This window comes from Conchiformibius steedae, assembly GCF_014054725.1.
GTDB classification, from domain to species: domain Bacteria; phylum Pseudomonadota; class Gammaproteobacteria; order Burkholderiales; family Neisseriaceae; genus Conchiformibius; species Conchiformibius steedae.
The window spans coordinates 55,798-111,379 of sequence record NZ_CP059563.1 but is presented as its reverse complement, the minus strand read 5'-3'; the positions used below and the strand labels follow the sequence as shown (position 1 = coordinate 111,379).

Sequence of the window (55,582 nt, the reverse complement as noted above, 5' to 3'; positions counted from 1 at the left end):
CAAGCAAGTATTTGACAAGCCAAAAGAAAAACATTTTGATGCTTTGTTGCCACAGGATTTGCCGTTACTTATTGAGCGTTTAGAAACCACAAAAAAACTATCCCCATCAAACAAACTGCTGATTTACTGGCAGCTTTTAAGTATGACACGCCCCAATGAAGCAGCAGAAACGCCTATTAAAGAGATTGATTTAGAAAAAGAAATTTGGGAAATACCATTGGAACGCATGAAAACACGCCCGCATATCGTGCCGTTAAGCACCGCATTAAAACAAATCTACCGTGAAGCAATGGAATTGAATGTAAAGGGGATTTACCTGTTTGAGGGGCAGGGATTCTTAAAGCCGAAAGATGTAGAAACTGCCCGCCAGCAATTACGCAATACCCTGAATTTGCCGACTACTGCACACGGTTTGCGGACTTTGGCAACCACCTATTTGCGCGATACCTATAAAATTAGCAAAGAAATTAGAGATTTATTATTATCGCATCATGATAAAAATAAAACTGACCGCGCTTACGACCGTGCCGAATTTTTGGACGAGCGGCGCGATGCTTTAGAAAAGTGGGGCAATGATGTGATGGCATTGCGCGAAAAGTACCGCCGCAAGTTTTAATCTGATGTTCTAAACTGAACAGCCCGCGCAAGCGGGGTTGAAAAAAGGTAACTGCTATGTTTGACTACAAGAAATTTAGCCGCGAATTAGAACAAACCAATCAGGATATTGAAAAAACCCGTATTGAGTGGCAAAAAACCAAAGCCCAAATGGATTTTTTGGTAAAGCACCGCTACAAAATTTGGACAATTTACTTGGTTTGCATTGCTTTGATTATTTTGGGTTTGGTTAAGTAACCGCCTAATCGGTAACAGAACGCCCCGAAAGGGGAGTTTTTGCTATTGTAGCAGCTCGCTATAGGCAAAAAACAACGTCCGTCCTGCGCCGCTGTTTTTACTGTTGGCAAATTATCTTAATGGCTTCTTCGCCATTGTTGATTATTTTGAGATTTTCTACTTTTTTTGATGGAATGTTAATGTAACTGGAATCAGGCAAAATCAATGATTTTATTGTGGTATCGTATGCAAATGGCGATAACCCTGTATAAGCACCAAAGCCATTTTTAGCATTGACAAAACCGCATAAATACAGCCATTGATTTTCAATCCAAACCAGCTTTAGATTTTCAAATTGAACACTTTGCGGGTCTTTAAACTGGAAAGAAACTTCTTTGCTGATAGCTTTGATTTTTTCATTTTCAGCATAATGATTTATGTATTTCCAAGTGCCTATACAAACCATTATGGCTAAAACTGTGCCAATACCCCAATATAGTTTCTTTTGACTTTTTATGCCGATTTTGTGATTGTATTTCGTCCGCCGCTCTTTGTGCAGCAAGTGAAACCTTGCTTGTGCCAGTAAATCGGTATCCATGCCGTTTTCGGCGGCTTGTTTGATGGCATCGCGGATAAGGGCATCGGGCGCATTGGGTTTGACACCCAATAACTCATACAGATTGCCGCTCGCTTGTGATGGTTTGGTTGGGGGTTCGGTTTTTTCTGTTTCAGCGGGGGCAGGCGGATTGGCTTGCGCCATCATGTTTTCCAAAATTTCGGGGTGTTCGGCGAACAAGCGGGCGTTGTACTGCTTGCGCTTGCTTGTGTCTAATAGCCATGTTTGGCATTTTTGCAGGGTGTCTAAAGGCAGGGATTGTTGTTGTGCGGCGGTGGTTAGGGCTTTGCGGATTTGGTCGGGCGTGGCATTGGGGGCGATGCCCAATAATTGATACAGGTTAATCATGGTATTGGCTCGCAAACAGAAAAGCCGATTATAGGGCTTCCGCCGCACCAAGCCAAACACGGCTTGATGCAGCGGAAAAATCCCGTTAGCGCACGGCATCGCGCACACCCAGCAGCCAACTTTCCACATTGGCGGTGGTCTGCTCTTTGAGTTTCTTTAAAAACTCTTGATTGCCAAACAAAATACCGGTTAGGGCTTTGCCGTTGGGAAAGCGCAAATCTAGGGTAATTTGCCCCATATTGGGCGCACCTTGTACGCCGTTTTGTACGGCAGCAGGTGCGGGCAAACTGCTGGTTGCCTGCTGAAACAGCTTATCAGCGGCGTTTTGCAGATTGTGGGCGGCATTGCCCAAGCTGCCGCCCGCCTGTTGCAGTGATGCGGCGGCGGCTGTAGCGGCTTCGGCGTGTTGTTTAGAAGCGGCAACAGCGGCTTTGTATTCTGCCGTGCGCTCATACCAATCATGCCCGTAGGTTTGCCGCGACCACAGTTGCCATTGCAAATCGGTAAACCCGCCTTGCGTGGCGGCTTTGGCTTTTTCGCGCTGCCGAATATCGGCTTCACGGGCGGCATCGGCGGCGCGGGATTGCGCCACTTTTGCCTGTAGCGCGGCATAACGCTCATCAACGCTGCTGACCGATTTGTCGGCAGCTTGGCGCATCATGTTTGCCGCGCCCAGCATTTTATCGCCCGCTGTGCTGATGGTTTGGTGTGCCTGCTCTTTAGCGGCGATGGCTTGCAGTAATGCGCTTGCCTGCGACAATTGTTCGGCAGTCGCGCCCGCATTTTTCAAATCCAACAGCTTGATTTCGGCGGCGGATTTGCCGACACGTTCCAACTGACCGCGCAAGTCGTCAAGGGTTTTCATTACGCCTGCTTGCCGCTCATATTGACGGATAACGTCTTGCATGGCGCGGGTTTTGGCAAGTTCGCCTTGCGTTGCACCCGCAGCCGCCAAACGCATTTGCGTGATTTCTTCGCTGGATTTGCCCAATTCTGCCATTTGCTGCGCCAGCGATGCCATGCTTTCGTCAATGGTGCGGCGGTTTTTGGCGGCGATTTCGGCGGCTTTATCGGCTTCCGCTTTGGCTTTAGCGGCGGTTTCTGCTTGCTTCATCGCTGCCGAAACGCTTTTAATATCGGCATCTAAAGCGGCGGCAGTATTGGCTAAACTTTGCTGCACCAGTTTGGCGCGGTTATCGGCGTTTTCGTGCTTAAACTTTTCTTCAAACTCAATTTTTTTCTTTTTAAGCAGTTCTTCTTTCTGCGCCGTCAAAGTCAGCAAATCCATCTGCTCTTTGGTTTTGCCAATCGCTGCCGCTTGTTCTTGGTACTTCAGCACGGTGTCGCTGATGGCTTTACTCAAACCCACATCGCTTTGTTTTCCTGCCGAATATTCGGCAAAACCGCCTTGCGCGGCGATTGCGCCACTAATGGATTGCCAGCCCGATACCGCATGGGCTTTAACCGCTGCTTCGTCTAATTTTTCATTAAACTTTTCAATGGGATTAAGCCAGTCATACAGCTTTGTCCCCAGCGATTCTACTTGCGTGTCCAAGCCAAAAAGTTTGTCCACCGAATCACTAATCCAGTTGGACGCATCTTCGCCTTTGGTAAATTTGTAAAGCGAGTATAAGCCTGTCCCCGCTGCCGCTGCTGCCGTGCCGATTGCGCCTAATTTGCCGACCGTGCCTGCCGCGCCGATGCGGGCGGACATTGCCGTTAATGCACCACCCGCGACACTCGCACCTTTGGCGAGCAGGTTAAAGCTGGCTTTAAGCGTGGCTGCCGCCAAACCCAACAACGCACCTGTTGCCGCTACCGCGCCCACACGCAGCACCGCCAACGACCCCGCAAAACCGCGAACTTGGAACGATGCCAGCGCAGAAGCCGTACCCGTGCGAGCAACCGCAACCGATAACGCCGTTTGCGCCGCCGTTGCCGTACCCGCTGCGCCCGATGTGGCAATCATGGCGGCGGTCATCTGCACCAACCCCGCCGCCGAAGTGATTGCCCAACGGGTTAGCGACAGCGCAGCTAAACCGCCGACTACGGTTGCCACGCTGTCTATATTGTCGCCCAAAAAGCGCAAAGTGCCTGAAAACACCTTAATTGCGCCCGAACTTTCGCCTGTTTGTCCGACAAACTCGGTTAATTTGTTTTGTAAAACAGTAAACGATTGCGCGATGGTAAAATCCGTTTTGGCAAAATCAGCGCGGACACCATCGCCCGCTTTTTGCAGGGCTTGCACTAATTTTTGTGATGATAATTCGCCATTTTGGGCAAGGCTTCTCAATTGCCCCACACTTATAGTTAAAATACTTAATTTTTCATACGCCAGTTACTGTATTTGTTTCTTAAAAACCTAAAGGAAAAGTATAAAATCAGCCCTGCAACAGCAATGATTGCAGGGCTGATTTCTTAACCCAATTTGTTAGGGCGCAGGATGCAAAGGCACGACCCCCACCATAATACTGCTTGCCAAAATCAGCAGCGATAAAGCCCAAATCCAGAAAAACGAATAGCGGATATGTTTGCCCATAGAAAGCTGTGCCAAGCCCAAGCCCATCCATAGCGCGGGCGAAAGCGGAGTCACAAATGTGCCAACAATACTGCCAATCAGCATAGCATAACCCGCAGCTCGTGGGTCCACGCCCGATTGCGAAGTAATTTGTTCCACCACAGGGAACAAACCGAAATAATAGGCATCGGTGCTGAGTACCAATTCCAAAGGAATACCAAAAATCCCCACAATAATATGTAGATAGGGCAAAAGTGCATTGGGTAGCACGCTTACCAAATCTTTGGCAATGGCATCAAGCATCTCCGAACCTTTTAAAATGCCTAAAAATGTACCCGCTGCCAAAATAATGCTTGCCATCATAATCGCGCCGCCTGCGTGGGCGTTGATGCGTTCAATTTGTTGTTTGGGCTGGCGGTAGTTAATCAGCAATGCCAGCGAGGTGGCAATCATAAACACATAGCCTGCGGGCAGGGTGTCGGAAAACAGTACGCCCATGGTTAAGACAAATAAGCCGATGTTTACCCAAAATAATTTGGGACGTGCCAAATGGTCTGCCACGGCGGGGGCTTGGGCAAGCAGGTTGCCAACATCGGGCAATTTGCCATGTTCTGCCAAAATGCGTTTTTTCTCGCGCACGCCCAAAAATGCTGACAGTGCCAAAATATACACCAAACCAATGATTTGCACGGTAAACAGGGGTTTGTATAACTCGCCTACGTCCATTTCCAATACGGTGGCAACGCGCCCTGTCGGTCCGCCCCACGGCAGTAAGTTAATCAATCCTGCGCTGGCAGCCAGTAGTAAAAACAATAAGTAAGGATTCATGCCAAGACGCTGATACAACGGCAGCAGAGCAGGTACAACCAGCAAAAAGGTGGTTGCGCCTGCGCCGTCCAGCTGGGCGACCACAGAAACCAGCACCGTGCCGACACTCACGGCAACAATATTGCCGCGTGTCAGCCGCACCAGCCCGTCAATCAGCGGTTTGAACAAACCCGCATCGCTCATAATGCCAAAAAACAAAATGGCAAAAATGAACATGGTTACGATTTTCAGCACCGATTTGGTGCCGTCTGTGTAAAAGGTTTCAATTTGTGCCAAATTAAAATCTGCTGCCAATGCGCCCGCCAAAGGCACTAAAATCATGGCAATCACAGGCGAGACTTTTTCGCTAATCAGCAGGGCAACGATTATCGCAATAATGGATAATCCGATAAAAGTCAGCATGAAAAATTCCTTATGAAAGTGTGTTTTAAAAACATTTAAAATCAAATATTTGTTGATTTATAAGTGTGCTTGGGAAAAAATTTGCGCGATTCTACAGAAGGGCAAGCAGGCGGTCAATTGTCGGAGGTTGTAAAAAAACGGCTGCTTTCCCCAATCAAATTTTTTATAAAAAATACTGTTTTTTTTCGGTTGTTTAGAATAGAATTACCAATCTATGCTTTACAAGTCGCTTGTCAAAACGCTTGGATTAAGGCATTCCATGCTGTTTTGATGTGGTTTTTTTATTTATTTGATGAAAAGATTTTTGAAAGGGGTTTCGTTGATGTTGTCTAAAACTTTAAAACCGTTGGCGTGGCTGGCGTGTACTTTGTTTGCGCATCAGGCTGCGGCTTCGGGTTATCATTTTGGTACACAGTCAGTCAGCGCACAAAGCACTGCCAATGCCAACGGTGCAGAAGCATCTGATGCGACTACTTTATTTTATAACCCTGCGGGTTTGAACAAGCTGGAACAGCATGAAGTGTCTGCGGCATTAAATGTGGTGATGCCGCATATTCATTATTTTGATGCACAGGCACAGCATATTAACGGCAAACCAGTAAACGGTAGCCGTTCGGGCAAGATTACCGTGGCAGCAGCGGTTGCGCCGCATCTTTATGGTGCATACAAAATCAACGACCGTTTAAGCGTGGGCGTGGGGGTTTATACGCCGTTTGCATCGGGCACCAAATACGATAAAGATTCGGTGCTGCGCTACAATATGAATAAATTGGGTTTGACCACCATTGCGGTTGAGCCTGCGTTGGCGTTTCGTGCGGGCGACAAGCATTCGTTTGGTGTGGGTTTGATTGCCCAGCATTCCGATGCCGAATTGCGTAAATTTGCCGATTGGAACGCCACAGGTGCATTTGATAATGCCATTAAAGCGGCAGAACGCAATCCCAATGCACAAACCCACGGTAAGACAGACGGCTATGCCGAAGTAAAAGGCAAGGACTGGGGCTTTGGTTATCATTTGGGCTGGTTGTTTGACATTAACGAACGCGCCCGCGTGGGGGTAAATTACCGTTCGCATGTGTCGCACACGCTCAAAGGCAAAGCCAAATGGCATTACGATACCGATAACGCCGCTTCGGTGTTTAATAATCACAATCCCGTGCCTGTGGCTGCGGGGGTAAATCTGCCTTTGTCGGCGGTGGCGAAAAAAGCCGTTGCCGATAACGGCTATGTGCCTGAAGAAAATGCATCAGTAAAAATTGTGACACCCGAATCGCTGTCGGTACACGGTATGTATCAAGCCAGCGATAAGGTAGATGTGTTTGGCGACATCACTTGGACGCGCCACAGCCGTTTTAAAACGGCTACGCTGAAATTTGAAAATGCGAAAAAAATCGGTGGCGGCGGCACGGCAGACCATACGCATTTAAGCCCGAACTGGCGCGATACGTTTAAAGTGGCGTTGGGCGCATCGTATCAAGTCAGCGAGCCTTTGCAGTTACGCGCTGGTGTGGCGTTTGACCAAAGCCCCGTACGCAGTGCCGAATCGCGTTTGAATACTTTGCCTGACGGCAACCGTATTTGGTGGTCGGCAGGTGTGAAATACAACTTAGGCAAACAGCATGTGTTTGACGTGGCATACAGCCACATCCACATCAACGATACAGCAATGAACGCACCCCGTGCCAGCGGGCGCGATGTGGACAGCAAAGGCGCATCTTCGGCAAAATTTAAAAACTATGCCAATATTTTGGGCGCACAATATACGTTTAAATTTTAATTCAAACGGCTAGGGCGTGTCCCTAATCGCACACGGCGCAGGCGGAAAACCCAATCCGCTTGCGCCGTGTGCAGTTTGGCAAACCACACAAAACGGAATTTTGTTAAAATGCCGTTTTGCCCTTTAGGAAGGCGAAACAAAATCATGAACGAAGAATGTATTTTCTGCAAAATTATTCATCGGCAGATTCCCGCTACGGTGGTGTATGAAGATGCGGATATGCTGTGTTTTAAAGATATTCATCCTGCTGCGCCCGTGCATTTGTTGCTGATTCCCAAAGTGCATTTGGATTCGCTGGCGCACGCTGATGAAACACACGCCGATTTATTGGGCAAAATGATGGTAAAAGTACCGCAGATTGCCCGCGAACACGGTTTAAACGCGGGTTTTAAAACCCAAATCAATACGGGCAAAGGTGGCGGACAGGAAGTGTTCCACCTGCATATTCATATTTTGGGTACGCCCGCGCCTTAAATTTTAGGAGATAAAACATGGGATTCACGTCAATTTGGCATTGGCTGGTGGTTTTGCTGGTGGTGGTGCTGATTTTTGGAACGAAAAAATTACGCAATGTGGGGCGCGATTTGGGCGGTGCGGTACACGATTTTAAAGAAGGCTTGGAAAAAGGCAGTGCCGAAAACGATAAAAACGATGCACCTGCCGAAAAAGCCGATGCAGGCGCAAAAAACGATAAAAGCGCATAATGTTTGAGCTGAGCTTTAGCGAGATGCTGGTGGCAGGCGCGGTGGCATTGGTGGTGTTGGGTCCGGAACGCCTGCCGCAAGCTGCGCGCACGGCGGGGCAGTGGGTGGGAAAAATCCGCCGCATGGCCGGCAATGTGAAAGGCGAGCTGATGCGTCAGGGCGAATATGCGGAGCTGGCGAAAATCAAAACCGAATTTGAAGATGCGGCAGCGGATATCCGCGACAGCCTGCACGACACTTTGCCTGCATGGGAACGTTTGCCCGAACCGCGTACGCCTGCCGATTTTGGTTTGGACGAACACGGTGTGCCAAACCGCATCACGGGTTTGCAGGTAAAATCTGTTTACAAACAATCTTTGGCACGCAAACGTGATTTGCGCCGCCGTCCGCCGCGTTTAAGGATTCGCCGATGACCGAACACGCCGAAGAACAGCCTTTAACCGCTCATTTGCTGGAATTGCGCCGCCGCTTGCTGTATATCGTGGCGGGTATCGTCATCGGGATACTGGTGCTGCTGCCGTGGGCGCAGGAACTGTATGCGCTGATTGCCAAACCCTTGCTGTCGGTATTGCCGCCGCAAACCAGCATGATTGCGACCGATGTGGCATCGCCGCTGTTTGTGCCTTTAAAAGTGGCGTTTATGGGTGGATTGGTTTTGTCGCTGCCCAATACGCTTTACCATATCTGGGCGTTTGTTGCACCTGCGCTGTACCGTAATGAAAAACGCCTGATTGTGCCTTTATTGGCTTCTAGCCTGCTGTTGTTTGCAGCGGGGGTGGCATTTTGTTATTTTTTGGTGTTTCCCGCTGCGTTCCGCTTTTTGGCGGCGATGACGCCCGAAGGGGTCAATATGGCAACCGATATCGGCAATTATCTGTCGTTTGTATTGGGGATGTTTTTGGCATTCGGGGCGGCGTTTGAAGTGCCTGTGGCGGTGGTGTTGCTGTATCGGGGCGGGGCGGTATCGCTGGAAACCCTAAAAGCGGCGCGTCCGTATGTGGTGGTGGGGGTGTTTGTGGTGGCAGCGGTGGTCACGCCGCCCGATGTCTTATCGCAAGTGATGTTGGCACTACCCATGCTGGCGCTGTATGAAATCGGTTTGCTGGTGTGTCGAAGTATGCGCCGCGATTAAACCCGTCCCCCGAATCAGCCCACCGATTCGGGGGATATGGTTTTTGCTTGGTGTTTATGATCAAAATGCTTGGAATGGAAAACGTGAAAGATGAATTTTTGGCATAAAAACGGCGTGGGATTGGTATTGGCAGCGGTATTGGCAGCAGCCAGTATTGCGTTGGCGCGTTTGCCTGTGTTGCAAAACTGGGGCATTGGTGCGCTGACAGTGGCGATTGTGGTGGGGATGGTGTTGGGAAATAGCGTGTTTGCGCGTGTGGTGGCAGGTGCGGGCGCGGGGGTGGATTTTGCCCGTACACGCCTGTTAAGGGCAGGGATTGTGCTGTATGGTTTTCGGATTACATTTAGCCAAATCGTGCAGGTGGGTTGGACGGGTGTGCTGATTGATGCGGTGATGCTGTCGGCAACCTTTTTGCTGGCGTGTTACTTGGGTAAGCGTTTGCAGATGGACGAAGACACGGCGATGCTGATTGGTGCGGGGGCTTCCGTGTGCGGGGCAGCGGCGGTCATGGGTGCAGAACCCGTTGTCAAAGCCGATGCCCACAAAACGGCGGTGGCGGTGGCAACGGTGGTGGTATTCGGTACGGTAGCGATGTTTGCCTATCCGCTGCTGTATCCGTGGCTGGGGATGAACGAACAGGCTTACGGGCTGTATGTGGGTTCTACCGTGCATGAAGTGGCACAAGTGGTGGTGGCGGGTAATGCCATTAGTGAAACCGCTGCGGCGGTGGCGGTGATTGAAAAAATGTTGCGGGTAATGCTGCTTGCGCCGTTTTTGCTGGTGTTGGGGGCGTGGCTGTCGCGTCGCCGTCCTGATACGCACGGGGGCAAACACCGTATTGCATTGCCGTGGTTTGTGTTGGGTTTTATTGCGGTGGCGGGATTAAATTCGCTGCAGTGGTTGCCGACTGCATGGGTAGAAATGCTGGTGCAAATTGATACTTTTATACTGGCAATGGCAATGGCGGCTTTGGGCTTGCGGACACAGGCAGCGGCGGTGCGGCAGGCAGGCGCGAAACCCTTATTATTGGCGGCGATGTTGGCGGTATTTCTGCTGGTGGGTGGTTACGCGGTAAACGTAGGTCTTGTTGCCTTAATGTCCTGACGATATTTGACGGCAATGTAAGATTTCCGAATCATTTTCGGCTTGCAGCAACAGGGTATTTGCTTCAGGCGCACGCACACGGTAACGCACAGACAACCAAGGCGCAGTTTTTTCGGGCATGGGTAAATCCTGCGGGCGTGGCAAAATCGGCTGGTCGTGCGTGTGCAGATAACCGTTTTGCCATTGCCAAGTACCGCGAAAACGCATACCCGATTTGGGCTGGTGCAAGGTAAGCGTGCGGACAAGGCTGTGGTCTGCGCCAAAGTGCAGTGTTTGCGTAAAGCGGGGGTGTTCACAACGCCATTTGCCCAGCACAGACGGCGTGGCAGACGGAACGGCGCAAGCAGCACAAAGCATCGCAGCGGATAAGATTAAATATTTATTAAACATGATGATTTTCAGATGGTTCGGTTTCGGGGTGGCGGGAAACCTGAAATTCAAACGGAATCATAAAACCCAAACGGCATTCAAAATGCGTCCACGGCTGCGGATAGAGTTTGGATTTTTGCATTTGCCGCAACAGCTTGGGTAAGCGCAAGTGCTGGCTTTTCTTTAATTCAAGGGCTTGGGGGTGGAAAGTGCCATCTGCTTCAATAGCAAAGGCTTCATACTGCGGCTGTCCTTGAATCATGCTGCCGCGAAACAGTACCGTCCAGCCTACGCGTTCCATATTTCTTTCAAAAACAGACAGTAATTCCTGATAAAAACGGTCGTGTTCGCTGATATACTGTTTGGATTTCTTTTTCCAAATATCATACGGAATACGATGGGCATCGGCTTCTGTCCATGTTAGTTCGCTAATGCCACGCATATCTAGACTTATCCAGTTATCTTCATAGGGAATATTAGCCAGTTGCCAATCTATATGACCTGAACGGTAAACAATAGCTTGGAAATGTGTCCACGGTTCGGGACTAAAATCTTGGCATTTTTGTAAATCCAGCATCAGATTGTGAAGTGAACAGGTTTCATCTATTGATATTTCAATATATTCGCTTATTTTTTCTGATGAAATTCTTTCAATTCCTATTTGACCTACGTCTGGATAGGCTTGGCTTCCAAACCTAATCTTATCGTTATTATTTTGAATATACGGCAAAATAATAGCTTTAATTTGATTTAAAACGGTTTCTTGATTCATCAGTATGCCTTGGCTGGGGAAACGGCGGGTATCAAAATGCGGACGGGCGCATCTGCTGCCTGTCCGCATGGAAACATCAAAATGGGATTTTAGCCGTGCAGGGCGCGTTTGTCGGCGGCAAGCGCGGCTTCGTGCAGCACTTCCGACAAGGTGGGGTGCGCGTGCACAATGCGGGCAATGTCTTCGCCGCTGGCTTTAAATTCCAATGCCATCACGGCTTCGGCAACCAGTTCGCTTACCATCGGTCCAATCATGTGTACGCCCAATACGCGGTCGGTTTCGGCACAGGTCAGCACTTTTACCGTGCCTTTGGCTTTACCCAAGCCCAAGGCGCGTCCGTTGGCACCAAAGCCTGATGTGCCTTTTTTGTAGGCAATGCCTTCGGCTTTCAGTTGTTCTTCGGTTTTGCCTGCCCATGCGATTTCGGGGTCGGTATAAATGACCCACGGAATGCAGTTGAAATCGAGATGGGGTTTTTGTCCGACAATGCGCTCGGCAACGGCAACGCCTTCATCGCTGGCTTTGTGCGCGAGCATCGGACCGCGAACCACGTCGCCAATCGCCCAAACATTGGGCAGATTGGTGCGGCATTCGTCATCTACGGTAATGAATCCGCGTTCGTCCACCGCCAAACCGACGGCTTCGGGATTCAGACCTTGGGTGTTGGGAATGCGTCCGATGGCAACAATCAGTTTGTCAAATACCACGGTTTTGCTTTCGCCGTTGTGTTCGTATTGAACGGAAACGCTGTTTGCGCCTTTATTTACGGCGGCGATTTTTACGCCCAATTCAATGTTCAGCCCTTGTTCTTTGGTAAAGTATTTAAAGGCTTCTTTGGCGATTTGTTGGTCGGCGGCGGCAAGGAAGGTGGGGGCGGCTTCCAAAATGGTTACGTCTGCGCCCACGCGCTTCCATACCGAACCCATTTCCAAACCAATCACGCCCGAACCGATTACGCCCAGTTTGCCTGGAACGCGGGTAAGGTTGAGTGCGCCTTCGTTGTCCAAAACATTGATGTTGTCGATTTCGGTGAGCGGCAGTGGGCGCGGTACAGAACCTGTTGCCACAATCACATGGGTGGCTTCAATGCTGCGGTGTTCGCCTTTGCCGTTGTCAATCAAAAGCTGCCAGTTGTCGCCGTGTTTGCCGGCAAAGGAAGCACGTCCAAAAATGCTTTCTACTTTGTTTTTTTGAAACAGGTATTTGATACCGCCTGTGAGCTTGGTAACGATGGCGTCTTTGCGCTCAATCATTTTTTCGGCATCAAAACGCACTTCGCTTAAGCTGATGCCGTGTTCGGCAAAGTCGTGCAAAATGGTGTGGACGTGTTCGCTTGATTGCAGCAGGGCTTTAGACGGAATGCAGCCGACATTCAGGCAGGTGCCGCCCAAGGCGGGGGCATCGCCAGCTTTATTGGTGCCAGCGTCGATGCACACGGTACGCAAACCCAGTTGGGCAGCGCGGATGGCGGCAACATAACCGCCAGGACCTGCGCCGATTACGGCAACATCAAATTGGGACATTGTTTTTCCTTTATATCACAAGACGGGTGGGGGAATTTGCCGTTTTCGGGGGGAAAACGGTACGCAAAGCGGAAACGGGCGCGTAAACGCTACGCGCAAACGGCGTTATTTTAAAGCCTTGTTGCCGAAAAAGCGAGACTTCAACGTGCACCTGCCCAATTACGCGCCGCGTCCATATCGGCTTGGATTTGTGCCTGCAAAGCGTTTAAGCTGCTGAAACGGGTTTCATCGCGCAGCTTGTGCAAAAACGACACTTCTAGGCGTTGTCCGTATAGCTTGCCCTGAAAATCAAATAAATGCACTTCCAGCTTGGCAGAGGGGGTGTCGGAAACGGTGGGGTTCGTGCCAAAACTGGCAACGCCGTAACGTGTGCCGAAGCTGCCCGATGCTTCTATCACAAACACGCCGTTTAAGGCGTAGCGGTGGGCGGGCAGATGGATGTTGGCGGTAGGGCAGCCGAGTGTGCGCCCTAATTTAGCACCGTGTTTTACGCGCCCGCTTAAAGCATAAGGGCGACCGAGAATTTGTTGTGCCATATCCAAACGCCCTTGTTGCAGGGCATAGCGCACGGCAGTGCTGCTGGCACGTCCGCCTGCTGCCAATACGCTGGGGGTTTGTTCGGTAACAAAATCAGTGCATTGGCGCAGCAAGGCAAAATCGCCGCCGCGCCCTTTGCCAAAGCGGAAATCGTCGCCCACCAGCAGATAGCGGGTGTTCATGTCGCGGCACAGGGTTTGACGGATAAAATCGGGCGCACATTGGGCGGCAAATTCGGCATTAAACCGCAGCACCCGCACGGCATCCACGCAGCCGCTTTGTTTGAGCAGACGCAGTTTGTCGCGCAAGGGGGTTAGCCGCAGCGGGTCGGGCGTACCGAGACGGCGGGCGAAAAATTCGGGCGGCTGCGGTTCAAATATCACCACGGCGGTTTGCAAACGCCGCGCCTGCGCTTCGGTGCGCAGGGTTTGCAAAATGTGTTTGTGTCCCAAATGTACGCCGTCAAAATTGCCGATGGTAACAGCACGGGGCGAATCGGCACGGAAAGGACGGCGGTTAAAGCAAATATCCATTGGATTGTTTATCTGTTTGAAAAATAATGATTAGTGAGATTTTTTAGACAGCAGTTTCAGCAACGGCAAAACCACAGCACACACTGCCGCACCCACCACCACGCCCGTCAGCAAATCCGCCAACAGCGCCATCACGCCTGTGTCCCAGCCGCGCTGGTGTAAAAAATGATGCAAGGCAGGAATGCCGTGCGTGAAAATCCCGCCGCCCACCAAAAACATCGCCGCCGTTCCCGCCACGCTCAAGCCGCGCATCAGCCACGGCATAACCGTTAAAATCCCACGTCCGAATTGGCGTGCAGCGGCAGCGGGTTTGGTAAGCAGGTAGGCACCAAAATCATCGGCTTTCACAATTAAAGCGACCAATCCGTACACAAATACCGTCATGCCAATGGCAATCGCGCACAATGCGCCAATTTTGATGGACAAAGGCGATTGTTCTACCACGCCCAATGCCAAAATAATGATTTCTGCCGATAAAATAAAATCGGTGCGTATTGCGCCACGGATTTTGGCACTTTCGTCTATTTCCGCAGCGGGTGCGGTTTCGGCTTCGTCGTGGTGGGGAAAAAATTTGTGCAACAGTTTTTCCACACCTTCAAAACACAAATACGCGCCGCCTATCATCAACAGCGGCGTAATCAATACGGGCGCAAATACCGCCAACAGCAGCGCAATCGGCACCAATATCACTTTATTCCAAAACGACCCTTTTGCCACTGCCCACACCACGGGCAACTCGCGTTCGGCGCGTACGCCCGTAACTTGGTTGGCATTTAATGCCAAATCGTCGCCCACCACACCAGCGGTTTTTTTGGCTGCCATTTTGGTCATCAGTGCTACATCGTCTAACACGGCGGTAATGTCGTCCAACAGGGTAAACAGGGAAGAAAATGCCATGATGGTTCCTAATCAATTGGTTTAAACGGGGCATTATAGCGTAAAGGGGCAAAGCACAGGCTTTGCCCCTTGGGTGTGTCGGATAAACAGACAATCAATTTGCGCCGTTGTCTGTTTCTGCTGCTTCAGCGGCTTTGGCAACGGTTACCATCGCAGGGCGCAACACGCGCTCGTTCATGGTATAGCCTTTTTTCAGCAGGGCAACAATGGTGCCTGCTTCCTGTTCGCTTTCTACAGCCTGCATTTCCTGATGACGGTGCGGGTCAGGTTTATCGCCTGCCTGCGTGGGGATTTCTTGAATGCCTGTGGTGTCAAAGGCTTTTTGCAATTCGTTTAAGGTCATGGATACGCCCGTTTGCAGCATCTCAAAATTGCCGCTGGTGTCCAATAATGCCATTTCCAAATAGTCTTTTACCACCAGCATTTCGGCAGCAAAATCGGCAGCGGCGTATTTTTGGGCTTTTTTCAGCTCTTCGGCAAAACGGCGGCGCAGGTTTTGTTCGTTTGCCAAACCGCGCAACTGCTCTTCGTTTACCATTGCTTCCAGCTCGGCAATACGCGCTTGCAGCTCTTCAACGGTGGGTTCGCTCACGGTTTCGTTTTCGTTTTCGGGGGTTTCGGTGTTTTGAGTGGTTTCGCTCATTTTTTTACCTTTTCGGAATGGAAATATCATGGTTTCGGTTCTTAAAATATGGGGTGGGGGTGGGCTTTTTCAAGCAGACGTTTACTTGGACGGTTGCAACAGTTCGGCGGCGCGTAGGGCAAAATACGTCAAAATTCCGTCTGCGCCTGCGCGTTTGAATGCCAACAGGCTTTCCAACATCACTTTGTCGCCGTCTAACCAACCGTTTTGCGCAGCGGCTTGCAACATGGCGTATTCGCCCGACACCTGATAGGCAAAAGTGGGTACGCCGAATTGGTCTTTCACGCGGCGGACAATATCCAAATAGGGCATACCGGGTTTCACCATCACCATATCCGCGCCTTCTTGAATATCCAAGGCGATTTCGTGCAAGGCTTCATCGCTGTTGGCGGGGTCCATCTGATAGCTGTCTTTGGTGGACTTGCCCAAATTGCCTGCGCTGCCGACAGCATCGCGGAACGGTCCGTAAAAGGCGGAAGCGTATTTGGCGGAATACGCCATAATGCGGGTGTGGATATGCCCGTGTTGTTCCAACGCCTGACGGATTGCGCCGATGCGTCCGTCCATCATATCAGACGGGGCAACCACTTGTGCGCCTGCTTCGGCGTGGCTGAGGGCTTGTTTAACCAACACTGCTACGGTTTCATCGTTTAACACATAGCCCGTATTGTCGGTTAAACCGTCTTGTCCGCTTAAAGTGTAGGGGTCAAGCGCGACATCGGTCATCACGCCCAATTCGGGAAACTCGCGGCGCAGGGTACGTACGGCGGTTTGCACCAAGCCTTCGGGATTGTAGGCTTCGGCGGCATCGGCACTTTTGTTGCCATCAACCACGGGAAACAGCGCCAGCATGGGAATCCCCAGCTTGAGGGCATGTTCGGCGGTGTGCAGCAGCAGGTCAAGGCTTTGCCGTTTGATACCAGGCATGGACGCGATTTCCTGCTCGCGTTTTTGTCCGTCCAACACAAACACGGGGTAAATCAAATCGGCGGGGGTGAGAACGGTTTCGCGCATCAGGCGGCGGGAAAAGTCGTCGCGGCGCATTCGGCGCATTCGGGTGGCGGGAAAAGGGCGGTGGGGGAAGTTCATCGGGTTTCCTTTAATCAATCAAATTATTTGCGTGGAATATCGGCTTGTTGAAAATCGTGGACGATATAGCTGTTGGCAAACACGGCACGGGCTTCGTTTTCCAATACGGCAACGGCGTCGCCGCTGTATTTGGCACTGATGTGGTTCAGATACAAAACGCCTACATTCGCATCGCGGGCAAGCGTGGCGGCTTGGGCGGCGGTGGCGTGTCCGTGTTGGTGTGCGGCGGCGCGGTCGCTGTCCGCAAAAGTGGCTTCGTGTACCAACACATCGGCATCACGGCAAAAATCGGCGTGTTCGGCGCGGTAACGGGTGTCGCCGAAAATCACCACTTCGCGTCCGCGCTGCGGCGGAGCGAGAAAATCGCGCCCGTGCAGCACACGCCCGTCAGGCAAACTCACACTTTCGCCGCGTTTAAGCTGTCCGAGTATCGGGCCGTTGCCGATGCCGAGGGCGCGTAATTTCTCGGTTTGCAGGCTGCCTGCGCGTTCCGCTTCAATAATGCGGAAACCATAGCAGCGGATGCGGTGGTCGAGCAGCCGATAACGCACGCTAAAACCGCTTTCAAGCTGCAAACTGCCGCTGTCGCCATCCAATTCGTGAATATGCAGCGGATAACTTAAATACGTTTGCGACACGTCCAAAGCCGTTTCCACAAAACGGCGCAAACCCTGCGGACCGTATAAATACAACGGTTCCGCCTGATTACCGCTTAAAAAACTGCGGCTGCCCAATAGCCCCGGTAAACCAAATATATGGTCGCCATGCAAGTGGGTAATAAAAATATGGCGGATTTTGCCGGGGCGGATGCTGGTGTGCAAAATTTGATGCTGGGTGGCTTCGCCGCAGTCAAACAGCCACACACCCGCACCTTCCGCACACAAATTCAGCGCGGTGGCAGACACATTGCGCTGCGTGGCGGGCGAGCCTGCGCCCGTACCGAGAAAGTGCAAATGCATAAAACAATCGGATAAGCAAAAAACAAGATTGTATAGTGTCTAGGTTTTGATTTCTATTCACATCTGTCAGAAAACGTTTGGTGCAAATGTTTACAATAAGCCCGAATAAGCCGTTTTTAGCTGAAACAGACTCTTTTTCGGTAAAATAAACGGTATTTCCATTTGCCAAGGGTTTGTTATGTCCAATCAGGTTTATATTTGTCAATTTGCATTAGATAGGGTGCAACAATATGATATGGAAGCCTGTGTTAAAGACAGTGGTTTGATGTACCCAGAAATTCGGGGTATTTTGGGGGTAGGATTGGAGCCAGAGACACTTGAAATAAAAGAAAAGAAGAGAAAGTATTTTCCTTTTGCTGCAGAGCTATCTGATGCAAATCATTTTTTTAAACAAAATAAAACGATTCCCGATGCACTATGGGCTGGCATTTATCAAAATGAAGCAATCAAATTGCCCACTCGTGAAGATTATATATTCAGTATCTGGGATGGTGGCATTCTGTTTAATCCGTCTTGTGCAGCCATCTTAAAACAACACCGATTGGGCGAAAATATCCTGACACCTGTACAAATTTATGATTTATCAACAGGCTGTTTGGCAAGTGATGAAACGTATTATTTTCTGAATCTGTATGAAAGACGAATGTGCGTTTGCGAAATCCAAACCACGCCCAGATTAAAACCCATACCTGACATCACATATGGTTTTCGTATTGGCAGCAGTATTTTCAATGATGGGGAACTGAATATTGATAAACATGCTTTAAATTGTGATGTGGACTTATGGCATGACCCTAGATTTATTAGACGTTTTTTTATGTCAGCAAATTTACATGATGCTTTATCTGAAGCAGGAATGATTGATAAATTTGAACCCTATACTTGTAATTTGATTGAATGATGGTTTGCGGTTTTGCCCGTTTGCCAAGTTGTTGGCGCAAATTGCGGCGCAACAGCCGCTGCCGCCTTGCCAAATACGGTACAAACCACCTGAAAACCACCTTATTCCTGTTTGGCTTGCCTTCGCCCTTAGCCGCGAATTGTGTGCAAAATGCCCCTGCACAGTTTCGCCGTTTTCCGCTATAATCCCACACTATTTTTGTTTGCGCCCCGCAGCACACGGCGCGTTGTTACGTCTGCCGTTTTTTGATTTTCCGCCCCGCGGGCGGGGTTTCACCCACAAAGGAACCATTTGATGAACCGTTATTATCCGCACACCATTATTGCCCAAGAAGGCTGGCCGTTTATTATCGGCGGCTTGCTTGCCAGCGTGTTGATGACCCTGTTGTGTGGCTGGTGGTCGGTACCGTTTTGGCTGTTTGTATTGTTCTGCCTGCAATTTTTCCGCGACCCCGCCCGCGATATTCCCGATACCCCCGATGCCGTGCTGTGTCCTGCCGACGGGCGCATTGTGGTGGTGGAAAAATCCACCGACCCTTACCGCCACACCGAAGCTTTAAAAATCAGCGTGTTTATGAATGTCTTTAATGTGCATTCCCAACGCGCCCCCGCGCACGGCAAAATCACTCATGTGGAATACAATGCAGGCAAGTTTTTAAACGCTGCTTTAGACAAAGCCAGCAGCGAAAACGAGCGCAACGCTGTGTTGATGACCACCGAACAAGGACACGAGATTACTTTTGTTCAAGTAGCGGGTTTGGTAGCTCGCCGCATTTTGTGTTATGCCAAAGCGGGCGAAAGCATGGTACGCGGCGAACGTTACGGTTTTATCCGTTTTGGTTCGCGTGTAGATGTGTATCTGCCTGTTGATGCGGTGGCAAACGTTGCCATTGGCGACAAAGTACGCGCCAGCGAAACCATTTTGGCGTATTTTGCTCAAGATGGCGAAAAAAGCGAGGGCGAAGGCGAAAACACTGCTGCGCCCAAAGCTGCGGAAACCAGCAAAGCCGTTGCGGAAAGCCGTTTAAAAGCCGATATGGAAGCCAAAGCCGAAGCCGAAAAAGCAGCGCGTTTGGCAGCAGAAGCCGAAGAGAAAGCTCGTTTAGAAGCGGAAGCCAAAGCACAAGCCGAAGCAGAGGAACAAGCCCGCGCTGAAGCTGAAGCCAAGGCAAAAGCTGAAGCAGAAGAACAAGCGCGTTTAGAAGCAGAAGCCAAAGTACAGGCTGAAGCGGAAGAACAAGCCCGTTTACAGGCTGAAGCAGAAGCCCGTGCTGCTGCGGAAGAGCAAGCCCGTTTAGAAGCGGAAGCCAAAGCACAAGCTGAAGCCGAAGAACAGGCACGTTTAGAAGCAGAAGCCAAAGCACAAGCTGAAGCCGAAGAACAAGCGCGTTTACAGGCTGAAGCAGAAGCCCGTGCTGCTGCGGAAGAACAAGCCCGTTTGGAAGCGGAAGCCCAAGCAGCTTTGGAAAAAGCAGCGCGTTTGGAAGCGGAAGCACAAGCCGAAGCCGAAGAGTTGGTGCGTTTGCAGGCAGAGCAAAGCCAAGTTGCCGTGCAAACACCCGAATTGGTGCAAAGCAACGGCGCAGATGATGCGCAACAATTGGCGCGTGTGGCAGCGGAAAATGCGTTTGCTGCGCCCCAACAAGCAGAGCAAGATGCCGCTGCCGAATCGTTCCGCCGCAGTGAAGAAGAAGCTTTGGCAGAAATCGCAGCGCGTGCGCCGATTGTTCGCCGTGAAGTGTTTGCCAGCGTGCCTGAACCTTGGCAAACCATTGAACCTTCAGAAATCATTATTAAAACTGAAGTGAAGAAATAAACTTTCCCCATAAAAAAATCCGTCTGCACGCATCAGACGGATTTTTTTATTGCTGGGCGATTAGTCAGCCCACACCAAGAGGGCGTGATTGCGTTTGCCGCGTTTGATAATCGTGTATTTGCCAAAGCGTTTGTGGGCATCGGTTAGCAATACGGCATCATCGGGGCGGTCGGGGGCGTGGTCGGGGTTGTTTGCGGTGGCGGTTTCGCCGTTTAACAGCACTGCGCCATTATTGACAAATCCACGCGCTTCTTTATTGGATTTTGCCAAACCGCTTTGCACCAAGGCTTCTACGGCGTTGAGCTTGCCCGATACTTGAAACGTGGGTAAACCGTCCAATGCCAATTGAGCGTAATCTTGTTCGGTTAGCGCGGCTTCGTTGCCTGAAAACAGACTGTCGGTAATGCGCTGCGCGGCTTCCAATGCGCTGCTGCCGTGAATCAAACGGGTCATTTCTTCGGCAAGAATGCGCTGGGCTTGGGGTTTGCTGTCGCTGGCTTGGTCGGCAGCTTCAATGGCATCAATCTGTTCAATACTTAAAAAAGTAAAGTATTTTAAGAATTTATACACATCGGCATCGGCTACTTTCAGCCAAAATTGGTAGAACTGATAGGGCGAGGTTTTTTTCGCATTTAACCACACCGCGCCGCCTTCGGTTTTGCCGAATTTGGTGCCGTCAGCTTTGGTAACCAAGGGTAAAGTCAGCCCGTGTACGCTTTGCCCGTGCAAACGGCGCGTGGTTTCCGTACCCCAAGTGATGTTGCCCCATTGGTCAGAACCACCGATTTGCAATTGCACACCATATTGGTGGTAAAGCTCTGCAAAATCATAGCCCTGTAGCAGCGCATAAGCAAATTCAGTAAACGAAATCCCCACATCATCGCGCTCAATGCGTTGTTTAACCGATTCTTTTGCCAACATGGCGTTTACAGAAAAATGTTTGCCGATGTCGCGTAAAAAATCCAAGCAATTCATTTTGCCAAACCAATCGGCGTTGTTTGCCATTACCGCCGCATTGTCGCCTTCAAAACTTAAAAACGGCTTTAATTGGTTTTTGATGCTGTCCACCCAGCCTGCCACGGTTTCCGCGCTGTTTAAACTGCGCTCAACTGCCTTAAAGCTGGGGTCGCCAATCATGCCTGTTGCCCCGCCCACCAGCGCCACAGGCGTGTGCCCCGCCAATTGAAAACGGCGCAGCGCCAGCACGGGCAGCAAATGCCCGATGTGTAAACTGTCGGCAGTGGGGTCAAAACCGCAGTAAAGCGCGATTTTGTTTTCCGATAAAAGTTTATCTAATTCATTTAAATCAGTGGTTTGCGAGATAAGCCCCCGCGCCTGTAAATCATTGAGCAAATCACTTGTCATAAGATTGGGCTTTCCAAAAAGCGGCTATTCTAATCGCCTGCACCGGTTTTGCAAACGTATTTTTTAAGCAAATACATGATTTTTATCAAAATAAATAATTTTTACCTGATAAGCGACAGCATGGGCGCAAATATGGATAACTCAATCATTTGCAAAGTTTATCAAATTTGTGGCTGGGGTTGCTTATTGTTATAATCGCCCTTTTAGACACACTTTTAAGGAAACAACATGTCCGTTCAAACCTTGCAACAAGCTGCCGAAACCCGCCGTTCTGTATATGCGTTGAACAAAGAATTGCCCGTATCTGCGCAACAAATCGTTGAAATCGTAGAACACGCTGTAAAACACACCCCTTCTGCTTTCAATTCACAATCTACCCGCGTAGTGGTATTGTTGGGTGCTGACCACGAAAAACTGTGGGACATCACTGCTGATGAATTGAAAAAAATCGTTCCTGCTGACCAATTCCAACCCACTCAAGAAAAACTGAACGGCTTTAAAGCTGCTGCAGGTAGCGTATTGTTCTTTGAAGACCAAGATGTAGTAAAAGGTCTGCAAGAGCAGTTCCCCGCTTACGCTGCTGGTTTCCCTGTATGGGCAGCACACAGCGATGCCATGCACCAATACGCGATTTGGACTGCCTTTGCCGCTGCGGGCGTAGGCGCGAACCTGCAACACTACACCCCGATTATCGATGCGGAAGTTGCCAAAACTTGGAACTTGCCTGCTAACTGGAAAATGAGCGCCCAATTGGTATTCGGTGGCGTGGCTGCACCTGCCGGCGAAAAATCCTTTAGCGATTTGGAAAGCCGTTTGAAAGTATTCGGTCTGTAATTTAGCCGATACCCGCGTTTAAAACAGGGGCAATATCCTTTGCGATATTGCCCCTGCTAACATTTTCTTAACCAAAACTGCCAAAAATAGCCTTTATAATGCACATAAACACTGTTATTCGATATTCATCATCAGGAAAACACAATGAAAAAAACCATAATGGCTATGTTTGCTGCGGTATCTGCACTGGCAGTGTGGTATTTTAGCGACAAATTCAACAGCAAAAAAGAGGATATCCCAGCCCATACGGTAATGAGCCAAAGCAGCGTATTGGCAAAAATACGCGAGCTAAACCGTTTGGAAAGTACGGCATTTTATATTGATACCATTATCCGCACCGAAAAAGAAGGCAATTGGTACACGCTTTGGCAGGACAGCCAAAAGGGGATTTTTGTTGCCAAAGGCAATGCAGTAGCAGGCATTGATTTAAATAAATTGGTGGAAAGCAATATTTCGGTGCTGGACGAACGCATTGTGATTCAGCTTCCCCCTGCACAAATTTTATCGGTGCAGCTGGACCATATTGAAGTATATGATTGGCGCACGGGCGCGTTTAATCTGTTGAAAGCGGATACGGGCGTGCTGGATACGGTGCAGGTACAGGCAAAACAGCAGCTGTTGCAGCAGGCGTGTGCCAACGGGATTTTGCGCCACGCCCGCGAACGCAGCCAAGAGCAGATTGAGCGTTTGTTTGCATTGGCAAAAATCCCTGTATCAGTTTATTCGGCGGCAGCGGAAGAGTGTCGTATGCCTGTGTTGGCGCGTTGAGTGCGGGATAATTGGTTTACAGGTAAAAGCAAACCCGCCGTATCGGTCTGTGTACGCGATACGGCGGGTTTGGGATAGATGGGGTGGCAGATGGGATTCGAACCCACGACCCTCGGAATCACAATCCGATGCTCTAACCAACTGAGCTACAACCACCACATAAAAACTTGTCTTCTGGCGCGCCCGACAGGACTCGAACCTGTAACCCCCGGCTTAGAAGGCCGGTGCTCTATCCGGTTGAGCTACGAACGCTTTGGGGAATTCTGCTGGTCGGGGCGGTGGGATTCGAACTCACGACCCTCTGCTCCCAAAGCAGATGCGCTAACCAGACTGCGCTACGCCCCGCGTGAAAGATTGGCATTCTATACGGCGATGTTGCAAAAGTCAAGACACTCAAACCAAGAAAGAAAATATTGCTTTATTTTTTATTGGAATTATTTTTGCAAACCCTGCAAATCGGTTTTCGTTTAGAATACGTTTTTTGTGATAAAACGGATGCGAACCGAAAATGTTAGATATTCAAATTGTCCGCCAACACCCTGCTGATGTTGCTGAAAAGCTGGCACGGCGTGGTTTTGTTTTTGATACGGCTGCTTTTGAAGCCTTGGAACAGCAGCGTAAGGATTTGCAGGTAAAAACCGAAACTTTACAGGCGCAACGCAACAGCGTGTCCAAGCAGATTGGCGCGTTAAAATCGCAGGGCAAACACGCCGAAGCGGAAGCGGCAATGGCGCAAGTAGCTAAAATTAAAAACGATTTGGCGCAAACCGATGCGGAATACCAAGAAATTCAAAACCGTTTGGATGCTTGGCTGTCGGGCGTGCCAAACCTGCCGCAAGACAGCGTGCCTGTGGGCAAGGACGAGCAGGACAATGTGGTGGTGCGTACGGTAGGCGAACCGAAAACCTTTGATTTTGAAATTAAAGACCATGTGGATGTGGGCGCAGGCTTGGGCTTGGATTTTGACACGGCGGCGGCATTGTCGGGCGCACGTTTCAGCCTGTTGCGTGGTACGGCGGCGCGTTTGCACCGTGCTTTGGCGCAATTGATGTTGGACACGCACACCCAACAACACGGCTACACCGAATGTTACACGCCCTATATTGTGAACGATGCTGCGCTGTTTGGTACGGGGCAACTGCCTAAATTTGCAGAAGATTTGTTTCACGTTCCCCGTGGCGGCGATGAAGACAAAACCGTTCAATACCTGATTCCCACTGCCGAAGTGCCGCTAACCAATACTGTGCGCGAACGCATTGTTGCGGAAGCGGATTTGCCGATTAAATTAACGGCTCATTCGCCCTGTTTCCGTAGTGAAGCAGGTTCGCACGGGCGCGACACGCGTGGGCTGATTCGCCAGCATCAGTTTGATAAGGTGGAAATGGTGCAAATTGTGCGCCCCGAAGAGTCTGATAAGGCTTTGGAAGAAATGGTGGCGCATGCGGAAAAGATTTTGCAATTGCTGGAACTGCCTTACCGTGTGGTGCTGTTATGCACGGGCGATATGGGTTTTAGTGCGGCGAAAACCTATGATTTGGAAGTGTGGGTACCTGCACAAAATGCGTATCGTGAGATTTCAAGCTGTTCTAATTGCGAGGATTTTCAGGCACGGCGCATGAAAGCACGCTTTAAAGATGCAGACGGGAAAAACCGTTTGTTGCATACGCTGAACGGTTCGGGTTTGGCGGTGGGACGTGCGTTGGTGGCGGTGCTGGAAAACCATCAAAATGCAGACGGCAGCGTGAATGTGCCACAGGCTTTGCGTCCGTATTTGGGCGGGGTGGAAGCACTGAAATAAATTATAAAAACAAGCCGTTATGATGTTTTCATCAAACGGCTTGTTTATTTTATTTATGTTGCAGTTGTTTCAGAAGTTCATGCAATAAAGCGATTTGCTCATCTTTGGCTGCCAACAGCTTATCTTTTTCAACTAGAAATTTTTCTTTTTCTGTCAATTTTTTATCTTTACCCGCCACAGCACAGCATCAGTTGTATAGTATAGTTGATTAAAATCGCAACGATACTGCGTTGCCAACGCCCTTATGTACTGTTCGTACACGGCGGGCGTTGTCGCCTTGTCTTGTTTTTATTTTTATCAACTATAGCACGGTTGCATTGTATATACCACTGGGAACTGAAAGCACATTATGCCGTGCTGGATTATTTAATTTTTGTTTAAAAAGGAAAAATCATGCCTAAACGCAGTTTTTACGAAACCCAAATCAAATTCGGGCGCAAACCCGACACCGTTAATCAAAGTTTAACCATCGGCGCAAGCAAAGACCCCGATATTGCCGCCACGGGACACGGCTTGGAAACGGGCGATGTGATTTATATTGAAGGCGCAAGCCACCCTGCCGCCAACGGCTTTTTTACCGTGAAAACCCGCAGCAGCACCAATTTTACGCTGGTCGGACAGGATTTTACGGGCGCAGGGCGCATCAGTGGCGCACGTTACGCCAAAGTAACCATGACGGGCTTTTGTGATGCCACCAGCATTGATGTAGAGCCTGCGGGCGTGTCGTTTACCGATGTAACCACCAATTGCGACAACTATCCGCAGGAAGAAGGAGAGCTGGAAGCGGGCAGCGCATCAATGGAACTGTATTACGACCCCGAAAGCCGTGTACAGCAAATGTTGGAAAATGCCATGTTCAGCCAAGAAACGCTGTATATGCAAACCAAGCCCAAAGGCGTGAATATTGTGCGCGGTTTTGCCTGCTCGGTGGAAAACTGGAAATACAGGGGTAAGGTTAAAGACAAATACACGGCAAACGTGGGCTTTAAACTCAAATCGCGCCCGCATGATGCCACTTTGTCTTAATTTTTGAAAGGTAAAACATGGGTAAACGCAAACACCGACCCCGCCGCGTAAATGCGGCAGCGGCTCAAACCGCAAATCATCAACGCATTGAAGTCAAAAAGGAATCAACCATGAACACCCAACAACGCAAAGCGGCGCACAAAGCCGCATTAGCCGAACGTCTGCAAACCGAACACCTGCACCGCGTGGAAGGTGTCGGCGATTTGGAAATTTATGTTAAGTCATTTACGGTTGCCGAAGCATCACAAACCGTTAAAAAAACCGAAGAATTGATTGCCAAGTATCAGGGCGACCAAGACGATGGTTTGAATCAAGAACGCCGTTTGGCTTTTGAGTTGTTTGATGAAGACGGCGATTTGTATTTTAACCCTGAAAATCATGATGATTTGATGTTACTGTCGCTGCTGCCTTACGGATTGCGGCAAAAACTGTTAAATGCCACTGTGTCGCAGTTTCAAAGTGAAACTTTGTTAAAAAAACTGTTGGCGACAGAGACCGTTTCTTAATTGAGCTGTCTTTGTCGCTGGGGAAAACACTGGCAGAGCTGCGGCAAATGCCCGAAGCCGATTTGCGCCTGTATGCCCGTTATACGGCGGAAACGGGTTTGCCCGCCCGCCGCATGGAAGTGTACGCGGCGCAATTGGCATATACTTAAAAGTTTAATAATTCATACAAAACGAGAACAACTGCCCAATATCATTCAAACGCCATTTATTACGTAGCGATTTCATCCAAGCCCATACTTTCTCAATCGGATTGAGATCGGGACTGTACGGCGGCAGCCATAAAACAGTATGCCCCTCATTCTCAAGCAGCTTGATAACCGCCTCCCTTTTGTGGAAAGAGGCATTGTCTATGACCACTACGCTGTTACACGGCAATTGGGGCAGTAAAACCTTTTCAACCCATGTTTGAAACACCATTCCGTTAATCCCCTGCTCAAACAAACCTACCGCAAACAGATGCTTGTCTTTATGCCATGCCCCTATGGCATTGACTTGGTTTTTACCGTGCCAATTTTGTTCGACCACACAGGGTTTGCCTTTGACCGCATAGCCATAAGCTCTGACCCAATCGCGGCGGAAACCGCTTTCATCCAAGTAAACCAAGTCCTTACCCCTGCGCCGGTAACGTTCCTGCAAACGTAAAAACCGTTTGCGCCGGAGAGGGTCGGCTTTGGGGTGTTTTAAGCGGTTTTTTTTCGACTGATGCCGTAACGGATTAATGCCTGCCGTATGGACGATGCCGTACAACCAAAACGGACTGCCCGTTCATACAGGTAATCGGTCGGATAGGCTTCTACGTCTGCCAACAGTGCCTCTTTGGAGATTTTCTTGGGCGGACGTACCTGTGGCGGTTTGGGTGTGGCGGGAAACGGCTGCTTTTTCCAATTACGCACAGTGGTGAAATGAATGCCGAACAGTTCGGCTGTTTGGCGGATGCTGTAGCCTTGTTCTAATTTTTCCAAGACTTTTTGGCGCAGGTCGGAGGAGTAGGTCATTTTTAACTCACGTATGAAAAATTAAGTATTTTAACTATAATGTAAAGAAAAACGGATTCAGTGGCAATCGCACACGGAATATTATTGAAAGATGTACAAACGGTGTTTTTTATTATGCCGTTTGATTGCATGGATTAAAGCCTGTTAAGGGTAAAACATACTTCTTGTGTACCCAAACACAATACTTGTTGCGGCTGCAAACGGCTGCTGCTGATGCGTTGTCCGTCAATAAACGTGCCATTGGTGGATTGGCAGTCTTCTACCCACACGCCGTCTGCGCGTACCAACAAACGGCAATGCTGTCCGGAAACCTGCATATTGTGCAGGATAATGTCGTTGTCGGGGGCGCGACCGAGGGCATAGCTGTGGTTTTCGTATAAAACGGTTTCGGGCAGTCCTGCGTTTAAAGGGGTCAGTACATAAGCGGGCGCGGCGGTGGGGGTGGGGTTCATCATGGTGGGTGGTGCGCTGACGGGTGTGGCTTGTCGGGAAACCGCTGCGCTGCCTGCTGCCAAGCGGCGGCGCAAATGCCATAAATACAGCCCAATCAGCAGCAATACCGCGCCTACCGCCGCTGCACCGCCGTACAGCCAGTTTATCATTTTGCTGTTTTGTTCGGCAATCAAACGGTTCTGTTCGTCCAAACGGCGGCGTTGGGCTTCCATTTCTTGATTTTGACGTTCCAGATGTTTTTTCTGCTCGGCATTTTGAGCGGCTTGTGCGGCTTCGTTTTGTTTTTGTTTGGCAAGGGCAGGGTCTTCACAAGCCGTTTGGCTGCTTTGAAACGGGATATTGTGTTGTTCCAACAGGGCTTTGGATTCGTTGCTGTCAATGGCGACCGCTGTGCCTTGCTGGGTGTAGTGAACGGCAACATTAGTACCCACCACCTGTCCGCACACATTCACCAAAGGTCCGCCGCTGTTGCCGCCGCTGATGGGGGCGTGGTGTTCCAATAAGGTTGCGCCGTGGCGGTGAAACGGACGTTTGAGCGAGCCTTCGGAAATCACGGCGGTGGTAAATTCTTTCGGGTGTGCCATACCGCCCAATTCGGAAATATCGTCCGATGCGCCCGGAAAACCGATGGAAAACACTTTTAAAGTGGGCTGGCTGTATTGCGAATCTGCCAAAACCAAAGGTTCGCCGCTTAAACCCTGCGCCTGCACCAGTGCCAAATCGGGATTTTTTTCGGCAGCCAAAATATTGGCGGATTGCAGGGTTAAACGTTTGCCGGTGGTACGCACCACAAACACCTTCGGTTCAATGCCTGCCGCTGCCAGTGCGCCTACCAAGCTGTTTTCATCTGCATTTTCAAAATCGGGGGCGACAACGTGGTGATTGGTCAGCAAATGCCCTTGTTTGGAAACCAAATAAGCCGTGCCGTGTCCGAATTTCATATAAATTTGACCGTTATGCACAAACAAAACGTTTTCGCCCGCAGAATCCAATACGGCGATGGTGTCGCTGTTTAATTGCTGCGACAGCGTTTGCAGGCTGTCTTCGTCCATTTGCGCGGCAAGCAACTGATGCGGAATGGGTAAACCAATCCATAGGCGGTACACGGAATTGCGGGCATTGAGAACGGCGTTGTCGTTGTCGGCAAGGGCGGCAGAGGGCAGGGTGGCAGTCAGTAATGCCAATGCGGTAACGGCTGTGCTGAAACGGGGTTTGAACATGGCGGTTTTCCTTTAATGATGATGGCGGTAAGGGGTGCAGCAATCAAAGTAGATTGTACCGCTATGAATGGTGGGGTTTCAAATCCGCTGCCAAGGCAGGATTTACATTTGCTGCGGGTCTATATCGATGTGCCAGCGCATGGGGGAACGGGCGCGGCGGTGCAGGGCGTGCGCCCACAGTGATGCGGCGCGGTGCAGGCTTTGACGGTTGGGGCTTTCCAGCAGGATTTGGGCGCGTTCGCGTCCTGCCAAACGCATCATCAGCATGGGTGCGGCACCCCAGCTGGCAACATCGGCAGGAAGCTGGGGGGCGAGTTCGGCAGCGGTTTGGTTAAGCAGTTGTTCGGCTTCGGCAAAGTGGGCGGCATCGGCGCGTACGGCAGCTTGAAAACCGAACGGCGGCAGTCCGAAACTTTCGCGCTCGTGGTTTTGTGCGTTGGCAAAGGCGGGATAGTCTTGCGCTTTTACGGCGGCAAAAACGGGGTGGTGGGGCAGGGCGGTTTGAATAATCACCCGTCCGCGCTGTTCGGCACGTCCCGACCGTCCCGACACCTGCATCAGTTCGGCAAACAGCCTTTCGGGGGCGCGGAAATCGGCGCTGTAGAGCGAACCGTCTGCGCCCGCCACCGCCACCAGATTCAAACGGGCAAAATCATGTCCTTTTGCCAGCATTTGCGTACCCACCAAAATATCGGCTGCGCCTGCCTGTTGATACAAATCCTGCCAGTCTTGACGGTTACGCACGCTGTCGCGGTCGGCGCGTAAAATATTGGCTTGCGGAAAGGCGTGGCGCAGCGCGTCTTCAAGCTGTTGTGTGCCGATGCCTAACGGGGTTAAGTCTTGGTTGCCACAGTCGGGGCAGGCGTGGGGGACGGGACGGCTGTAGCCGCAGTGATGGCAACGCAGTTGGCGGGCGCGTTGGTGCAGCACGATTTTGGCGGAACAGTGCGGACAACCGAACAAATGCCCGCAGTCGCCGCAAAACACCGCAGGCGCAAAGCCGCGCCGGTTCACATACACCAGCGACAAACCGCCTGTGTTTAAATTATGCCGCAACGCCTGCCACACCGCAGGGGCAAGCCCGTGTTCGGTGCGGGTGTGGCGGATGTCCAAAATTTCGGTTTGCGGCAATACCGCGCCGCTGCGGGCGCGTTCAGGCAAACTCAATAAACGGTAAGTCCCTGTTTGCGCCTTGTGCCAGCTTTCAAAAGACGGCGTGGCACTGCCCAACACCACCGCACATTGCGCCTGTCGCCCCCGCCACACCGCCAAATCACGGGCGTGGTAACGCAAATCGTTTTCCTGTTTAAACGAAGTATCGTGTTCTTCATCCACCACAATCAAACCCAAATCGGGCATCGGCGCAAACACCGCCAAACGCGTTCCCACCACCAGCCGCGCCCTTCCCGACAGGGCATGACGGTAATCGGCGGTGCGTTGTCCTGCGGCGGTTTGGCTGTGCAGCACCGCTGTCGGCAAATCGCCAAAACGCTGTTGCAAACGCGCCAGCAATTGCGGGGTTAATCCGATTTCGGGCAATAAAAACAACACCTGTTTGCCCGCTGCCAATACCTGTGCCATCGCTTCAAAATACACTTCCGTTTTGCCGCTGCCCGTAATGCCGTGTAATAAAAACGTTTGAAAACCCGTGTTGGCGGTAATGGCATCAACGGCTTGTTGTTGCTGCGGATGAAGCGTGTGCGGCGGTGCAGGCAGTTCGGGAAAAACCGTTTCTTCTTCGCTTTCGCTAATCCACTCGCGCCAACGTGCCAACAGCGGCGCATAGCCTGCGTGAATGCGTTTTAACTGCGCGGCAGTGTGCGGCGCATCTGCCAACGCCTGCCACAATGCCTGTTGTTTGGCGTGGCGCGGCAGGGTTTGCGCCCATCCTGCGGCGTTTAGCGTATAGCGGTACACGGGCGGTGGAACGGGACAGGCTTGGTCGCTTTTCAAGCCTTTCGGCAATGCCGCAAACGCCGTTAATCCCAAAGAATAATGGTAATAACGCGCCGCAAAGGCAACCAGTTCGCGCCATGATTCGGGCAGCGGCGGTTCGTCAAACAGCGTGTGTACGGCGGCGATTTTTGCCGTGTCCATATCGGCGGGAACGTCGCCGCGCCACACGATTCCGCTAACGGTTTTTTTGCGGAACGGCACCAACACCCGCGCCCCTTCGGGCAGGGGCATGTCGCAAGAATAAGTTAGCGGCGGCAGCGGCGCATTGACAACAATATGGCAGTAATAAGGCATGGCAGCTTAGGCAATCGGGCAAGAAACGGCGTATTGTAGCGTTAAACGCAGCAGGGGACAGAATACGCATTAGTCAAAACCATGTAATTAAGTTACAATCCCGCGCAAACCATTACGAGAACACACACCATGAACCTGCATCCCGTTTTACGCGCCGTTACCGAGCGCATTATTCAACGCAGCCGCCGCAGCCGCGAGAATTATTTGACACGCATCCGCGCTTTAAGCGAACGCGGTCGCCCCGAACGCGCCCATTTGGCGTGTTCCAACTTGGCGCACGGCTACGCCGCCATGCCTAAAACCATTCAAATTCAAATGCAGCAAAACAGCGTGCCGAACTTGGGCATGATTAGCGCGTACAACGACATGGTGTCGGCGCACCAGCCATTTAAAGATTTTCCCGACTGGATTAAAGACGAAGCGCAAAAACACGGCGGCACCGCGCAGGTGGCAGGCGGTACGCCCGCGATGTGTGACGGCATTACCCAAGGCTATGAAGGCATGGAACTGTCGCTGTTTTCGCGTGATGTAATTGCCATGAGTACCGCGATTGGTTTGTCGCATCAAATGTTTGACGGCGCACTGTATTTCGGCGTGTGCGACAAAATTGTTCCGGGTTTGATGATTGGCGCGTTAAGCTGCGGACATTTACCGGGCATATTCGTGCCTGCCGGTCCGATGGCAAGCGGCATTGCCAACAAAGAAAAAGCGCGTACCCGCCAATTATTCGCCGAAGGCAAAGTCGGGCGTGATGAATTGCTGAAAAGCGAAATGGCGTCCTACCACAGCCCCGGTACATGCACCTTTTACGGCACGGCGAATTCCAATCAAATGATGATGGAAATGATGGGCGTGCACCTGCCTGCCGCCGCCTTTTTCAACCCCAACACGCCCATACGCGAAGCGCTGACCCGTCACGCCGCTGCCCATCTGATTGAACGCATTAAAAACGGCACGGCACAGCCTTTGGGCGAAATGTTAAGCGAAAAATCCTTTGTGAATGCCGTAATTGGTTTGATGGCAACGGGCGGTTCCACCAACCACACCATGCACTTGGTGGCGATGGCGCGTGCCGCAGGCATTATTTTGAATTGGGACGACTTTGACGAAATCTCGTCCGTGATTCCCCTGCTGATTCGCGTCTATCCCAACGGTCAGGCAGATGTGAACCATTTTGCCGCAGCAGGCGGTTTGCCGTTTGTGATTCGCGAGTTGCGCGACAATGGTTTGCTGCATGATGATGTGGATACCGTTATGGGACACGGTATGCAGCCCTATACTCAAGAGCCGTTTTTATTAAACGGTGCATTAAAATGGCAAGACGCGGTTGCCGAAAGCCGCGATGAAGACATTATCCGCCCCGTTGCCCGTGCCTTTTCGCCCGACGGCGGCTTGCGCCTGATGAAAGGCAATATCGGACGCGGCGTGATTAAAGTGTCGTCCATGCGCCCCGAAAGTTTTGTCATTGAAGCGCCTGCCATTGTGTTTGACGACCAAAAAGACGTGTTGGCGGCGTTTGAACGTGGCGAACTGGAACGCGATTTTGTCTGCGTGGTGCGTTTTCAAGGACCACGCGCCAACGGTATGCCCGAACTGCACAAACTCACGCCGCCTTTGGGCATTTTGCAGGACAGGGGCTTTAAAGTGGCACTGGTTACGGACGGACGGATGTCGGGCGCATCGGGCAAGGTGGCGGCGGCGATTCACATGTCGCCCGAAGCCTTAAACGGCGGCGGCATCGGCAAAATCCGCACGGGCGATTTAATCCGCTTTAATGCCAAAACAGGCGAATTAACCGCGCTGGTGGACGAAGCCGAATGGCATGCGCGTGAGATTCCCCAACCCGATTTAAGCCGCAATGCTTACGGTTTCGGACGCGAGCTGTTTGCCAGTTTCCGCGCCCAAGCAGGCAGTGCCGAAACGGGCGCGAGCAGCTTTGGCAACGCTTGGGGCGAATAAAAAGAGTATAATCGGCAGCACAAGAGATGGTAACGTTGTTATGGGAATACTTTTTGAACGGCGTTGTTCTGTCAATAAACAATGATTAACTATATTTAACATTAAACCACACAACCTATTGAAAGGGAATTCTGATGAAAAAATATTTGGCATTATGTTTGACCGCGCTGGCATTGGGCGCGTGTTCCGACCACAAAACCCCTGAAGCACAACAACAGGCTTCCGCCGCTGCCGCCGTGCCTGTTTACCGTGTCGGTTCGCATTTGAGCTATCCGCCCTTTCATTTTGTCAACGAGAAAGGCGAACCTACGGGTTTTGAAGTAGAAGTGCTGCAAGCTACCGCCAAAGCAGGCGGATTTGACGTAGAAATCATCAACACCCCGCGCAGCGGTTTGGAACGCACCTTAAACGATGGCAGTTTGGATATTTGGTCGTCCACCATTTCGGTAAAGCCCGAACGCGCCGAAAAAATGGATTTCAGTCAGCCGTTTTTACAGCACGACAGCAAAGTGATTTACCTGCTGGACAATGACGACAACAAAAACATTCAAACCTTGCAAGATTTTCACGGTAAAACCTTGGCAGTAAACAAATTCAGCAAAAACCCTGCCGAATTGGCAGCCAAAATTACCGGTTCGCGCAGCAATGTGATGATTACCGATTCTTATCATGTGTCGATGAAAGCCGTGTACGGCAAACGCGCAGACGGCGCATTGGACAACGGCTATGTGTTGGCATACGCCGCCAAGCAGCAACCCGGTTTTAAAATGCGTTCCATTGTAGTAGAAAATGAGAAAAAAGACTTTGCGTTTGCCGTGAAAAAAGGCAATACCGAATTGCTGGAAAAACTGAACAAAGGTTTGCAAACCGTCAAATCCAATGGCACTTACGACAAGCTGTTTGAAAAATGGTTTGGTTCTGCAATGGCGGCGCAGCAGCAGCAATAAATCTTGGTTGAAATAAGGAAAATATTAATGAATGCGCGAGAGGTTTTATCGCTTTCCCCCGTGATGCCCGTGCTGGCGGTGGAAGATGCGGATGTGGCGGCGGATTTGGCACAGGCACTGTATAACGGCGGTATCCGTACTTTGGAAATTACCCTGCGTACCCCTTGTGCTTTGGCTGCCATTTCGCGCATCCGCCAAGTATTGCCCGATGCGGTGGTGGGGGCGGGAACTGTGTTGGACGAAACCCAGCTTCGCGCTGCGGTGGATGCGGGGGCGCAGTTTGTCATCAGCCCCGGCATTTATCCCGCTTTTGCCGAAGCAGCGGCGCGCGCCGCCGTTCCTGTGATTCCGGGGGTAGCCACGGCAGGCGAGTTGATGCTGGCGTTAGCGCATGGCTTGGATACCTGCAAGCTGTTTCCCGCTGAAGTAGTAGGCGGAAGGGCGTTGTTGCAGGCGTGGCACGGACCGTTTCCGCAAGCGATGTTTTGCCCGACTGGTGGAATCAGCGCGGCAACTGCGCCTGATTATTTGCGTTTGCCCAATGTGTTGTGTGTAGGCGGTTCGTGGCTTGCCCCCAAAGCGGCAGTGGCGGCGCGGGATTGGGAAACCATCAGCCGTTTGGCGCGGGAAGCAGCAGCGTTACGCGCTTAAACAGGTATTTCCGTCAAAGAAAAAACGGGCAGAAATTCTGCCCGTTTTGCTGTTTACACCAAGATTAATGATGCTGTTTCATACCGTATTTTTTTTCTAAAACCGAAAACAGCCAGCCCAACAGCATGGTCATGATGAGGTAAATCAGTGCCACCGCATACAAAGGCTCGTCATAAATGGAATAACGCCCCGAAATGGTTTTTTGCACATACGCCAATTCTGCCACGCCAATGGCAGACAGCAGCGAACTGTCTTTTAGCAAGGTAATAAATTCGTTGGCAAATGGCGGCAGCATACGGCGCAATGCTTGCGGTAAAATCACATAGCGCATGGCTTGTCCGTAGCTTAAACCCAAAGAACGCGCTGCTTCCATTTGTCCTTTGTCAATTGATTGAATGCCTGCGCGGATAATCTCGGTAATGTATGCGCCTGCGTTTACGGTTAATGCCAGCACGCCTGCAATCAGTGCACCGTGGTTGCGCCGCAGCTCTGCCGCCAAATCGCCGCTGATTAGCCAGCCTGTTTGTGGATGAACCAGCGCCGCCAGCCACACAAAGTACCAAATAAAAATTTGTACAAACAAGGGTGTGCCGCGAAACAGCGTAACATACAGCGAAGAAAGCGAACGCAGCAGCCATGCGCCTGCCTGTAATGCGGGTCCGCCTTTTTCGGTGCGGGCAATCCGTGCCAATGCGCCAAACAAACCCAGCACCGTGCCGCCGACAACCGATGCCACCGTAATGCCCAAGGTAGTCAGTGCGCCAAATACAAACATATTGCGGTATTCGTACAGGCGCGGAAACGCTTCGGCAAACCAATTTACAACAAAATCCATAGGGTAATGCCCCTTCAAATCGGGTGGAAAAACAGCTTGCCCGTGTAAACAATGGTCGGGCAAAAAACAGGATATTTTACCGCAAATGTTGCCGTTACGATAAAAAATAAACGCCTGTGCTGCGTGGGCAGATAAGGGCAGGTGCAGGGGTGTGCCGTTTTTTGGCAGAAATAATGTGCATAAACAGCCAAAAAAAGTTAAAATCCATGTTCATAGGGCTACGCTTTATGTGTGTAACCCTGTGTGTGGAAACATGGGGCAAACTAAAGCCCGCTTTTGTCTTTTACCTTCCCCAATATATTTAAAGGAATCCCCCGCATGAGACCGTGGAAAACAGGTTTGCGAACCGCTATCTTGGGTACACTGATTGCAGCCGCCCTGAGCGGCTGTGCTGCAGCCGTCATCGGCGGCGGGTTGGCGGCGTCTTCGATTACCGACCGCCGTTCTGCCGGCTCGCAAGCCGATGACCAAGTGATGGAACTGCATGTAAAAAGCAAAGCGCAGTCTATTTTGCGCCGTAACAGCTATGGCGGTTTTAAGCCGTCTGTTGCCGTAGTCAGCTACAACCGCCGTCTGCTGCTGTTGGGGCAGGTGGCTTCGCAGGCCGACCGCCAAACCGTTGAACGCATCGCACGCGCCGAACGCAGCGCCGCCGCCGTGTTTAACCACATCAGCGTGGTACCCAATGCGCGTACTGTTGCCGATGTCAGCAACGACACGTCCATTACCGCCCGTGTCCGCGCCAATTTGTTAAATGTGCCGGGTGTGTATCCGGGACATGTTAAAGTGGTTACTTATGCAGGCGTAACCTATGTAATGGGCATGCTCAGCCCCGAACAGCAGGCAGCGGTAAACCAGCGCGTCAGCACCACCCCTGGCGTGATGAGCGTGGTTACGCTGTATGAAAACTTTACCGAATCGCCTTATTAACCCCGTCTGCCCGTGCCGTAGCGGTGCGGGCGGCGGCGGTGCTGCGGTCGCTGTTTGGTCAAAACGGAAATTTTATGTCGAAAAATTCAAACTCTAAATTTACCTTCGGCAATATCATGATTGGATTGCTGGCATTGGGTACACTGATTGTCAGCGCATTGATTGCCTTGTTGTATTTTGAAGTCACCCGTACCCCCAAGCGCACCGCAGCAGTGGTACAGGAAAACGCCCCTGCCGCCACGGTGGAAGCCATGTCGCCCAACGGCGCTGTTGCGGTACGCAAAATTGGTGTGAACGGCAGTGCTGCGTCGCAAGCTGCCTCGCAGCCTGAAGACCCCAACCGCCAGCAGGAAGCCGAAGCCGCCGCCAATGCCTTAAACAGCAGCATCGCAACGCCGCCGATTAACACCCGCGCTCTCACGTCGGGGCAGAGCGTACCGCGCAAGCCCCGTCCCAAACGTCCGCCGCGTGAAAACAGCGACAGCGCCCGCAACAGCGAACGCAGCCGCAGCAGTCAAAACAACACCACCGGCGAAGTGGTATTAGAGCCGGTAAACGTGCCGCGCGAACGTCCCGTCCAGCCCCGCCGCGAGCGCAGCGATTCGGGCAGCGGCGAACGCGGCAGCCGTTCGCGCAACAACAGCCAATCATCGGGTGGCGAGCGCGAACTGACCCCTGTGCGCCCGCCATCGCGCCAGCCCCAAAACAACAAACAATCGGAAGCCATTGATGCCTTATTCTGATATAATTTAATAAATTACAGAATTTAAATCATCGGGTATTGACACCAAGGGCAAAGCAGTTTATTATTCTGTTTTTCGGGTCGTTAGCTCAGTCGGTAGAGCAGCGGACTTTTAATCCGTTGGTCGAGCGTTCGAATCGCTCACGACCCACCAAATAAATAACCTTCCAAATCACCAATATGATTTGGAAGGTTTTTTGTGCGCAACCCCTACGGTAAGATAGGGAATATGATTTTAATCAACTGTATTTTTCACGTTTTCCGTAAAAAACCAATACATACGCGCTTTAATTTTAGCCGGTAGGCAAAGCCTGTGTCATGTGTGGCGCAATCAAACAGGGACAAAGTGTTTGTCCCTGTTGTTGCGGGTATTTAGGCGTTTTCTGCCCATGTGTCGCCGTGGCGGGCAAGCAGCGCTTGTGCGGCGGCAGCACCCCAACTACCCGCAGGATAGCCTTGCGGTGCGGGGGCAGACGGGTCTTGCCAGCGTTCCAGCAGCGGCATCGCCCAACGCCATGCGGCTTCCAGCTCATCGCGGCGGTTAAATAAGCCCAAACGTCCTGCGATGATTTCCAGCAGTAATAATTCGTAGGCTTCCATGCGCCGTCCGTTTGCGGCTGCCGCCAAATCCAGCACCATATCGGCTGGCGCAGACTGCATACCGCTGCCTGTGCGTTTGGTGTTTAGGCGCAGGGTAAGGGTTTCATCGGGTTGCAGGCTGATGGTAAGGCGGTTGGCAACGGCAGCAAAAGGGTTGTGTGGATCGGTTTTGAAATTGATGACAATATGGGCTTGTTTTTGCGCCATGCGTTTGCCGGTACGCAGATAAAACGGTACACCTGTCCAACGGGGGTTATCGATATACAGCTCGGCAGCGACAAAGGTTTCGGTGCGGCTGTCGGGGGCGATGTCGGCTTCGTCCAAATAGGCGTTCATGCCTTGGGCGGCGGTGTATTGTCCGCGCACGGCGTGTGTATCTACTTCGGCGGGGGTGTAAATGCGTAATGATTCCAATAATTTGAGTTTTTCATTACGAATATCATCGGAATGGGTGGAAGCGGGGCGTTCCATGGCGGTGTAACACAGCATTTGCAACAGGTGGTTTTGCACCATGTCGCGCAGTGCGCCCGTACGGTCGTAAAATGCGCCGCGTGTGCCGACACCCAAGGTTTCCGCCACGGTAATTTGTACCGATTGGATAAAGTCTTTATTCCATACCGATTCAAACAGGGGGTTGCCAAAACGCAGTGGCAGCAGGTTTTGCAGGGCTTCTTTGCCGAGATAGTGGTCAATGCGGTAAATTTGGTTTTCGCTAAAGTATTCGCCCACGGCGGCGTTGATGTGTCGGGACGAATCCAAGTCGTTGCCGAGGGGTTTTTCCAGCACCACGCGCACATTGGGGGTGTTTAAGCCCACGCGTGCCAACTGTTGGCAGATGTCGGCAAAAAAACGCGGTGCGGTGGACAGGTAGGCAATCACGGTGTCAGACGATTGGGCGAATTTTGCCAATGCGTCAAACTGTTGGGCTTGGGAAACGTCCAGCATCAGGTAATCGATGCGTTGGCAGAAGGTTTGCCATGTTTGGAGATTAAAGTCGTCTGCCAGATGGTTTTGCGCCTGCTGTTGCAAGGTGGCAAGAAAGGCAGCGGTGTCGGGTTCGCTGCGCCCGATGGCGGTAATGCGTGCCTGCGGGTGCAGCAAATCATGGGCGTGGGCGCGATAGAGCGCGGGAAACAGTTTGCGTTGCGCCAAATCGCCGGTTGCGCCGAACAGCAGCAGATGAAAATTGTTTGGGGTGGACATGGTGGGGTTTCCGATTATGGTTGTGAAGCGTTTTTAAGGGTTAGCCCGTCAGTTGTTTGCTGATGATTTTTTTCAGCGGGGGCAGGTTGTTGCTGATGCGTAATGCAGCGCCGCGCAGCAGTTTGGCGGGGGCGGTATCGGTGGTAAAGAAATTGACCATGGCATTGGTGCCGTGATACAGCGGACGGGTGTGCAGCTGGTGTTTGAAGTTGTATTCTTCCAGCAGGGCGGGGGACGCAATGTCGTTGCCGCGCCGTTGTGCTTTCAGGATTAAACCTGCCAGTAAATCCGTGCTTTCCAAACCCAAATTAAAACCGTGTGCGGTAACGGGGTGCATACCCACGGCGGCATCGCCCACCAAGGCGGCGCGGTTGGCATAAAAACGTTTGGCGTGTACGCCCATCAGCGGATAAGTGTGTACCGTGCCTGCGATTTCCATTTCGCCCAATTTGCCGCGCAACAGGGTTTGAATGTGTTTGACCAAATCGGCAGGTTCAAGCGAAAGCAGTTCGTGGGCGCGGGTGTTGGCAATCGTTACCACGCAGTTGGTCAGATGTTCTTCCAAGGGCAGCAGGGCAAGGGTGCGCCCGTAAAAAAAGCATTCGCTGGCAGTGTGTTGGTTAGACAGGCTGTGGCGGGTGCGGAACACAATTACGGTGCGCCCGAAGTCGTGCATATCGGCAGCAATGCCCAACTGCCGCCGTGCTTGCGACATGCGGCTGTCGGCAGCCACCAGCAAACGGGCGCGGATTTGGCTGCCGTCTGCTAAAGTGGCGCAGGCGGATTGTTTGTCGGTGGCAACGGTTTTGACACCCGTGCCGCAATGCAGAGTCACATTGGGGGTATCTGCCACCGCCAAATAGGCGGCGCGGCGGATATTGTGGTTGGAAATCAGGTTGCCCAAACGGTCGGTTTTGCCGCCGCGCGCGCGTGCGGGTTCGGGAAAGTGCAGGGTGTAGTCGGACGTGCCGTTATACACTTTGGCATCGCGCAAACGGTAGATTTCATTAGCGGGAATGCGCTGCCAAATATCCAAACGCTGTAAAATTTCGGCAGAACGGTGGGTTAGGGCGATTTCGCGCCCGTCGTAAGGGGGGTGTTGCAGGGTTTCGGGGGGGGCTTGTTCCAGCACGGTCAGGCGCAGCGGGCTGCCTGCAAATTGTCGGGCAAACGCCAAACCCGCCGGTCCGCCGCCGATGACGAGAATATCGGTATCCATAAAAACCTCATACGGTTCGGGCAAAGCTGCCCTGCTGCCGCACCATGCCGCAGCCAAACGCACAATATAAAACGAAACGGCAAATCCCGCAACAAGGCGCAGAAGGGCGCGGGAATGGGGTTATAATGGCAGCCGTATTGGGCAGTTTTCAGTAAATAAGGAACAATTGTGAAAAAACACAAGCGAAACTATTCCCGCAGCGAGCGTGTGGGCGAACAGATTATGCGTGAATTGGCGCAATTGCTGCGTACGGGTTTGAAAGACCCCCGCGCAGGCAATATTACCGTAAACGAAGTGGCAGTCAGCCGCGATTACAGCCATGCCACCGTGTATTACACCGTGTTGGACGGCGACACCCGCGCCGATACCGCCGCTGCTTTGGAACACGCCAAAGGCTTTTTGCGCAGCGAATTATCCAAACGCATTACCGTGTTCCGCACGCCCGAACTGCATTTTGTGTATGACGAATCTTTAGAGCGCGGCATGAGCTTGTCGCAATTGATTGAACAAGTAGCGGCAGAAAAACCCGTTGCCGATTAAATTCCCTTTCTAGGTCAAGGGAACAACTCAACAACATCATGCCATGAAAACGCTTATTTTTTGTGCGGGCGCGGCGAATCCCGATTTTTCCCTGTTGGCGCAGGACAAACCCGCGCTGCTGGTGGGGGTGGACGCGGGCGCGGCGCGTTTGGCGGCGGCGGGGTTTATGCCCGATTGGGCGGTAGGCGATTTTGACAGCGCCCCGCCGCCGCAGGCTTGTCCGAATATCCTGCGTTTGCCTGCCGCCAAAAACGATACCGATTTGGAAGCGGCGCTGCTGCACCTGCTGCCGCGTTACCCGTTGGACGAAATTGAAAAAATCGTGATTTTGGGCGCATTGGGTGCGGGCAGGTTAGACCATTTGCTGTGTAATGTGGGTTTAGGCGTGCAGCCGCGTTTTGCTACGTGGCGCGAGAAATTTTATTTTGCCGAACAGGGGCAGTCGCTGCGTTTTTTAAACGCGGGCAACCACCGCATCCGCCGCGAAGCAGATAAACCTTATTTGTCTTTTATCGGTTTAACGCCCTTGGCAGATGTGCATTTGCACGGGGTGCGTTATCCGCTGACGGGCGCGGATTATGCCTATCCGCCTGCTTTAATCAGCAATGAATTTTTGGCAGACGAAATGACGTGCCGTTTTCGTGCGGGCGTGTTGGCACTGATTCAAAGTGCCGATGTGCCAAAATAGGAAATACCGCCGTGAAACCGAATATCTACCACCGCCGTTTGCATAAATTTGCCTATTATGTCCGCCATGCCCATTTGGGTGTATTGCCTACAGCGTGGCTGGCGCGGGACGGCGATGCCGTGTGTGCCGAATTGCAGCGTTTGCCTGCAGACGAACGCCAACATATTGAGCAGCGCGTAGCGTATTACAACCAATTAACGGGCAAACACGCTTTAAGTGGCAACATCAAATACACGGGCGCATTTAAAAAACGCGGTTATTCGGCGTATTTTTACGATTTGGCGGCGTTGTTGCGTTATTTTCCAATGGGTTTGCCCTTTGATTGTGAATTTGGCGATGTGATTCATGTACCGCCGCAGCCTGCTTTTGTGAAAAGCCGTCCCATTGGTGGCGACAACGCCCGCTCCGTGCTGCTGAAGCTGGACAGCGTGCGCCATTTCTATATTGTTCCCGACCCTTATCCCTTTGAACAAAAACAAGACACGTTGGTGTGGCGCGGTGCGGCACACCAGCCGCAGCGTATGCGTTTTTTAGAGCGTTTTCACAACCATCCGTTGTGCGATGTGGGTTGTGTGCATCGCAAATCGGCAGGACAGCCGTATTTCCGCCCGTTTTTAAGCGTGGCGGAACAATTGCGCCACCGTTTTGTGTTGAGCATAGAAGGCAATGATGTTGCCACCAATTTAAAGTGGATTTTGGCTTCACAGTCGTTGTGCCTGATGACGCCACCGCGTTACGAAACATGGCTGATGGAAGGACGTTTGCAGCCGCATATCCATTATGTGCCTTTGGCGGAAGACTATGGCGATTTGGATGAAAAACTAAGGTTTTACCGCAGCCATCCGCACGCCGCACAAAAAATCATCGCCGCTGCCAACGAGTGGATGCGCCCGTTTGCCGATGCCAAGCGCGAACGGCTGGTGTCGCTGCTGGTGATGAAACATTATTTTGAACACACTTTTGCCGATTAAATCATGATTATCCGAATTTTTGTGTTTGCCGCAGCGGTGTTTGCTCTGCTGCGCTTAACCGTGTGGGGCGTGTACCGCGATTATTTTCAAGGCGTGTCGCTGATGCAAGCATTGTGGACAGGCTTGCGTTTTGACTGGCAATTAACGGCGCTGGCGTGTGCGCCGTTTTTGCTGGTGTTGCTGCTGCCCGTGCCGCGTTGGCAAACGGCAAAGCTGCGCCGTGTGTGTGCGTGGGCGTGTGCGGCGGTGTTGGCGGCGGCGTTTGCCGTGGCGGTAATTGATGCCGCTTATTTTGACGAAGCCCACCGCCACATGGGGGGCGAGCTGTTTAATATCGGCGGCGATTTGGAAGTGTTGGTGAAAATGGCATGGGTGTCGCGCTGGCAGGCAACCCTAGGGGGCTTGATGGCAGTAGCGGTATTGGCGTGGCTGTGGCAGCGAAGTGTAGTGAGCGCAGCGCAAAACGAAACCCGTTCTTGGCAAACCTTATTGTGGCAAAACGGATTAATGTTGTTGCTGGTGGTGTTTTTGGCGCGGGGCATGGTGGTGCAGGGCAAGCCCTTAAGCGCGGTGGACGCATTCGGCGGCAACGGTCAGGCACAGGCAAACCTTGCCTTAAACGGCGCATTACTCAGCGCCCAAGCATGGCGCGAGCGCAACCGTTTAAAACCTTTGCAGTATTTGGACGAAGCGCAAATGCAGGCGTTTGCGAAAACCCATCCGCAACCGTTTTTGTATCAGCCGCAAAGCACGGGTCAAGGCAAAAAAAACATCGTGTTTATCCTGTTGGAAAGCTGGTCTTACCGCTATATTGACGCGCTGGCAAACCAAGGCTACCAAGCCACGCCCCATATGGACGCACTGGTGCGCCAAAGCCAAGTATGGGACAACTTTTACGCCGCAGGGCAACGCAGCATTATCGGCATTCAAGCCGCTTTAACGTCTGTACCCGCATTACCGGGGCGCGAGCCTGTGGGTTTTGGTCTGGAATTAAACAACATCAGCCGCATCGCCGAACTGGCACAGGCACAAGGCTACCGCACCATTATGGCGCAGTCGTCCAAACGCCGTTCCTTTCACATGGACGGTATTGCCAAAGCCTTGGGTTTTCAAGAATATTACGGGCAGGAAGACGTGCCTTTGCGCCGAAAATACGAGCAAGACACCCCCGCTTTCGGTTGGGATTACGATACCTTAATGCTGCTTGCCGATAAATTGGACGCACAGCCGCAACAGCCGTTTTTTGCCTTTTTGTTTACAGGCACGACTCACGAGCCTTTTACTGACCCCGGTGGCGAATTCCGCATCCGTCCCCACGAAAGCAAGGGCGAAAACGGTTTTTTAAATACCTTAAAATACAGCGATTGGGCAGTGGGGCAATTTATGGCACACGCCCGCAAACAGGCTTGGTATAACAACACTATCTTTGTGTTTGCCGCCGACCACACCCTCAATACCACCGTGCGCGGCAACGATGTGCGCGAGCGTTTTCATATTCCCCTGATTGTGTTTGACCCCACCAATCTTCAGCCCGTGCGCCACGCCCGCCAAGCCAGCCAATACGATTTGTTGCCTACATTTGCCGATATTTTGGGCGTTAGGAAAAACGTATTTACTTTTGGCAACAGCCTGTTGCGTCCCGACACCTCGCCTGTGCCGTTAATGCTGAATCAGGGCGAAACCACGGCTTTTATTCATCAGGATAAAACCGCCGAGTTTCAGGGCAAGCAGCTGATTTCGGGGGAAATGTCGCCCGAATTGCAATTATTGCAGGCGCGAATGCAAAGCGCAGATGATAAGTTGCGTCATAACCGTTGGACAGAGTAATAAGAAAAAGGACGGAAATGGTTTTTCCGTCCCTAAACTTTAGCCAATTATGCCCGTTTGCTGTAACAGGAACAACAGCGCAAATCCGCTTAAATACACCAGCCCCAGCCATGCCAAGCCCATCAGCCACGGCTTGGGTGCGTGTTCGCCGCCGCGCCGTACCAGCGACAGGTTTAACCACGCAAACACAGGTGTACTCACAAAAGAAGCAATCATGGCAAATTTCAGCATCGCCATCACCGCGCCTTTAAAAAACAAAATCACGCCCAAGCCCGACACCGCCGCCAGTACAATCCACCAGCCCAACATACGGTTAGACGTTTTTTCCCAGCCTGCAATCAGGCGCAGGGCTTCCATATTGCTGCGCGAATAGCCGTCTACCACCGTGAGCGTGGTGCCGTACATACAGGCAAAGGCAATAAACGCCACCAGCCAGCGCGACCATTCACCGATGGTAGCGGCATACATATCAATCAGTTGCCCGATATACGCCCCGCCTGCCATTTTGACTTCCGTACCCGAACCGTATTGCACCAGTGCGCCCAATGCCAAAAATACCAATGCCAACAATGCAGTAGAAATATAGCCTACATTGAAGTCAAACAAACCGTCTTCGTAACTGACTTTGCTTAAGGTTTTTTTCGCCGATACCCACATGGAATTAATCACGGAAATTTCAATCGGTGCAGGCATCCAGCCCATTAGTGCGACAATAAACGCCAATGCGCCCATATTCCACGGATTGGGTTCAATAAAATCGGCTGCTTTTTCGCCACCACCGTTGAACAGTGCCACCACAACGGCTGCGGTGGTGGTGAGCGTGAGGCTGACCATAATGATTTTGGATAATTTATCCACTGTGCGGTAGGGCGCAAGCAGCAGCAAAATCACCGAGGACGACAACACCAGCACCGCCAAAGTGTTCACCGACAATGCCGCCGCAGGCAAGACAAAATTTAAAATCGCCGCGCACAACATCGCCACGGCTGCGGTGTTAATCACGGTGGCAAACAGGTTTAATACAAAAAACACCCATAAATACACAGGGCTTTTTTCGGCATAGCCTTGCAGCAGGCTTTTACCTGTTGCCAGCGTGTATTGCGGACCAAAGCGGAAAAACGGGTATTTGAACAGGTTGGCAAGAATAATGATTAAGGCAAGCTGCCAGCCGTAGAGTGCGCCTGCCTGTGTGGAAGCGATAATGTGTGAGCCGCCCACTGCCGCCGATGCCATCATAATGCCCGGTCCCATGGCTTGAAAACGCCGTTGCCAAAGCGATTGAGTGTGTCCGTCCATATTGTTTCTGCCTGTAAAAAAAGCGCAAATTATACGCTGAAGCGGGCGTTTTGCTGCGTATGGCGTAAAAATTGGCAGGATGTGTGCGAAAAATGCGCGGTTTTGGCATGAATCGGGGCAGGGGTGCGGGCAAGTATGCAGGTGTTAGGCAAAATAAAGGCTATTTTTGCCATAAAAGCGGTGTGGCGTGGTTTTGCTATAATCGCGGCGTTTTGAATTGTGGTTTGGATAAATAAAGGACAGATAATGACGGTTGCCATTATTGATTACGGTATGGGGAATCTGCATTCGGTGGAAAAATCGGTACGCGCTGCGGCTGCTTTGGCAGACAACCGCGCTGAAATTGTGCTGACTGCCGATGCCGATGTGGTGCGCCGCGCCGATAAAGTGATTTTTCCGGGGCAGGGCGCGATGCCCGACTGTATGGCGGCGTTGCAGCGCAGCGGTTTGGGCGAAGCGGTGCAGGAAGCTTTGCACAACAAGCCTTTTTTTGGGATTTGTGTGGGGGCGCAATTGCTGTTTGCCCACAGCGAAGAGGGCGATACGGCGGGTTTGGGCTGGTTTGCGGGGGACGTGCGCCGTTTTCCTAATCATCAAACCGATGCACAGGACAGACGTTTGAAAGTGCCGCACATGGGTTGGAACACGGTGCGCCAAACCCGTGCCCATCCGCTGTTTCAAGACATTGCCGATGAAACGCGCTTTTATTTTGTCCACAGCTATTATTTTGCGCCTGCCGATGAAGAAATTGTGTTGGGCGAAAGCGATTATCCCGATGCGTTTGCCTGTATTGTGGGACGCGACAATGTGTTTGCCACCCAGTTTCACACCGAAAAAAGCCACGATGCGGGCTTGCTGCTGTTGCGTAATTTTCTAAACTGGCAGCCTTAAACCGAATTAACATTGCACCGAAACTGTCTAATTGTGTAAAATAACGCTAATTTCACGCCGAAATTTGTTAAACCGCAGCCATATAAGGTCAACCATTATGCAGCTTATCCCCGCGATTGATTTAAAAAACGGTCAGTGCGTCCGCCTGAAACAAGGGCTGATGGAACAGGCAACGGTGTTTTCCGATTCGCCTGCCGATACCGCGCAGCATTGGCTGGAACAAGGGGCGCGGCGGCTGCATCTGGTGGATTTGGACGGCGCGTTTGCGGGACAACCGCAAAACCTGAACGCCATTGCCGATATTTTGGCGCGGGTGGGCAGCCGTATCCCTGTGCAGTTGGGCGGCGGTATCCGCGATTTGCACACCATCGGGCGTTATTTGGACATGGGTTTGCACGATGTGATTATCGGCACAGCGGCGGTGAAAAACCCTGATTTGGTGCGTCAAGCCTGCCGCGAATTTGCCGGACATATTATTGTCGGCATTGATGCCAAAGATGGCATGGTGGCGATTGATGGCTGGGCAACCGTAACCGAACACCGCGCCGCCGATTTGGCAAAGCGTTTTGCTGATGACGGCGTAAACGCCGTGATTTACACCGATATCGGGCGCGATGGCATGATGAGTGGTGTCAACATTGACGCCACTGCTGCGTTGGCACAGGCATCGGGTTTGCCGATTATCGCATCAGGCGGATTAAGCAGCTTGGACGACATCCGCACCCTGTGCGCCGCCGCGCCTGCGGGCATCAGCGGCGCGATAACGGGACGGGCGATTTACGAAGGCAGCATTGATTTTGCCCAAGCCCAAGCTTTGGCAGACGAATTATCTACATTATCATGATTTTAATAAATAAAACGAAAAGGAACTGTTTATGAACGGTGCATTTATGCTGACTGCGTTCGTGTTGGGTTTTTGGTGCATTTGGTCGGCGAACCGCGATGTCAATTCCATTATGGAATCCTTTGGGATTACCATTGTGGCGATTGTGGCAAAAAGCCTGATGGAATGGAGCGGTCCGCCCCATTTTGATGCCACCATGCTGGCAGTATGGGGTATTTTGTTTGTGTATTCGGTGATTACCTTGGAACTGATTGACCGTTTTTCCAACAATATGTCGCTGAATCTGACCATTGCCATCGGTTCTGCCGTGGGTTGGTTCTTTTTGGCACAGTGGCTGTTCAGTGCCGAAGGCATGGCAAAAGTAGGCAGTTGGGTGGCATAATCTGCCGCTGCTGTTGTCACGGGTGTGCCGCGCCGTGTGCGTTTGGCACACCCGATTTTTTTAAATTTTTATTTTTAGAAAGTAAACCCATGCTTGCCAAACGCATTATCCCCTGCTTGGATGTGGACAACGGACGTGTGGTCAAAGGCGTAAACTTTGTTGGGTTGCGCGATGCGGGCGACCCTGTTGCCGTTGCCAAACGCTATAACGACGAAGGCGCAGACGAACTGGTGTTTTTAGACATTACCGCCAGCAGCGACAACCGCGACACCATTTTGCATGTGATTGAAGCCGTTGCCTCACAAGTGTTTATCCCGCTTACCGTGGGCGGCGGTGTGCGCAGCGTGGCAGATGTGCGCCGTTTGCTGAACGCGGGTGCAGACAAAGTTGGTATCAATTCCGCCGCCGTTACCCGTCCCGAATTGGTGGACGAAGCGGCGGCGTTTTTTGGTTCGCAAGCCATTGTGGCGGCTGTAGATGCCAAAGCCGTTAATGCCGACAACAGCCGTTGGGAAGTGTTTACCCACGGTGGACGCAAACCCACAGGCATGGATGCCGTAGCATGGGCGCGTGAACTGCAAACACGCGGCGCAGGCGAAATCCTGCTTACCAGCATGGACAGAGACGGTACCAAAAACGGCTTTAATCTGCCGCTTACCCGTGCCGTTGCCGATGCGGTGGATATTCCCGTGATTGCATCGGGTGGCGTAGGCAATATTCAACATTTAATTGAAGGCATCAGCCAAGGACACGCCGATGCTGTGCTGGCAGCCAGTATTTTCCACTTTGGCGAAGTATCCATTGCCGAAGCCAAACGGCAAATGCGCCAAGCAGGTATTGAAATGCGGCTGTAATCCCGCGCCCACAGGAATACACAGCATGCAAGCACGCGAATGGCATTTTTATCCCCGTCTGCCAGCAGAAGCGGTTTTTATAGCTGCTATCTGTGTTTTACTGTTATTGTTGAGTATATTTGACATCAGATTGTTGCTGTTGAGTTTCCTGATGAGCATAGTAGGCGCGATTGGCATGACTGTTTGGCAAAAACAGCGCACCAGCCGTGAATTTATCCGTTTAGGCACAATGGGTTTTTCCTTTCAAATTGACCCTGACCCGAAAACCTACCATATTCCCTATGCGGCGCTGCTGTATTGTCAATTGGATTACCAGTGTCCTAACCATGGCGAACGGATGGTTCACGCCAAATTCCTTTTGGAATACCGTTTGCCTGAAGATGACTCCGACAGCGAACCACGCGAACAGGTGGTGGATTTAAGCCGTTTGCAATATTCGCGCCGCAGTGTGCGCGAATATGTAACCTTGTCTGAACATCACTACGACCAAACGGTTTACGCGCTGTACCATGCCATTCTCGCCCATTGCGCCCAAGGACAGTTGGCAACTTACAGTCCCAAGCAGGCAATGCGCGATAAAGCATGGTTGGAAAAGGAAAAACAGCGTACCCGCGAATGGTTGGATAAATGGAAAAATACTTATTAATCCGCAGTAATTAATTAGGAATAGATAATGCATGATTTAAGCCTGTGGCATTACCTTGCCATTGCTGTGTTGGCGGTGGTGGCAGGTGTGATTAATATTGTGGCGGGGGGCGGTTCCAACCTGATTTTGCCAACGCTGATGGTGTTTGGTATTCCCCCCGACATCGCCAACGGCAGCAACCGTGTGGGTGTGTTTTTGCAGTCTTTGGCGGGGATTCAGGGTTTTGCCAAAGCGGATAAAATTCCACCTGCACCACAGGTGTGGCGCATTATGTTGCCCACGCTGATTGGCGGGACGGTGGGTGCGGTGCTGGCTTCGCAACTGCCCGCGTGGCTGCTCAAACCTTCGCTGCTGCTGGTGATGCTGTTGGTGGCGGGGCTGATGTTGTTTAAACCCAATTTGCTGAATAATCCCCCTGATACCGAACCCGTAAATATCAACAGCCACCCCAAAGCGTGGGCGGGAATGTTTTTGGCGGGCATATACGGCGGCTTTGTGCAGGCGGGTGTGGGTTTGCTGATGCTGCCCATGCTGGTGGCGTTGCTGCGCTTTGATACGGTACGCGCCAATGCCTTGAAAATTTTGTGTACTTTAGGCTTTACCACAGTGGCGCTGCTGATTTTTATTTCACAAGGGCAGGTGTGGTGGACGCTGGGGCTGGTGTTGGCGGCGGGCAATGTGTTGGGGGCATTGGTGGGGGTGCGCGTGGCGATGAAGCTGTCGCCGCAAAATATGCGTTGGGCGGTGTTTGTGATGACGCTGTTGGCGGTGGCGTTTGCGCTGGTTTATAAGTGATTAAATTGTAAGGAAAGAGCATGAATTTTTACACGCCCATACGCAATATTTTATTTCGCAGCGATGCGGAAACCTCGCATCACCGCGCCCTGCAATGGCTGAAATACGCCGAAAGCTGTGGTGTATTGCGCTGCATGCCTGCGGTGCAGGGCAAACCCGTGAAGTTGATGGGTTTGGATTTGCCGAACGGGGTGGGTTTGGCAGCGGGGTTGGACAAAAACGGCGAGTATATTGATGCTTTGGCGGCTTTGGGTTTTGGTTTTATTGAAGTGGGTACGGTCACGCCGTTGGCGCAGTCGGGCAACCCGAAACCGCGCCTGTTCCGAGTGCCTGAACATCAAGCGGTAATTAACCGCATGGGTTTTAATAATGACGGTATTGACCGTTTGATTGCCAATGTACGCGCCGCCAAATTTAAGGGTGTATTGGGCATCAATATCGGGAAAAACGCTGCCACGCCCATTGAACGCGCCGCCGATGATTATTTGATTGGTTTGGAAAAAGCCTATCCGCATGCGTCTTATATTACCGTGAATATTTCTTCGCCCAATACGCAGAACTTACGCAATCTGCAAGCGGGCGACGAATTATCCAAATTATTGGAAACCTTGAAAAACAAACAATCTGCCTTGCACACGGCGCACGGGCGTTATGTGCCTGTGGCGGTAAAAATCGCGCCTGATTTGGACGAAGCGCAAATCCGCGACATCGCCCGTATTGTGAAACAATGCGAAATGGACGGTGTCATCGCCACCAATACCACCATTGATAAATCGTCTTTGGGGGCTTCGCCTTTGGCACAGGAAGCGGGGGGATTGAGCGGTTTGCCCGTGCGTGCGGCTGCCAACCGCGTATTGGCGGCATTGGCAGCAGAATTGGACGGCAGTGTGCCTTTGGTGGGCGCGGGCGGTATTGTGTCGGGCAGCGATGCGGCAGAAAAGCTGCGTTTGGGCGCAACGGCGGTGCAACTTTACAGCGGCATGGTGTATCGCGGTCCCGAACTGGTGCGCGAATGTATCCGCGCCTGTGCGTAGCCAAAATACCACACTTGCCGCGCAACGGATTTGCAAAACTGCGCCAATCGGTTAAGATTGCCTTTTACCTTTGATGCGCTTATCGTCCGCATCATTGCATATCCACAATAACGCTAAAGTAAAGACCATGTTTTCCACTTCCAAACACACTTGCACCGCCGCACTGCTTGCCGTTTTTTTAAGCGCCTGCAGTGTGAACGTTACCCCCACCCCGCAGTATCGCGGACAAGTCCAACCGCTGCCGCCTTTGGGTTCGCCCAATCCCGTGCCGGTGCGTTACAGCCTTGCGCCCCACCATTGGACGGATGTTGCCAAAATCCGCGCCGAAGCCCAGCGTTTGGGTATGCAGGTGAGCGCGGGCAAAATCAGCAAAGTACAGGCAGCGCAGCATTTAAACCGCTTCCGTTTGGGCTTGGTCGGGCATAATCAGGTGGACGACAGCATGTACGACGTGTATTTGCGTGCAGCGGTGGACAGCCAGCGCGGTGCGATTGATTCTGCCCAATCCAAAGCCATGGTGGAAAGTTCCTTGCAAGGCTGGGCAAGACGTTGGCATGATTTGCCGCAACGCCCCGAAAACCCCGCATTTACCAACTTTCTGATGGAACACATGGGCTTGCCGCCTTTGAAATAATGCCGTTGCCTTTTTCGGGCGATTTGGTACAATAAGCCTATTCCCGTTCGCAAGCCGCCACCCTGTTTTTAGGCGGCTTGCGTTTTTATATTTTTCCCCCGATTGTTTCAAGCAATCGGGTGGTTTGCCATTTGGAACAACCATGCAAAGAATTACCATTACCGCCCACGGCGAAGCCTTGTTAAAAGACGAACTCAAGCAGCTTAAAAGCGTAGCCCGTCCCGAAGTGATTGCCGCCATTGCCGAAGCCCGTTCGCACGGCGATTTGTCGGAAAACGCCGAATACGAAGCCGCCAAAGAACGCCAAGGCTTTATTGAAGGGCGCATTGCCGAAATTGAAAACAAACTTGCCCACGCCCATGTGGTTAATCCCAAAGAAATCCACGCCGAAGGTCGCGTGGTGTTTGGTGCCACCGTGCGCCTGTCGGATTTGGACACCGAAGAAGAAGCCACTTATCAGATTGTGGGCGACGACGAAGCCGACATCAAACACAATAAAATTTCCCTGCATTCGCCCATTGCCCGCGCCCTAATCGGCAAAGAAGAAGGCGATGTTGCCGAAGTGCAAGCCCCCAGCGGCGTGCGCGAATACGAAATCATTGCCGTGCAATACATCTGATAGTCAAATGCCGTTTCGGGCGCAACGGCAACGGTGCTACAATTTGCGGTTTTAAACACGGAGACGGCGCGTGAAACGTTTGAGCGCATTGTTGATTGCCCTATGGCTGGGGATGCAGATTGGTTTTCTCGCCGCATCGCTGGTGTTGTTTAACCAGCTACTCAAAGAAGACGCAGGGCGTATTGCAGGCATTTTGTTCCATATTACCAACCTGATGGGTTTGGTAACATGGGCAGTGGCGTGGCTGGCGTGTCGTCCGTCTGTACCGTCTTGGGGCGATGGGCGTTATCAGGGGCGCGGGCGGCGGCGCATGATTGTGCTGATGCTGGCATTGCTGGCAACGGCAGAATTTGTGATTAACCCCGTGATTCATGCCCTAAAACACGGACAAAGCCATGTATTGAGCAATCTGATTGGTGGCGGATTTGGCGCGTGGCACGGTACATCGTATATTTTGTACCTGATGATCAGCTTTTTGGGTTTGATATTGGCGTTTTTGCTGCTGCGTTTGGAAACGCGCTAAATCGCCCTTTCTCGTTTGGCAAGACACGGAAACGGTCTTGCCTTTTTATGTTTCAGTTGCCAACACTCTAAAAGTTGCTGGGCTTGGGTTGCATTTTCATTATCACTATTAAAGATAAATAAAATTACCACCGAATTGTTTAAAATATTCTGCTACTTTGCATCAAAAACTGCTTCTGGAATAATGTGGTGCGCTTGTTGAGGTACTGAATTTGCCATAAAAAGTCTCCAAAAAAATCATTAAATAAGATTACAAGTATATGCACTAAATTTATCAATCATTCCTACTTCAGATAAAGCATGATGTAAATTTGCTGACATAAAAAAATGTCCAATAAATCTAGGGTCATGCCATAAATCCACATCACAATTTAAAGCATGTTTATCAATATTCAGTTCCCCATCATTGAAAATACTGCTGGCAACACGAAAACCATATGTGATGTCAGGTATTGGTTTTAATCTGGGCGTGGTTTGGGTTTCACAAACGCACATTCGTCTTTCATACAGATTTAGAAAGTAATACGTTTCATTACTTGCCAAACAACCTGTTGATAAATCATAAATTTGTACAGGTGTCAGGATATTTTCGCCTAGTCGGTGCTGTTTTAAGATGGCTGCACAAGACGGATTAAACAGAATGCCACCATCCCAGATACTGAATATATAATCTTCACGGGTGGGCAATTTGATGGCTTCATTTTGATAAATACCAACCCATAGTGCATCAGGAATCGTTTTATTTTGTTTAAAAAAATGATTTGCATCAGATAATTCCGCAGCAAAAGGAAAATACTTTCTCTTCTTTTCTTTAACTTCAAGTGTCTCTGGTTCCAATCCTACCCCCAAAATACCCCGAATTTCCGGGTACATCAAACCACTGCCTTTAACACTGGCTTCCATATCATATTGTTGCACCCTATCTAATGCAAATTGACAAACATAAACTTGATTGGACATAGCACGCTCCCTATCAATTTTTCATGGTCTATTGCACAGAACAATAGACCTGTTAAACCAAAATAACTTATTGAATATCAATCTTTAATGAAAACTCACTGGGTGCGTACACACTTTTAGAATGACTGATTTGCCATTTCTGCTCTGCGCTAAATCCAATGCTTTCCCCATCTTTCAGCACCAAACCCGAACTGATGATATAGGCGCACATACTGCTTAATGAAGCGTGCAGCTTTCCCATATCCATTGGGCTGTTTAAAATTTCCATTTCATCTTTGCCAAATTTCGCCATGCCCGATGTATAGAGCTGATTGCCCTGCTGGTTCTGTCCCAAACCAATGTACACCCAAATCATAATTGGGATTTCATGATTGGGTAAGTATTGTTGTGCCACTTTCCGATAGAAATCAGCAGTATAAACCGTTCCTGAAGTATAAACGGCAGTGGCATTTTGCGGTTTCAGACAACTGGAAACGATTTTGCTGTACAAATTCATGCCAAGCACTTCGGTGTTTTCAGCTTGGTTCATCACAGTAACCATCAAATGCGCTTGATGGGCTTCAGCAGCAGCAACAGCATCGGGGCAGTAATAATTGCCTTTGGCATAGTGTGCTGCTTCGCCATTGGGAACGGGAGCGGGCATTAAGCCAAGCACACATAAAAAATCGCCGATGTTCAGGATAAAGGAATCCTGATGTCGTTCTGCTTGGGCGGAAATACCCCAGTCCGTTTTTAAATCGTTAAGCAATTGATGAATATTAAATTCATGGCTGTTGAGTAAAACAAAACCATTTTCCAGCATGGTGGCTTCCTTCTCACTTAAAAATGTTTTTAATCAATTACGCAAGGATTTAAATGCCAATCTTGGCTCATGCCTGCATCACTTAATGCTTGATACAGCCGTTTCGATAAAAAAACCGACCGCATTAACATCGGGTCATGCCAAATATCCAAATCACAATAGGGGGCTTCTTTAGACAATACCAAGTCTCCTTTCCAAGGATGATAAACATGGCGTTGATATCCATTTCTTTCATAACCAGAAGAACGACACGAAGCACTTTTTTCGGGCAAAATATAATGCCGCCATTCAGCAAGGTCAAAAAAATAAAAGAATCGTTCGTCATCAGGTTCCAGCGTACCCATATTGTAAATTTGCAGCTTAACCAATTGGCTGTTGCCCAAATTAAACTGCTGCAAAATTTCGCCACAGGCTTCACTTAATACCAAATAATTGCCTGTGATGGTAAATGCGCTTAAATTCGGACTGGGGCTATTGACATCACTGGTCCATAATTTATCAGGCAAAATAGCCATACCGTGTAAATCAGAAGCTTCACCCCATGCTTGACGCGATAATGACCATAAATGCTGTAATTCCGCTTCTTCTTCAGCGGTAAACACCACATCACTATTGACCACTTGGGCATTGTGTTGTTTATGCTCTAAAATAAACATTCTTTTGTAATCAACATGAGGA

Annotated in this window: 60 protein-coding genes, 4 tRNA genes and 1 pseudogene (2 of these 65 running past the window's edge); 37 read left to right on the top strand and 28 right to left on the bottom strand. The window is 51.1% G+C overall.

Features of this window, described 5'->3' with window-relative positions; genetic code table 11:
• Nucleotides 1–616: the 3' end of a tyrosine-type recombinase/integrase gene (locus H3L98_RS00935; RefSeq protein WP_051532075.1), read on the top strand. Its footprint begins 641 nt before the window's first position; only the last 616 of its 1,257 coding nucleotides appear in the window; its start codon lies beyond the left edge, outside the window; it ends in the stop codon at nt 614–616.
• Nucleotides 617–672: 56 nt separating this feature from the next.
• A complete protein-coding gene (locus tag H3L98_RS00930; RefSeq protein WP_027022052.1) occupies nt 673–852 on the top strand; it encodes a hypothetical protein in 180 nt (59 codons plus the stop codon).
• Nucleotides 853–949: 97 nt separating this feature from the next.
• On the opposite strand, the gene H3L98_RS00925 is transcribed toward H3L98_RS00930, so the two are convergent.
• From H3L98_RS00925 to H3L98_RS00915, 3 genes are all read right to left on the bottom strand, one after another.
• Nucleotides 950–1,795: a J domain-containing protein gene (locus tag H3L98_RS00925; RefSeq protein WP_034333571.1), complete on the bottom strand. Its 846-nt coding sequence runs from the start codon at nt 1,793–1,795 to the stop codon at nt 950–952.
• Between the two features lie 85 nt (nt 1,796–1,880).
• Entirely contained in the window at nt 1,881–4,097 is a 2,217-nt protein-coding gene (locus H3L98_RS00920; RefSeq protein WP_276512639.1) for a tape measure protein, read from the bottom strand.
• A 129-nt stretch (nt 4,098–4,226) separates the two neighbouring features.
• A complete protein-coding gene (locus tag H3L98_RS00915) occupies nt 4,227–5,543 on the bottom strand; it encodes a CitMHS family transporter (protein ID WP_027022054.1) in 1,317 nt (438 codons plus the stop codon).
• 81 nt (nt 5,544–5,624) lie between these two features.
• On the opposite strand from H3L98_RS00915, the gene H3L98_RS00910 reads away from it, so the two are divergent.
• The 7 genes from H3L98_RS00910 to H3L98_RS00880 all read left to right on the top strand — a co-directional run bounded on the left by H3L98_RS00910 (nt 5,625) and on the right by H3L98_RS00880 (nt 10,260).
• Complete coding sequence (locus H3L98_RS00910; protein WP_034333574.1) at nt 5,625–5,876, top strand: hypothetical protein; 252 nt, start codon at nt 5,625–5,627, stop codon at nt 5,874–5,876.
• Nucleotides 5,866–7,320: an OmpP1/FadL family transporter gene (locus H3L98_RS00905; RefSeq protein ID WP_027022055.1), complete on the top strand. Its 1,455-nt coding sequence runs from the start codon at nt 5,866–5,868 to the stop codon at nt 7,318–7,320. Before H3L98_RS00910 ends, H3L98_RS00905 begins: the two co-directional genes overlap by 11 nt.
• A gap of 144 nt (nt 7,321–7,464) precedes the next feature.
• On the top strand, nt 7,465–7,794 hold the full coding sequence (locus tag H3L98_RS00900; protein ID WP_027022056.1) for a histidine triad nucleotide-binding protein: 330 nt from the start codon (nt 7,465–7,467) through the stop codon (nt 7,792–7,794).
• A 17-nt stretch (nt 7,795–7,811) separates the two neighbouring features.
• The gene (gene tatA, locus H3L98_RS00895) at nt 7,812–8,024 is read left to right on the top strand and encodes a Sec-independent protein translocase subunit TatA (protein ID WP_027022057.1); all 213 of its coding nucleotides are present in this window, start codon (nt 7,812–7,814) and stop codon (nt 8,022–8,024) included.
• Nucleotides 8,024–8,437 carry a Sec-independent protein translocase protein TatB gene (gene tatB / locus H3L98_RS00890; protein ID WP_027022058.1) on the top strand — a complete coding sequence of 138 codons (414 nt, stop codon included), beginning with the start codon at nt 8,024–8,026 and terminating at the stop codon, nt 8,435–8,437. Before tatA ends, tatB begins: the two co-directional genes overlap by 1 nt.
• Nucleotides 8,434–9,156, top strand: coding sequence for a twin-arginine translocase subunit TatC (tatC, locus tag H3L98_RS00885; protein ID WP_027022059.1), 723 nt, complete (start codon nt 8,434–8,436; stop codon nt 9,154–9,156). Before tatB ends, tatC begins: the two co-directional genes overlap by 4 nt.
• A gap of 90 nt (nt 9,157–9,246) precedes the next feature.
• A complete protein-coding gene (locus H3L98_RS00880; protein WP_027022060.1) occupies nt 9,247–10,260 on the top strand; it encodes a YeiH family protein in 1,014 nt (337 codons plus the stop codon).
• Here H3L98_RS00880 and H3L98_RS00875 read toward each other — a convergent pair.
• The 8 genes from H3L98_RS00875 to rnz all read right to left on the bottom strand — a co-directional run bounded on the left by H3L98_RS00875 (nt 10,249) and on the right by rnz (nt 17,582).
• Nucleotides 10,249–10,650, bottom strand: coding sequence for a hypothetical protein (locus H3L98_RS00875; protein WP_156932292.1), 402 nt, complete (start codon nt 10,648–10,650; stop codon nt 10,249–10,251). The genes H3L98_RS00880 and H3L98_RS00875 overlap by 12 nt on opposite strands.
• Nucleotides 10,643–11,206 (bottom strand): hypothetical protein, encoded by a 564-nt coding sequence (locus H3L98_RS00870; RefSeq protein ID WP_182078440.1) that lies wholly within the window; start codon nt 11,204–11,206, stop codon nt 10,643–10,645. Before H3L98_RS00870 ends, H3L98_RS00875 begins: the two co-directional genes overlap by 8 nt.
• 284 nt (nt 11,207–11,490) lie before the next feature.
• Nucleotides 11,491–12,924, bottom strand: coding sequence for a dihydrolipoyl dehydrogenase (lpdA, locus tag H3L98_RS00865; RefSeq protein ID WP_027022063.1), 1,434 nt, complete (start codon nt 12,922–12,924; stop codon nt 11,491–11,493).
• 140 nt (nt 12,925–13,064) lie between these two features.
• On the bottom strand, nt 13,065–13,994 hold the full coding sequence (ribF, locus tag H3L98_RS00860; RefSeq protein ID WP_051532076.1) for a bifunctional riboflavin kinase/FAD synthetase: 930 nt from the start codon (nt 13,992–13,994) through the stop codon (nt 13,065–13,067).
• A gap of 30 nt (nt 13,995–14,024) precedes the next feature.
• On the bottom strand, nt 14,025–14,891 hold the full coding sequence (locus H3L98_RS00855; RefSeq protein WP_027022065.1) for a DUF808 domain-containing protein: 867 nt from the start codon (nt 14,889–14,891) through the stop codon (nt 14,025–14,027).
• Nucleotides 14,892–14,985: 94 nt separating this feature from the next.
• A complete protein-coding gene (gene grpE, locus H3L98_RS00850; protein WP_027022066.1) occupies nt 14,986–15,534 on the bottom strand; it encodes a nucleotide exchange factor GrpE in 549 nt (182 codons plus the stop codon).
• 81 nt (nt 15,535–15,615) lie between these two features.
• A complete protein-coding gene (hemB, locus tag H3L98_RS00845) occupies nt 15,616–16,623 on the bottom strand; it encodes a porphobilinogen synthase (RefSeq protein WP_027022067.1) in 1,008 nt (335 codons plus the stop codon).
• Between the two features lie 23 nt (nt 16,624–16,646).
• Entirely contained in the window at nt 16,647–17,582 is a 936-nt protein-coding gene (gene rnz / locus H3L98_RS00840; protein WP_027022068.1) for a ribonuclease Z, read from the bottom strand.
• Nucleotides 17,583–17,760: 178 nt separating this feature from the next.
• Here rnz and H3L98_RS00835 point away from each other — a divergent pair, with 178 nt between their 5' ends.
• Nucleotides 17,761–18,483 (top strand): hypothetical protein, encoded by a 723-nt coding sequence (locus tag H3L98_RS00835; protein ID WP_182078439.1) that lies wholly within the window; start codon nt 17,761–17,763, stop codon nt 18,481–18,483.
• A 294-nt stretch (nt 18,484–18,777) separates the two neighbouring features.
• A pseudogene (locus H3L98_RS10870) lies at nt 18,778–19,581 on the top strand (phosphatidylserine decarboxylase); the annotation flags it as partial.
• Nucleotides 19,582–20,358: 777 nt separating this feature from the next.
• Here H3L98_RS10870 and tyrS read toward each other — a convergent pair.
• Nucleotides 20,359–21,663 (bottom strand): tyrosine--tRNA ligase, encoded by a 1,305-nt coding sequence (tyrS, locus tag H3L98_RS00825; protein ID WP_027022071.1) that lies wholly within the window; start codon nt 21,661–21,663, stop codon nt 20,359–20,361.
• 228 nt (nt 21,664–21,891) lie between these two features.
• On the opposite strand from tyrS, the gene H3L98_RS00820 reads away from it, so the two are divergent.
• Together H3L98_RS00820 and H3L98_RS00815 are read left to right on the top strand one after the other, a co-directional pair.
• The gene (locus tag H3L98_RS00820) at nt 21,892–22,497 is read left to right on the top strand and encodes a nitroreductase family protein (protein ID WP_027022072.1); all 606 of its coding nucleotides are present in this window, start codon (nt 21,892–21,894) and stop codon (nt 22,495–22,497) included.
• A gap of 144 nt (nt 22,498–22,641) precedes the next feature.
• Complete coding sequence (locus H3L98_RS00815; RefSeq protein ID WP_034333577.1) at nt 22,642–23,265, top strand: DUF4230 domain-containing protein; 624 nt, start codon at nt 22,642–22,644, stop codon at nt 23,263–23,265.
• 79 nt (nt 23,266–23,344) lie between these two features.
• Here H3L98_RS00815 and H3L98_RS00810 read toward each other — a convergent pair.
• The 3 genes from H3L98_RS00810 to H3L98_RS00800 all read right to left on the bottom strand — a co-directional run bounded on the left by H3L98_RS00810 (nt 23,345) and on the right by H3L98_RS00800 (nt 23,610).
• Nucleotides 23,345–23,421, bottom strand: a tRNA-His gene (locus H3L98_RS00810).
• Between the two features lie 19 nt (nt 23,422–23,440).
• A tRNA-Arg gene (locus H3L98_RS00805) sits at nt 23,441–23,517 on the bottom strand.
• A 15-nt stretch (nt 23,518–23,532) separates the two neighbouring features.
• Nucleotides 23,533–23,610: transfer RNA gene (locus H3L98_RS00800), tRNA-Pro, on the bottom strand.
• A gap of 163 nt (nt 23,611–23,773) precedes the next feature.
• Between H3L98_RS00800 and serS the strand changes: the two genes are divergently transcribed.
• Nucleotides 23,774–25,063: a serine--tRNA ligase gene (serS, locus tag H3L98_RS00795; RefSeq protein WP_027022074.1), complete on the top strand. Its 1,290-nt coding sequence runs from the start codon at nt 23,774–23,776 to the stop codon at nt 25,061–25,063.
• Nucleotides 25,064–25,112: 49 nt separating this feature from the next.
• On the opposite strand, the gene H3L98_RS10975 is transcribed toward serS, so the two are convergent.
• On the bottom strand, nt 25,113–25,241 hold the full coding sequence (locus H3L98_RS10975) for a hypothetical protein (RefSeq protein WP_276512638.1): 129 nt from the start codon (nt 25,239–25,241) through the stop codon (nt 25,113–25,115).
• 215 nt (nt 25,242–25,456) lie between these two features.
• Between H3L98_RS10975 and H3L98_RS00790 the strand changes: the two genes are divergently transcribed.
• The 3 genes from H3L98_RS00790 (at nt 25,457) to H3L98_RS00780 (ending at nt 26,744) form a co-directional block, all read left to right on the top strand.
• Entirely contained in the window at nt 25,457–26,089 is a 633-nt protein-coding gene (locus tag H3L98_RS00790; protein ID WP_027022075.1) for a hypothetical protein, read from the top strand.
• A gap of 110 nt (nt 26,090–26,199) precedes the next feature.
• The gene (locus H3L98_RS00785) at nt 26,200–26,595 is read left to right on the top strand and encodes a hypothetical protein (RefSeq protein WP_156932294.1); all 396 of its coding nucleotides are present in this window, start codon (nt 26,200–26,202) and stop codon (nt 26,593–26,595) included.
• A gap of 11 nt (nt 26,596–26,606) precedes the next feature.
• Entirely contained in the window at nt 26,607–26,744 is a 138-nt protein-coding gene (locus H3L98_RS00780) for a hypothetical protein (protein ID WP_156932295.1), read from the top strand.
• A 4-nt stretch (nt 26,745–26,748) separates the two neighbouring features.
• Here H3L98_RS00780 and H3L98_RS00775 read toward each other — a convergent pair whose 3' ends face one another.
• The 4 genes from H3L98_RS00775 to H3L98_RS00760 all read right to left on the bottom strand — a co-directional run bounded on the left by H3L98_RS00775 (nt 26,749) and on the right by H3L98_RS00760 (nt 31,513).
• Complete coding sequence (locus tag H3L98_RS00775; protein WP_156932296.1) at nt 26,749–27,342, bottom strand: IS630 family transposase; 594 nt, start codon at nt 27,340–27,342, stop codon at nt 26,749–26,751.
• On the bottom strand, nt 27,276–27,590 hold the full coding sequence (locus tag H3L98_RS00770) for an IS630 transposase-related protein (RefSeq protein ID WP_027022078.1): 315 nt from the start codon (nt 27,588–27,590) through the stop codon (nt 27,276–27,278). Before H3L98_RS00770 ends, H3L98_RS00775 begins: the two co-directional genes overlap by 67 nt.
• 134 nt (nt 27,591–27,724) lie before the next feature.
• Entirely contained in the window at nt 27,725–29,263 is a 1,539-nt protein-coding gene (locus H3L98_RS00765) for a trypsin-like peptidase domain-containing protein (RefSeq protein WP_027022079.1), read from the bottom strand.
• Between the two features lie 102 nt (nt 29,264–29,365).
• Nucleotides 29,366–31,513, bottom strand: a complete 2,148-nt coding sequence (locus H3L98_RS00760) for a primosomal protein N' (protein WP_027022080.1) — start codon at nt 31,511–31,513, stop codon at nt 29,366–29,368.
• 129 nt (nt 31,514–31,642) lie between these two features.
• Between H3L98_RS00760 and edd the strand changes: the two genes are divergently transcribed.
• From edd to eda, 3 genes are all read left to right on the top strand, one after another.
• Nucleotides 31,643–33,472, top strand: a complete 1,830-nt coding sequence (gene edd, locus H3L98_RS00755) for a phosphogluconate dehydratase (protein WP_034333578.1) — start codon at nt 31,643–31,645, stop codon at nt 33,470–33,472.
• Between the two features lie 134 nt (nt 33,473–33,606).
• Entirely contained in the window at nt 33,607–34,419 is an 813-nt protein-coding gene (locus tag H3L98_RS00750; protein ID WP_051532077.1) for a transporter substrate-binding domain-containing protein, read from the top strand.
• Nucleotides 34,420–34,446: 27 nt separating this feature from the next.
• Nucleotides 34,447–35,070 carry a bifunctional 4-hydroxy-2-oxoglutarate aldolase/2-dehydro-3-deoxy-phosphogluconate aldolase gene (eda, locus tag H3L98_RS00745; RefSeq protein WP_027022083.1) on the top strand — a complete coding sequence of 208 codons (624 nt, stop codon included), beginning with the start codon at nt 34,447–34,449 and terminating at the stop codon, nt 35,068–35,070.
• 64 nt (nt 35,071–35,134) lie between these two features.
• On the opposite strand, the gene H3L98_RS00740 is transcribed toward eda, so the two are convergent.
• Complete coding sequence (locus H3L98_RS00740; RefSeq protein WP_027022084.1) at nt 35,135–35,905, bottom strand: amino acid ABC transporter permease; 771 nt, start codon at nt 35,903–35,905, stop codon at nt 35,135–35,137.
• Nucleotides 35,906–36,223: 318 nt separating this feature from the next.
• On the opposite strand from H3L98_RS00740, the gene H3L98_RS00735 reads away from it, so the two are divergent.
• The 3 genes from H3L98_RS00735 (at nt 36,224) to H3L98_RS00725 (ending at nt 37,731) form a co-directional block, all read left to right on the top strand.
• Entirely contained in the window at nt 36,224–36,835 is a 612-nt protein-coding gene (locus H3L98_RS00735; protein ID WP_034333580.1) for a BON domain-containing protein, read from the top strand.
• A 74-nt stretch (nt 36,836–36,909) separates the two neighbouring features.
• Nucleotides 36,910–37,578 carry a hypothetical protein gene (locus H3L98_RS00730; RefSeq protein WP_156932297.1) on the top strand — a complete coding sequence of 223 codons (669 nt, stop codon included), beginning with the start codon at nt 36,910–36,912 and terminating at the stop codon, nt 37,576–37,578.
• 77 nt (nt 37,579–37,655) lie between these two features.
• Nucleotides 37,656–37,731, top strand: a tRNA-Lys gene (locus tag H3L98_RS00725).
• Nucleotides 37,732–37,949: 218 nt separating this feature from the next.
• Here H3L98_RS00725 and zwf read toward each other — a convergent pair.
• Entirely contained in the window at nt 37,950–39,380 is a 1,431-nt protein-coding gene (zwf, locus tag H3L98_RS00720; RefSeq protein WP_027022086.1) for a glucose-6-phosphate dehydrogenase, read from the bottom strand.
• A 40-nt stretch (nt 39,381–39,420) separates the two neighbouring features.
• The gene (gene ubiM / locus H3L98_RS00715; protein WP_034333592.1) at nt 39,421–40,599 is read right to left on the bottom strand and encodes a 5-demethoxyubiquinol-8 5-hydroxylase UbiM; all 1,179 of its coding nucleotides are present in this window, start codon (nt 40,597–40,599) and stop codon (nt 39,421–39,423) included.
• Between the two features lie 168 nt (nt 40,600–40,767).
• Here ubiM and rbfA point away from each other — a divergent pair, with 168 nt between their 5' ends.
• Genes rbfA through H3L98_RS00695 form a run of 4 tightly spaced genes read left to right on the top strand, consistent with a single transcriptional unit; the run spans nt 40,768 to nt 44,625 of the window.
• Nucleotides 40,768–41,139, top strand: a complete 372-nt coding sequence (gene rbfA / locus H3L98_RS00710; protein ID WP_027022088.1) for a 30S ribosome-binding factor RbfA — start codon at nt 40,768–40,770, stop codon at nt 41,137–41,139.
• A gap of 43 nt (nt 41,140–41,182) precedes the next feature.
• Nucleotides 41,183–41,827 (top strand): thiamine diphosphokinase, encoded by a 645-nt coding sequence (locus H3L98_RS00705; protein WP_027022089.1) that lies wholly within the window; start codon nt 41,183–41,185, stop codon nt 41,825–41,827.
• Nucleotides 41,828–41,838: 11 nt separating this feature from the next.
• Entirely contained in the window at nt 41,839–42,798 is a 960-nt protein-coding gene (locus H3L98_RS00700; protein ID WP_027022090.1) for a glycosyl transferase family 90, read from the top strand.
• A 3-nt stretch (nt 42,799–42,801) separates the two neighbouring features.
• Entirely contained in the window at nt 42,802–44,625 is a 1,824-nt protein-coding gene (locus H3L98_RS00695; protein ID WP_027022091.1) for an LTA synthase family protein, read from the top strand.
• 39 nt (nt 44,626–44,664) lie between these two features.
• On the opposite strand, the gene H3L98_RS00690 is transcribed toward H3L98_RS00695, so the two are convergent.
• Together H3L98_RS00690 and H3L98_RS00685 are read right to left on the bottom strand one after the other, a co-directional pair.
• On the bottom strand, nt 44,665–45,921 hold the full coding sequence (locus H3L98_RS00690; protein ID WP_027022092.1) for an NRAMP family divalent metal transporter: 1,257 nt from the start codon (nt 45,919–45,921) through the stop codon (nt 44,665–44,667).
• 29 nt (nt 45,922–45,950) lie between these two features.
• Nucleotides 45,951–46,094: a hypothetical protein gene (locus H3L98_RS00685; RefSeq protein ID WP_156932298.1), complete on the bottom strand. Its 144-nt coding sequence runs from the start codon at nt 46,092–46,094 to the stop codon at nt 45,951–45,953.
• A gap of 73 nt (nt 46,095–46,167) precedes the next feature.
• Between H3L98_RS00685 and hisH the strand changes: the two genes are divergently transcribed.
• From hisH to H3L98_RS00635, 10 genes are all read left to right on the top strand, one after another.
• Nucleotides 46,168–46,812, top strand: coding sequence for an imidazole glycerol phosphate synthase subunit HisH (gene hisH, locus H3L98_RS00680; protein ID WP_027022094.1), 645 nt, complete (start codon nt 46,168–46,170; stop codon nt 46,810–46,812).
• 97 nt (nt 46,813–46,909) lie between these two features.
• Complete coding sequence (gene hisA / locus H3L98_RS00675) at nt 46,910–47,656, top strand: 1-(5-phosphoribosyl)-5-[(5-phosphoribosylamino)methylideneamino]imidazole-4-carboxamide isomerase (RefSeq protein ID WP_027022095.1); 747 nt, start codon at nt 46,910–46,912, stop codon at nt 47,654–47,656.
• A 31-nt stretch (nt 47,657–47,687) separates the two neighbouring features.
• Nucleotides 47,688–48,038, top strand: coding sequence for a hypothetical protein (locus H3L98_RS00670; RefSeq protein WP_027022096.1), 351 nt, complete (start codon nt 47,688–47,690; stop codon nt 48,036–48,038).
• 89 nt (nt 48,039–48,127) lie between these two features.
• A complete protein-coding gene (gene hisF / locus H3L98_RS00665; protein ID WP_027022097.1) occupies nt 48,128–48,892 on the top strand; it encodes an imidazole glycerol phosphate synthase subunit HisF in 765 nt (254 codons plus the stop codon).
• Between the two features lie 109 nt (nt 48,893–49,001).
• Nucleotides 49,002–49,538, top strand: a complete 537-nt coding sequence (locus tag H3L98_RS00660; RefSeq protein WP_156932299.1) for a hypothetical protein — start codon at nt 49,002–49,004, stop codon at nt 49,536–49,538.
• A 27-nt stretch (nt 49,539–49,565) separates the two neighbouring features.
• On the top strand, nt 49,566–50,333 hold the full coding sequence (locus H3L98_RS00655; RefSeq protein ID WP_034333581.1) for a sulfite exporter TauE/SafE family protein: 768 nt from the start codon (nt 49,566–49,568) through the stop codon (nt 50,331–50,333).
• A 20-nt stretch (nt 50,334–50,353) separates the two neighbouring features.
• On the top strand, nt 50,354–51,367 hold the full coding sequence (locus H3L98_RS00650) for a quinone-dependent dihydroorotate dehydrogenase (RefSeq protein WP_034333582.1): 1,014 nt from the start codon (nt 50,354–50,356) through the stop codon (nt 51,365–51,367).
• Between the two features lie 127 nt (nt 51,368–51,494).
• Nucleotides 51,495–52,001 carry a hypothetical protein gene (locus H3L98_RS00645; RefSeq protein WP_027022101.1) on the top strand — a complete coding sequence of 169 codons (507 nt, stop codon included), beginning with the start codon at nt 51,495–51,497 and terminating at the stop codon, nt 51,999–52,001.
• A 142-nt stretch (nt 52,002–52,143) separates the two neighbouring features.
• On the top strand, nt 52,144–52,620 hold the full coding sequence (greA, locus tag H3L98_RS00640) for a transcription elongation factor GreA (protein ID WP_027022102.1): 477 nt from the start codon (nt 52,144–52,146) through the stop codon (nt 52,618–52,620).
• Between the two features lie 70 nt (nt 52,621–52,690).
• Nucleotides 52,691–53,143, top strand: a complete 453-nt coding sequence (locus H3L98_RS00635; RefSeq protein ID WP_027022103.1) for a DUF4149 domain-containing protein — start codon at nt 52,691–52,693, stop codon at nt 53,141–53,143.
• A 239-nt stretch (nt 53,144–53,382) separates the two neighbouring features.
• Here H3L98_RS00635 and H3L98_RS00630 read toward each other — a convergent pair whose 3' ends face one another.
• The 3 genes from H3L98_RS00630 to H3L98_RS00620 all read right to left on the bottom strand — a co-directional run.
• Entirely contained in the window at nt 53,383–54,102 is a 720-nt protein-coding gene (locus H3L98_RS00630) for a hypothetical protein (protein WP_156932300.1), read from the bottom strand.
• Between the two features lie 67 nt (nt 54,103–54,169).
• The gene (locus H3L98_RS00625) at nt 54,170–54,904 is read right to left on the bottom strand and encodes a DUF4261 domain-containing protein (RefSeq protein WP_182078437.1); all 735 of its coding nucleotides are present in this window, start codon (nt 54,902–54,904) and stop codon (nt 54,170–54,172) included.
• Nucleotides 54,905–54,933: 29 nt separating this feature from the next.
• Nucleotides 54,934–55,582, bottom strand: the 3' portion of a protein-coding gene (locus H3L98_RS00620; RefSeq protein WP_027022725.1) for a hypothetical protein. 74 nt of this gene lie beyond the right edge of the window; 649 of the gene's 723 nt are visible here — the last part of the coding sequence; its start codon lies beyond the right edge, outside the window — the gene reads right to left on this strand; its stop codon occupies nt 54,934–54,936.

Bases quoted from the DNA above. Each gene is read 5' to 3' on its own strand.
- H3L98_RS00930 (WP_027022052.1), top strand. From the start codon at position 673: ATGTTTGACTACAAGAAATTTAGCCGCGAATTAGAACAAACCAATCAG.
- H3L98_RS00925 (WP_034333571.1), bottom strand. From the start codon at position 1,795: ATGATTAACCTGTATCAATTATTGGGCATCGCCCCCAATGCCACGCCC.
- H3L98_RS00915 (WP_027022054.1), bottom strand. From the start codon at position 5,543: ATGCTGACTTTTATCGGATTATCCATTATTGCGATAATCGTTGCCCTG.
- H3L98_RS00905 (WP_027022055.1), top strand. From the start codon at position 5,866: ATGTTGTCTAAAACTTTAAAACCGTTGGCGTGGCTGGCGTGTACTTTG.
- H3L98_RS00900 (WP_027022056.1), top strand. From the start codon at position 7,465: ATGAACGAAGAATGTATTTTCTGCAAAATTATTCATCGGCAGATTCCC.
- tatA (WP_027022057.1), top strand. From the start codon at position 7,812: ATGGGATTCACGTCAATTTGGCATTGGCTGGTGGTTTTGCTGGTGGTG.
- tatB (WP_027022058.1), top strand. From the start codon at position 8,024: ATGTTTGAGCTGAGCTTTAGCGAGATGCTGGTGGCAGGCGCGGTGGCA.
- tatC (WP_027022059.1), top strand. From the start codon at position 8,434: ATGACCGAACACGCCGAAGAACAGCCTTTAACCGCTCATTTGCTGGAA.
- H3L98_RS00880 (WP_027022060.1), top strand. From the start codon at position 9,247: ATGAATTTTTGGCATAAAAACGGCGTGGGATTGGTATTGGCAGCGGTA.
- H3L98_RS00875 (WP_156932292.1), bottom strand. From the start codon at position 10,650: ATGTTTAATAAATATTTAATCTTATCCGCTGCGATGCTTTGTGCTGCT.
- H3L98_RS00870 (WP_182078440.1), bottom strand. From the start codon at position 11,206: ATGCTGGATTTACAAAAATGCCAAGATTTTAGTCCCGAACCGTGGACA.
- lpdA (WP_027022063.1), bottom strand. From the start codon at position 12,924: ATGTCCCAATTTGATGTTGCCGTAATCGGCGCAGGTCCTGGCGGTTAT.
- ribF (WP_051532076.1), bottom strand. From the start codon at position 13,994: ATGGATATTTGCTTTAACCGCCGTCCTTTCCGTGCCGATTCGCCCCGT.
- H3L98_RS00855 (WP_027022065.1), bottom strand. From the start codon at position 14,891: ATGGCATTTTCTTCCCTGTTTACCCTGTTGGACGACATTACCGCCGTG.
- grpE (WP_027022066.1), bottom strand. From the start codon at position 15,534: ATGAGCGAAACCACTCAAAACACCGAAACCCCCGAAAACGAAAACGAA.
- hemB (WP_027022067.1), bottom strand. From the start codon at position 16,623: ATGAACTTCCCCCACCGCCCTTTTCCCGCCACCCGAATGCGCCGAATG.
- rnz (WP_027022068.1), bottom strand. From the start codon at position 17,582: ATGCATTTGCACTTTCTCGGTACGGGCGCAGGCTCGCCCGCCACGCAG.
- H3L98_RS00835 (WP_182078439.1), top strand. From the start codon at position 17,761: ATGTCCAATCAGGTTTATATTTGTCAATTTGCATTAGATAGGGTGCAA.
- tyrS (WP_027022071.1), bottom strand. From the start codon at position 21,663: ATGACAAGTGATTTGCTCAATGATTTACAGGCGCGGGGGCTTATCTCG.
- H3L98_RS00820 (WP_027022072.1), top strand. From the start codon at position 21,892: ATGTCCGTTCAAACCTTGCAACAAGCTGCCGAAACCCGCCGTTCTGTA.
- H3L98_RS00815 (WP_034333577.1), top strand. From the start codon at position 22,642: ATGAAAAAAACCATAATGGCTATGTTTGCTGCGGTATCTGCACTGGCA.
- serS (WP_027022074.1), top strand. From the start codon at position 23,774: ATGTTAGATATTCAAATTGTCCGCCAACACCCTGCTGATGTTGCTGAA.
- H3L98_RS00790 (WP_027022075.1), top strand. From the start codon at position 25,457: ATGCCTAAACGCAGTTTTTACGAAACCCAAATCAAATTCGGGCGCAAA.
- H3L98_RS00785 (WP_156932294.1), top strand. From the start codon at position 26,200: ATGAACACCCAACAACGCAAAGCGGCGCACAAAGCCGCATTAGCCGAA.
- H3L98_RS00770 (WP_027022078.1), bottom strand. From the start codon at position 27,590: ATGACCTACTCCTCCGACCTGCGCCAAAAAGTCTTGGAAAAATTAGAA.
- H3L98_RS00765 (WP_027022079.1), bottom strand. From the start codon at position 29,263: ATGTTCAAACCCCGTTTCAGCACAGCCGTTACCGCATTGGCATTACTG.
- H3L98_RS00760 (WP_027022080.1), bottom strand. From the start codon at position 31,513: ATGCCTTATTACTGCCATATTGTTGTCAATGCGCCGCTGCCGCCGCTA.
- edd (WP_034333578.1), top strand. From the start codon at position 31,643: ATGAACCTGCATCCCGTTTTACGCGCCGTTACCGAGCGCATTATTCAA.
- H3L98_RS00750 (WP_051532077.1), top strand. From the start codon at position 33,607: ATGAAAAAATATTTGGCATTATGTTTGACCGCGCTGGCATTGGGCGCG.
- eda (WP_027022083.1), top strand. From the start codon at position 34,447: ATGAATGCGCGAGAGGTTTTATCGCTTTCCCCCGTGATGCCCGTGCTG.
- H3L98_RS00740 (WP_027022084.1), bottom strand. From the start codon at position 35,905: ATGGATTTTGTTGTAAATTGGTTTGCCGAAGCGTTTCCGCGCCTGTAC.
- H3L98_RS00735 (WP_034333580.1), top strand. From the start codon at position 36,224: ATGAGACCGTGGAAAACAGGTTTGCGAACCGCTATCTTGGGTACACTG.
- H3L98_RS00730 (WP_156932297.1), top strand. From the start codon at position 36,910: ATGTCGAAAAATTCAAACTCTAAATTTACCTTCGGCAATATCATGATT.
- zwf (WP_027022086.1), bottom strand. From the start codon at position 39,380: ATGTCCACCCCAAACAATTTTCATCTGCTGCTGTTCGGCGCAACCGGC.
- ubiM (WP_034333592.1), bottom strand. From the start codon at position 40,599: ATGGATACCGATATTCTCGTCATCGGCGGCGGACCGGCGGGTTTGGCG.
- H3L98_RS00705 (WP_027022089.1), top strand. From the start codon at position 41,183: ATGAAAACGCTTATTTTTTGTGCGGGCGCGGCGAATCCCGATTTTTCC.
- H3L98_RS00695 (WP_027022091.1), top strand. From the start codon at position 42,802: ATGATTATCCGAATTTTTGTGTTTGCCGCAGCGGTGTTTGCTCTGCTG.
- H3L98_RS00690 (WP_027022092.1), bottom strand. From the start codon at position 45,921: ATGGACGGACACACTCAATCGCTTTGGCAACGGCGTTTTCAAGCCATG.
- H3L98_RS00685 (WP_156932298.1), bottom strand. From the start codon at position 46,094: ATGGCAAAAATAGCCTTTATTTTGCCTAACACCTGCATACTTGCCCGC.
- hisH (WP_027022094.1), top strand. From the start codon at position 46,168: ATGACGGTTGCCATTATTGATTACGGTATGGGGAATCTGCATTCGGTG.
- hisA (WP_027022095.1), top strand. From the start codon at position 46,910: ATGCAGCTTATCCCCGCGATTGATTTAAAAAACGGTCAGTGCGTCCGC.
- H3L98_RS00670 (WP_027022096.1), top strand. From the start codon at position 47,688: ATGAACGGTGCATTTATGCTGACTGCGTTCGTGTTGGGTTTTTGGTGC.
- hisF (WP_027022097.1), top strand. From the start codon at position 48,128: ATGCTTGCCAAACGCATTATCCCCTGCTTGGATGTGGACAACGGACGT.
- H3L98_RS00655 (WP_034333581.1), top strand. From the start codon at position 49,566: ATGCATGATTTAAGCCTGTGGCATTACCTTGCCATTGCTGTGTTGGCG.
- H3L98_RS00650 (WP_034333582.1), top strand. From the start codon at position 50,354: ATGAATTTTTACACGCCCATACGCAATATTTTATTTCGCAGCGATGCG.
- H3L98_RS00645 (WP_027022101.1), top strand. From the start codon at position 51,495: ATGTTTTCCACTTCCAAACACACTTGCACCGCCGCACTGCTTGCCGTT.
- greA (WP_027022102.1), top strand. From the start codon at position 52,144: ATGCAAAGAATTACCATTACCGCCCACGGCGAAGCCTTGTTAAAAGAC.
- H3L98_RS00630 (WP_156932300.1), bottom strand. From the start codon at position 54,102: ATGTCCAATCAAGTTTATGTTTGTCAATTTGCATTAGATAGGGTGCAA.
- H3L98_RS00625 (WP_182078437.1), bottom strand. From the start codon at position 54,904: ATGCTGGAAAATGGTTTTGTTTTACTCAACAGCCATGAATTTAATATT.